The 57671-nt window shown below is 46.4% G+C and carries 44 protein-coding genes; 28 read left to right on the top strand and 16 right to left on the bottom strand.

What is annotated here, in order from left to right; genetic code table 11:
* Window positions 1-11: 11 nt before the first annotated feature.
* The 6 genes from ACDJ59_RS03580 (at window position 12) to ACDJ59_RS03605 (ending at window position 4192) form a co-directional block, all read left to right on the top strand.
* On the top strand, window positions 12-479 hold the full coding sequence (locus ACDJ59_RS03580) for a DUF6386 family protein (protein WP_340030995.1): 468 nt from the start codon (window positions 12-14) through the stop codon (window positions 477-479).
* Between the two features lie 28 nt (window positions 480-507).
* Entirely contained in the window at window positions 508-1188 is a 681-nt protein-coding gene (locus ACDJ59_RS03585; RefSeq protein WP_413407688.1) for a hypothetical protein, read from the top strand.
* A gap of 29 nt (window positions 1189-1217) precedes the next feature.
* Window positions 1218-1865, top strand: coding sequence for an SMI1/KNR4 family protein (locus tag ACDJ59_RS03590; RefSeq protein WP_413407689.1), 648 nt, complete (start codon window positions 1218-1220; stop codon window positions 1863-1865).
* A 71-nt stretch (window positions 1866-1936) separates the two neighbouring features.
* Window positions 1937-2338 (top strand): hypothetical protein, encoded by a 402-nt coding sequence (locus ACDJ59_RS03595; RefSeq protein ID WP_413407690.1) that lies wholly within the window; start codon window positions 1937-1939, stop codon window positions 2336-2338.
* A 248-nt stretch (window positions 2339-2586) separates the two neighbouring features.
* Window positions 2587-3060, top strand: a complete 474-nt coding sequence (locus ACDJ59_RS03600) for a sigma-70 family RNA polymerase sigma factor (RefSeq protein ID WP_413409712.1) — start codon at window positions 2587-2589, stop codon at window positions 3058-3060.
* Entirely contained in the window at window positions 3050-4192 is a 1143-nt protein-coding gene (locus ACDJ59_RS03605; RefSeq protein WP_413407691.1) for a DUF4179 domain-containing protein, read from the top strand. The genes ACDJ59_RS03600 and ACDJ59_RS03605 overlap by 11 nt, the downstream gene beginning before the upstream one ends.
* A 123-nt stretch (window positions 4193-4315) precedes the next feature.
* On the opposite strand, the gene ACDJ59_RS03610 is transcribed toward ACDJ59_RS03605, so the two are convergent.
* On the bottom strand, window positions 4316-6301 hold the full coding sequence (locus tag ACDJ59_RS03610; protein WP_413407693.1) for a beta-galactosidase: 1986 nt from the start codon (window positions 6299-6301) through the stop codon (window positions 4316-4318).
* Between the two features lie 114 nt (window positions 6302-6415).
* On the opposite strand from ACDJ59_RS03610, the gene ACDJ59_RS03615 reads away from it, so the two are divergent.
* From ACDJ59_RS03615 to ACDJ59_RS03630, 4 genes are all read left to right on the top strand, one after another.
* On the top strand, window positions 6416-7258 hold the full coding sequence (locus ACDJ59_RS03615) for a helix-turn-helix domain-containing protein (protein WP_413407694.1): 843 nt from the start codon (window positions 6416-6418) through the stop codon (window positions 7256-7258).
* A gap of 290 nt (window positions 7259-7548) precedes the next feature.
* Entirely contained in the window at window positions 7549-8592 is a 1044-nt protein-coding gene (locus ACDJ59_RS03620; RefSeq protein WP_413407695.1) for a pectate lyase, read from the top strand.
* A gap of 302 nt (window positions 8593-8894) precedes the next feature.
* On the top strand, window positions 8895-10373 hold the full coding sequence (locus ACDJ59_RS03625) for a methyl-accepting chemotaxis protein (RefSeq protein WP_413407696.1): 1479 nt from the start codon (window positions 8895-8897) through the stop codon (window positions 10371-10373).
* A 198-nt stretch (window positions 10374-10571) separates the two neighbouring features.
* Window positions 10572-11780, top strand: coding sequence for a GNAT family N-acetyltransferase (locus tag ACDJ59_RS03630; protein WP_413407697.1), 1209 nt, complete (start codon window positions 10572-10574; stop codon window positions 11778-11780).
* Window positions 11781-11904: 124 nt separating this feature from the next.
* On the opposite strand, the gene ACDJ59_RS03635 is transcribed toward ACDJ59_RS03630, so the two are convergent.
* Together ACDJ59_RS03635 and ACDJ59_RS03640 are read right to left on the bottom strand one after the other, a co-directional pair.
* Complete coding sequence (locus ACDJ59_RS03635; protein ID WP_413407698.1) at window positions 11905-12270, bottom strand: VOC family protein; 366 nt, start codon at window positions 12268-12270, stop codon at window positions 11905-11907.
* Window positions 12271-12433: 163 nt separating this feature from the next.
* Complete coding sequence (locus ACDJ59_RS03640) at window positions 12434-14086, bottom strand: alkaline phosphatase (protein ID WP_413407699.1); 1653 nt, start codon at window positions 14084-14086, stop codon at window positions 12434-12436.
* 722 nt (window positions 14087-14808) lie between these two features.
* On the opposite strand from ACDJ59_RS03640, the gene ACDJ59_RS03645 reads away from it, so the two are divergent.
* Window positions 14809-17052 carry a carboxylesterase/lipase family protein gene (locus ACDJ59_RS03645; RefSeq protein WP_413407700.1) on the top strand — a complete coding sequence of 748 codons (2244 nt, stop codon included), beginning with the start codon at window positions 14809-14811 and terminating at the stop codon, window positions 17050-17052.
* Window positions 17053-17199: 147 nt separating this feature from the next.
* The gene (locus ACDJ59_RS03650) at window positions 17200-17406 is read left to right on the top strand and encodes a hypothetical protein (protein WP_340906305.1); all 207 of its coding nucleotides are present in this window, start codon (window positions 17200-17202) and stop codon (window positions 17404-17406) included.
* Between the two features lie 136 nt (window positions 17407-17542).
* On the opposite strand, the gene ACDJ59_RS03655 is transcribed toward ACDJ59_RS03650, so the two are convergent.
* Window positions 17543-19129 carry a choice-of-anchor I domain-containing protein gene (locus ACDJ59_RS03655; RefSeq protein ID WP_413407701.1) on the bottom strand — a complete coding sequence of 529 codons (1587 nt, stop codon included), beginning with the start codon at window positions 19127-19129 and terminating at the stop codon, window positions 17543-17545.
* A 321-nt stretch (window positions 19130-19450) separates the two neighbouring features.
* Here ACDJ59_RS03655 and ACDJ59_RS03660 point away from each other — a divergent pair, with 321 nt between their 5' ends.
* The 3 genes from ACDJ59_RS03660 (at window position 19451) to ACDJ59_RS03670 (ending at window position 22561) form a co-directional block, all read left to right on the top strand.
* On the top strand, window positions 19451-20410 hold the full coding sequence (locus tag ACDJ59_RS03660) for a helix-turn-helix transcriptional regulator (RefSeq protein WP_413407703.1): 960 nt from the start codon (window positions 19451-19453) through the stop codon (window positions 20408-20410).
* Between the two features lie 313 nt (window positions 20411-20723).
* Window positions 20724-21926, top strand: coding sequence for an MFS transporter (locus ACDJ59_RS03665; protein WP_413407704.1), 1203 nt, complete (start codon window positions 20724-20726; stop codon window positions 21924-21926).
* A gap of 191 nt (window positions 21927-22117) precedes the next feature.
* Window positions 22118-22561, top strand: a complete 444-nt coding sequence (locus ACDJ59_RS03670; protein WP_413407705.1) for an Hsp20/alpha crystallin family protein — start codon at window positions 22118-22120, stop codon at window positions 22559-22561.
* Window positions 22562-22696: 135 nt separating this feature from the next.
* On the opposite strand, the gene ACDJ59_RS03675 is transcribed toward ACDJ59_RS03670, so the two are convergent.
* Window positions 22697-23254 (bottom strand): DUF1697 domain-containing protein, encoded by a 558-nt coding sequence (locus ACDJ59_RS03675; protein ID WP_413407706.1) that lies wholly within the window; start codon window positions 23252-23254, stop codon window positions 22697-22699.
* A gap of 34 nt (window positions 23255-23288) precedes the next feature.
* On the bottom strand, window positions 23289-23939 hold the full coding sequence (locus tag ACDJ59_RS03680) for a hypothetical protein (protein WP_413407707.1): 651 nt from the start codon (window positions 23937-23939) through the stop codon (window positions 23289-23291).
* A gap of 335 nt (window positions 23940-24274) precedes the next feature.
* Here ACDJ59_RS03680 and ACDJ59_RS03685 point away from each other — a divergent pair, with 335 nt between their 5' ends.
* Window positions 24275-25909, top strand: coding sequence for a nucleoside hydrolase-like domain-containing protein (locus ACDJ59_RS03685; RefSeq protein ID WP_413407708.1), 1635 nt, complete (start codon window positions 24275-24277; stop codon window positions 25907-25909).
* Window positions 25910-25994: 85 nt separating this feature from the next.
* Here ACDJ59_RS03685 and ACDJ59_RS03690 read toward each other — a convergent pair whose 3' ends face one another.
* A complete protein-coding gene (locus ACDJ59_RS03690) occupies window positions 25995-26558 on the bottom strand; it encodes a TetR/AcrR family transcriptional regulator (protein ID WP_413407709.1) in 564 nt (187 codons plus the stop codon).
* Window positions 26551-27765 (bottom strand): MFS transporter, encoded by a 1215-nt coding sequence (locus tag ACDJ59_RS03695; RefSeq protein ID WP_413407710.1) that lies wholly within the window; start codon window positions 27763-27765, stop codon window positions 26551-26553. Before ACDJ59_RS03695 ends, ACDJ59_RS03690 begins: the two co-directional genes overlap by 8 nt.
* Window positions 27766-27883: 118 nt before the next feature.
* On the opposite strand from ACDJ59_RS03695, the gene ACDJ59_RS03700 reads away from it, so the two are divergent.
* Window positions 27884-28387, top strand: a complete 504-nt coding sequence (locus tag ACDJ59_RS03700; protein ID WP_413407711.1) for a GGDEF domain-containing protein — start codon at window positions 27884-27886, stop codon at window positions 28385-28387.
* A 130-nt stretch (window positions 28388-28517) separates the two neighbouring features.
* Here ACDJ59_RS03700 and ACDJ59_RS03705 read toward each other — a convergent pair whose 3' ends face one another.
* Window positions 28518-30005, bottom strand: a complete 1488-nt coding sequence (locus ACDJ59_RS03705; RefSeq protein ID WP_413407712.1) for a DUF5123 domain-containing protein — start codon at window positions 30003-30005, stop codon at window positions 28518-28520.
* Window positions 30006-30107: 102 nt separating this feature from the next.
* On the opposite strand from ACDJ59_RS03705, the gene ACDJ59_RS03710 reads away from it, so the two are divergent.
* Window positions 30108-30764, top strand: a complete 657-nt coding sequence (locus ACDJ59_RS03710; protein WP_413407713.1) for a DUF2625 family protein — start codon at window positions 30108-30110, stop codon at window positions 30762-30764.
* A 156-nt stretch (window positions 30765-30920) separates the two neighbouring features.
* Here the strand turns inward: ACDJ59_RS03710 and ACDJ59_RS03715 are convergent, their stop codons facing one another.
* The gene (locus tag ACDJ59_RS03715) at window positions 30921-32243 is read right to left on the bottom strand and encodes an MFS transporter (RefSeq protein WP_413409714.1); all 1323 of its coding nucleotides are present in this window, start codon (window positions 32241-32243) and stop codon (window positions 30921-30923) included.
* A 273-nt stretch (window positions 32244-32516) separates the two neighbouring features.
* The gene (locus ACDJ59_RS03720; RefSeq protein ID WP_413407714.1) at window positions 32517-35168 is read right to left on the bottom strand and encodes a cation-translocating P-type ATPase; all 2652 of its coding nucleotides are present in this window, start codon (window positions 35166-35168) and stop codon (window positions 32517-32519) included.
* A gap of 309 nt (window positions 35169-35477) precedes the next feature.
* On the opposite strand from ACDJ59_RS03720, the gene hcp reads away from it, so the two are divergent.
* The 9 genes from hcp (at window position 35478) to ACDJ59_RS03765 (ending at window position 47585) form a co-directional block, all read left to right on the top strand.
* Window positions 35478-36770 (top strand): hydroxylamine reductase, encoded by a 1293-nt coding sequence (gene hcp, locus ACDJ59_RS03725; protein WP_062835656.1) that lies wholly within the window; start codon window positions 35478-35480, stop codon window positions 36768-36770.
* 297 nt (window positions 36771-37067) lie between these two features.
* Window positions 37068-38471, top strand: a complete 1404-nt coding sequence (locus tag ACDJ59_RS03730) for a PTS transporter subunit EIIC (RefSeq protein WP_413407715.1) — start codon at window positions 37068-37070, stop codon at window positions 38469-38471.
* A 223-nt stretch (window positions 38472-38694) separates the two neighbouring features.
* Entirely contained in the window at window positions 38695-40320 is a 1626-nt protein-coding gene (locus ACDJ59_RS03735; protein ID WP_413407716.1) for a helix-turn-helix domain-containing protein, read from the top strand.
* Between the two features lie 102 nt (window positions 40321-40422).
* Entirely contained in the window at window positions 40423-41439 is a 1017-nt protein-coding gene (locus tag ACDJ59_RS03740) for an ABC transporter substrate-binding protein (protein WP_413407717.1), read from the top strand.
* Complete coding sequence (locus ACDJ59_RS03745) at window positions 41440-42465, top strand: NAD(P)/FAD-dependent oxidoreductase (protein WP_413407718.1); 1026 nt, start codon at window positions 41440-41442, stop codon at window positions 42463-42465.
* Window positions 42466-42717: 252 nt separating this feature from the next.
* A complete protein-coding gene (locus ACDJ59_RS03750; RefSeq protein ID WP_413407719.1) occupies window positions 42718-43506 on the top strand; it encodes a collagen-like protein in 789 nt (262 codons plus the stop codon).
* 313 nt (window positions 43507-43819) lie between these two features.
* Complete coding sequence (locus ACDJ59_RS03755) at window positions 43820-44362, top strand: CueP family metal-binding protein (RefSeq protein WP_413407720.1); 543 nt, start codon at window positions 43820-43822, stop codon at window positions 44360-44362.
* A 176-nt stretch (window positions 44363-44538) separates the two neighbouring features.
* Window positions 44539-45540 (top strand): ABC transporter substrate-binding protein, encoded by a 1002-nt coding sequence (locus ACDJ59_RS03760; protein WP_413407721.1) that lies wholly within the window; start codon window positions 44539-44541, stop codon window positions 45538-45540.
* The gene (locus ACDJ59_RS03765; protein ID WP_413407722.1) at window positions 45537-47585 is read left to right on the top strand and encodes an iron ABC transporter permease; all 2049 of its coding nucleotides are present in this window, start codon (window positions 45537-45539) and stop codon (window positions 47583-47585) included. Before ACDJ59_RS03760 ends, ACDJ59_RS03765 begins: the two co-directional genes overlap by 4 nt.
* Window positions 47586-47872: 287 nt before the next feature.
* Here ACDJ59_RS03765 and ACDJ59_RS03770 read toward each other — a convergent pair whose 3' ends face one another.
* Together ACDJ59_RS03770 and ACDJ59_RS03775 are read right to left on the bottom strand one after the other, a co-directional pair.
* A complete protein-coding gene (locus tag ACDJ59_RS03770) occupies window positions 47873-49045 on the bottom strand; it encodes an aminotransferase class I/II-fold pyridoxal phosphate-dependent enzyme (RefSeq protein WP_413407723.1) in 1173 nt (390 codons plus the stop codon).
* 94 nt (window positions 49046-49139) lie between these two features.
* Window positions 49140-51218, bottom strand: a complete 2079-nt coding sequence (locus ACDJ59_RS03775; RefSeq protein WP_413407724.1) for a methyl-accepting chemotaxis protein — start codon at window positions 51216-51218, stop codon at window positions 49140-49142.
* A 256-nt stretch (window positions 51219-51474) separates the two neighbouring features.
* Between ACDJ59_RS03775 and ACDJ59_RS03780 the strand changes: the two genes are divergently transcribed.
* The gene (locus ACDJ59_RS03780; protein WP_413407725.1) at window positions 51475-52503 is read left to right on the top strand and encodes a hypothetical protein; all 1029 of its coding nucleotides are present in this window, start codon (window positions 51475-51477) and stop codon (window positions 52501-52503) included.
* 76 nt (window positions 52504-52579) lie between these two features.
* Here the strand turns inward: ACDJ59_RS03780 and ACDJ59_RS03785 are convergent, their stop codons facing one another.
* The 3 genes from ACDJ59_RS03785 to ACDJ59_RS03795 form a co-directional block, all read right to left on the bottom strand.
* Complete coding sequence (locus ACDJ59_RS03785) at window positions 52580-53299, bottom strand: SDR family oxidoreductase (RefSeq protein WP_133385708.1); 720 nt, start codon at window positions 53297-53299, stop codon at window positions 52580-52582.
* Between the two features lie 245 nt (window positions 53300-53544).
* Window positions 53545-55608: a family 43 glycosylhydrolase gene (locus ACDJ59_RS03790; protein ID WP_413407726.1), complete on the bottom strand. Its 2064-nt coding sequence runs from the start codon at window positions 55606-55608 to the stop codon at window positions 53545-53547.
* 33 nt (window positions 55609-55641) lie between these two features.
* Window positions 55642-57576 (bottom strand): carbohydrate-binding protein, encoded by a 1935-nt coding sequence (locus ACDJ59_RS03795; protein WP_413407727.1) that lies wholly within the window; start codon window positions 57574-57576, stop codon window positions 55642-55644.
* Window positions 57577-57671: the final 95 nt, after the last annotated feature.

Consider the following 57671-nt stretch of genomic DNA (forward strand, 5'->3'; position numbering starts at 1 on the left):
GACGGGTGAATATGAGAGGAACATTTCAAATGGTTACAGATACGGCAACATTGTGCCTGTATGATCTGGCAGCGTTAAAACATCGGCTTGAGGATACTTCGGACTGGTGGTCCATTCCAGTGGATGAGCTGGCTGAGGTGAATGCAGGTCATTGTCTGTTCTTGAATCTGGGTGCGGATGGAGTGTATGAGGTGGAATGGAGCCTGGAGGATGTAGAGGAGGATTCAGATCCAGATCACGCAGCGGAACGGGAAAAGGTGTATCATCTGCAAGTTCCGTCTGGGCACGTCTATCTGGGAGCGGCGGATGATGTCACTGGCGGTGAATTGGAGCCGGATGAGGCGTGTGAAGGGGTTCTGTTTCAGTTAAAACCCGGAAATTATGCGTGTATCGTCTCCAGAGAAGCCAGTCGGATCACCATTGTCATGACACCAAGTATTCAGGGAAATAACACGCTGGATGAATTAATCCGGATATAGTGTACATATACGAACAGGAGGGATTGATATGCAGGATTGGAACGAGATAACGATGATGAATGCAGATGCCCTGCGTAAACGAATGAGAATACTCGCTGCTTTGGATATCATCTTTTCGGAGGAAGAATGGCTACGCGTTCATCATTATGAAGATAAACTTCAGCCAGGTCTGGCATGGGGAAACATCAATAACGGCGCAGGTGATCATCTGCATGTCTTGTTTACGAACTCAGGCACGTTGATCAAAGGATTCGATCATGAGTCACCCTTGAGCCCACATGCTCGTGAGGACGGAGAAATCTATCCGGGCATGTACGATGAAGTACCAGAGGCCTTGATGGCTGTACTGCGAGATCATGAGGAAACGTTGGATCTGGAAGATGTGACCTTTTGCCTATGGCAGGAAGGGAACGACTTGCCATGGAAGGTCGGTAATTGGATTCAGATGGCGATGGCCGAGGAAGACAAAGCGGACGCCAGAGGTGGCGCAGAATTTTTACTGGGATATTTGGAGAAGAACCCGGAAGATTACGCTGACTGGGCCAAAGGGTACTATGACTTGCCGGATCTGCCGTTGGAAGCCGTAACTGAAGTATATGAAGAAAAACCGGTGACCGCCAGCCTGATTAAGCAGTTGTGTCCTGAGCGAGATGTGGCAGCCACACTGGGTGAGTTGCAGCAACGCGGGTACGCCGTGGAACAAACGTAATAGAGTAGCGAAGGGAGGAAAGGTAGATTATGTACACTGTACAACTGGAGCGGATGCGTGAAAAGTTGATCACTCTTCGAAGCCTGGACCCGGATCTGGACCTGTTTGGCGCAGAAAACCATGAATATGAAATGGAGCCTGTGTGGACGCAGGAGGATATCACGCATTTTGAACAGAAATGGCGAATTGAGTTGCCGGAGGAGTATAAGGTATGGCTTCTTCATATGGGAACGGGTGGTGCAGGACCTTATTATGGTCTGGAAAACCCGGATGATGGCGTATACGCTGTGCTTGGTTATGATGATGAGCTGAACGCGGTCTCCGACCCTTTCCAATTCACGGAAGCATGGAACTGGAACTATGACTGGTTCGAAGACAGCAAGGAAGAAGAGGAATGGGAAGCGCTGGAACACGAATATTTTGACCCAAAATGGTCGGCAGGCATGCTGCGCATCAGTGATTTTGGTTGTGGCATCTCCATGAATCTAATTGTTAAGGGAGCCTCCTACGGAGAGATCTGGGTTGATGACCGGGCTAACCGCAATGGAATCTATCCTGATCAGTATTGGGGCAATACGAATCGATTGCATTTTCTGGACTGGTATGAGTTGTGGTTGGATCGTTCAATCCATCAAATACATGAACAAAAGCAACAATCTGGAGCGAACGAAGTCTGAAGGAGGTTGTACATATGGGCTGGGAATATGGCTCTGAGCGGTAAGAGATTTGCCTGAAACCGGAGGAGCATATGGTTAAAAAATCAAAGAAAACGATTCCTGCGCTCATGTATCAGTATCAAGGTCCACAGCGGAATGTGGGTTTTGTTTTATCCCCTTTATACATAGAAGAATCGGTTAAAGTAGAGATGGAAGACATGCTGTTCATATATAATGAAGACTTTGACTACATTCGTCCTTCATTGGATCGCACATTTCCCTTAATTGACCCGCGAACTGGAGAAGAGATGAAGGCACTTGATCCCTGCTGGGACAATCCGATTATGAAGGATGTGTGGGTGGGGATTTTATCAGAGCTGGATCAACAGGTGGTTGCAGAGCCTGAATTACGAAATTTTTTGAATCAGTTCTCCACTTGGGTGAGAAACCATCTGCAATTGGCCGACGGAATCGAAGTCACCGGCAACCTGTAAGTTAGTTGATCTTGAATTGTTCATGCTTGTGCGTAATTCAGTATACCGGCGGCCGAAGTGCTATGTAATCAAGCTCCCTCATGATGATGGCGGAGCTTTTTTTGATGAATAAAAACCGTTTGCTTCACTCACCCGTCTTATACCACAGAAAGAGAGAGAAGGAGGGATGCGGGGTGGAAACAAAAGCAGAGATGAACCAGAGGATCTATGTACAGACCGAAGACGAGACGGAATTTGTGCAATCCATTATGGAACATCAAGATACGCTCATTTCTATTGCCTACAGCTACCTGCGTAACCGGCAAGATGCGCTGGAAGCTGTGCAGGAGATGACATGCCGAGCTTGGATTAAACGTCGTACGCTGAACAATGAGAAGGCGTTCAAGTCTTGGATCATTCGGATTTTGATCTATGTCTGCATCGATGAACAGAGGCGCCGCAAGCGGGCGACCCCTCTGGCGAAGGAAGATATGGAGGACAGCATTCCGGCGTCTTGGATGATCAGTGTCGATGATAACCGAATTGCTATGGAATCTCTTTTGCAAAAGGTGAAACCGAAATATCGCCATGTATTATTGCTGAAATATTATAACGACATGACGCTGACAGATATTGCCTCGATCCTCGGCAAACCGGAAGGTACGATCAAGACCTGGCAGCACAAGGGGCTCCAGCAGTTGCGCAAGTTGATGAATAACAGGAGGGATTGGCATGACCACTAACCCGGAGGAAAAAGCACTTCTTGCAGATGCATATCAGGTGAAAAGAGAGAAACAGCAATGGAATCGGGCAGATACGACTGTTGCCATTCAACGCGGTCTCGCTAAGGCCAGAACAAGACGATCAGGTAGGACCATTCGTGTCAAATGGATCACGGCAGTGCTGGTCACGACCCTGGCTGCGGGTTGGTTTCTTATGGGTCCGCTTGGAAACTATGGGCAACAAAGGGCAACATATACTGAGCCTGTAAACCATTGGGGAGTACTCGAACCCTTTCGCGGCCTGCTAACTTCGGATATGGACCGTGCCACGATTACTTCAACGCTCAATAATGGTTATGTGCAACTCATAGATCGGACGGTTACATCGGGAATATATCAGTTTACCGTGAATGCAGTTATGGCAGATGAGAACAGGATAACCGTATTGTATACCGCCAGAACGGATGCTTCCCAAGAGATTTATTCGATCGTGAATACCAAGATGACGGATGCAAGAACAGGTTATGTCCTTGATAACGGAAATATAGGAGGTATGCATTCCTCGAATGATAAAAATACCATTCATGGTCGAAGTACAATTGATCGAAATCAAAACGAACCGTTGCCTGAGCAAGTCAATTTTCAATTCCAGCTTTCTTCCGTTGTTCCTGGCGTCGTAAAATATTCAGAAAACGGGGAAAAGGAACGGAAATATCAATTTTCCCAAAAAATGAATGTTTCTTTCGCCCTGGATCCCAAGTTTTCTATCCCCAAAACGGAAGTCATTAACGTTAATCGGACTTTTACTCTTGGAGGGTATGAGGTCTTTTTGTCGGAGGTGGAGGTGTCTCCGTTGGTAACTCGGGTCAAATTTGTCCATGCACCTGATCAAGAAATTGATTACAAAACGAAGTTGTCGCTCAACGAGATTGTTCGGCCTATCGAGATCATTTCGACCTCCCGTAATGGGAAGCAGACCAAGTTATCCATGGTAGGTGGAAGCGGATCGGAAGATGGAATGATGTATTCTTTCAGTAGCAATCTGTTGGACCATCCAGAGTCCATGGTATTAAAACTTAGTGGTAAACCAGATAAGGTCTATGATGATTTGCAGGAAGCCAAGAATGATGAACTGGAAATCAAAATCAAATAAGATGAACTAACTGGCAATACTCTTATTCAGATTAGGTGAATGTTAGTGAAAGCAGAGAAGGGATGTCCCTCAAGGTCGTAAGCCTTGTGAGACATCCCTTTTTAAATATGAAAACGGCTGATCTTATACAGTTAAAATATCTACTCCCAGAGCTGGAAGGGTCAACTTCTGATCCAACCTCTCGCTGGTCAACAAGCTGCGATAAGGAACGTCCAGCGTAATCTCTCGTTGCTCATTCGTCAAATTGATCAGAAACAGGAAGTTTTGCTCCCCCTTCGTTCGAATCGACAGCTCGACACCTTCCGGCAACTGGATTTTGGCCGCCAAATCCCTTTCCTTCAATATGCCTTCAAACAACTGATAGAAATACGATGGCTCCGGCCAAGTGCCGACATAATACACTTCACCTTCACCAAACTTATTGATAGTAACCGCCGGTACACCCTCGTAAAAGTCGTTGTCATACCAGGCGATCGGCTCTGCACCTCGCAGTTCCAGTAGATCACACCATTGCTTCGCAGCGAAAGTCTTGCCCTCCGCGTTCCGTATCCGATGCTCACTGTTGCCGATGGCATCATATTCACTTACCACAACACCCGCCGCTTCACCCAGTAGCCCCGGCAGAGGCAGCATCTCACATACATTCCTCATGTTCTTCACGCCAGTCCGATTGGTAAGGACAACCGTACCACCCTTGGCTGCGAATCGCTCCAGCCGCTGTGCTACTTCTTCACTTAACAGGAAGAGGGAAGGGACAATGACCAGCTTGTACCCATCGAGCTCCTCAGTCCAGTTGATAACGTCTGTACCGACGCCCATTTTCAGAAATGCATTATGCATAGAGGACAAGTTGTCTAAGTAGTGCATTCCCCCTTCCGCCTGCGGCTGAAGGGAAAGCGCTGTGTGCTGATCATGCGAATGCAGAATAGCAACCTGGGTAACAATGGTTGAGTCGGCCAAGAGTTCTCCTAACTGGTTCACCTCGCGAGTAAGCTCCGCGAACTCCCTGAACCTGCGTCCAGGAACATTGCTGTGGTCGATCAGCCCATGCCAGAACTGTTCCGCTCCGACGGTAGCACTCCGCCAGCGGAAATGGACAACCATATCCGCACCGCGAGCGATTGTCTGCCAGGAGCGAGCTCGGATCAGTCCAGGATAGGGCGTGCGCTGAATCGGCATCCAGGCGCCCTGTGCCCCGCTGAGTTGTTCCATTACCCAGAAATTCCGGCGTTTGATGCCGCGAACCAAGTCCAGCGTAAGCGCTCCGTTCCTCGGAAACCGATCGCCATAATCGCGATACAGCTCATTCGGATAATAATCAACAGAGACGAAGTCCAATTCGTTGTGCATATCATAATAGTCCAGGCTATTCGGATATTGCCACATGTTATGCGTCACAAATTGGCCTGGACAGTTACGGCGTAAAATCTCAAGCTGCCATCCCAGCAGATAGCCTACGCTGTCAGAACAAAATCGTTTGTACTCCAGAAGATAGGAAGGATTCATCGGTTTGCTGGCACCGAGTGGCGTTGTTACCTCAGCCCAGCTGCTGTACTCACCACTCCAGACGACCGTACCCCACTCCCGGTTCAACTCCTCCAGATTGGAATAACGCTTTTGCAGCCAAGCGACAAACGAACGATTACATGTATCACAATGGCATTCCTGGTAGTGCATCTCGTTATCGATTTGCCAGCCAATAACGGCGGGATGCTTACCGTAGCGCTGTGATATCGCTTCCACAAATTTGGAGCCCAGCATTCTCAAGGAAGGGCTGTTGTTGCAACGATGTCCACGCACACCTGGCCGAATGATGTGGCGTTGTTCATCCATGGGTAGCACATCCGGATAACGGGTTGTCATCCAGTTTGGCGGGGTATTGGTGGGAGTGCATAACACAATTTCCATACCACGCGAAGCGAATACTTCTATAGCCGCATCCAGCCATTCAAACTGATAATTCCCCTCAGTCGGTTCCATTCGGCTCCAGGCGAACTCCGCCATTCGCACAACTGCAACCCCTGTCTGTTGCATAAGTATGGCATCTTTCTCCCATAACTCCGGGGTCCATTGCTCTGGATAATAATCAATTCCGATCTTAACTGTCATCCTGTGATCTCCTTCATTTATCAATATATTGCGATTATATGTTATATTAATTCGAGTGAATATCTTAAATAATTAATATGATATAACAATATTAAGATTAGGAGAGTTAGCCGTATGCCTCATCCCAATCGTAATTTTCCGGTGTTATCTTCCCGAGACAAGCTGCTCCCTTTTTATTTACTTGGCATCGGCCTGCATCATGAACAGGAGCATATCCGCCGAGACCAAGGCATTGAGGATTATCAGTGGATACAATGCCGCAGCGGTGTGGGTAAGCTCAAGCTCAGTGAAACGGAACATATTGTCAAGCCAGGTATGGGCATGCTGTTATTCCCTGGACAGAAGCACGAATACTATGCGCTATCCGGCAGTTGGGAAGTCGACTGGATCATTTTCGATGGCAACGGGACAGCAAGCTTGTTTGAAACCGTTGGCATTGTCGACACATGCGTATACACGCTTGCACAGCCTGAATACCTTCTATCCCGAATGCGGGAGCTGCTGCAAGCTGCCTTAACACCACAAGAGCAGACATTAAGCAATTACGCCTGCTCCGCTGTTCTCTATACCTTATTGACAGAGATTATTCAACGCGTATCTGTTGAGGGCAGCGATACCGTCGGACAGCAGTATGAGCGAATAAAGCCGGTTCTGGACTATATTGAACAACATTATGCTGAAGAGATTACTTTGCCAACGCTGGCTGGATTGATCTGTGTCACACCAGAATATTTCTGTCATTTGTTTAAGAAAACGACAGGTATTCGTCCCATCAGCTATGTTAATCAGGTAAGAGTCAACAAGAGCAAGGAACTGCTGCTCGATAATGTGCAACGCGGGATGGAGGATATCGCTCGTCAAGTCGGTTTCGAATCGACCAGCTATTATGGAGCCATCTTCAAGAAGCTGGAACGAATCACACCTGGCGCCTTCCGCCGCAGCTATCAGAAGTCGTGACATATTATTATCCGCAAGCGAATGGTTTTTCGTCAGAGGCTTTAGGAACTGATCCAAGGGTGGATCAGTTCCAAGTTGGATCACATAGTACTCGTTAATAGAGCCGCTAATTAGCGGCTCTATTTTGTGTGAACGAATGGCCTGGTTTTATGTTTTTTCACTATATCTGATCTGCTGTTGCATAAAAATGATAATTGTTGTCTTTTTGCAATTTTTGTATTGTCACAGCCAAAGTTACACGATATAATCGAGTTGTCTTTGAGGATAATATTATAAAGGATGGTGAAATTTTGAAGAAATTTTCGATGCTTTTACTCGCTGTAACTCTATTGTTGTTAACTGTCTCCACAGCCCCGTCTACATATGGTGCGGCCAGTTATCCAAACACAGGTACGAACGGGTTGACTGGTTTTGCAGGTAGTGCCAAGAATGAAAATGGTGTATCCAAGTCAGCTACGACAGGTGGCAAGAACGGTCAGGTGGTTTACGTTAGTAATCTCAATGACTTGAGAACACATATGGCGGGCTCTACAGCCAAGATTGTCGTTGTTGAACAGAATATTTCTTCCTCCACGCTGCAAAAGGTTGAATTCGGAGCGAACAAGACACTTGTAGGTTCCTTTGGCAAACATACATTAACGAATATTCATTTCAGATCCACAAGCAGTTCAAGCAATGTGATTTTTCAGAATCTGACTTTTGAACACGCTTCCAATATTAATGCCAATGATGATATCCAGATGTATATCACTTCAGGCTCCAATTACTGGATTGATCATGTGACGTTTGCTGGTCACAGCTACAGCTCTGGCGGTAGTGATCTGGACAAACTTCTGTATATTGGCGATCGCGCCGATTATATTACGATTAGCAATTCCAAATTTGCGAACCATAAGTATGGCGTCATCCTCGGTCATCCGAATGATGGTAACAGCAGTTACAATGGAGTACCTCATGTGACGATGTCCAACAATTATTTTGAAAATTTATATGTACGTGGTCCTGGACTTTTAAGATATGGTTACTTCCATCTCAAAAACAACTATGCAAATAACTTTAATCAGGCCATCACAATTGGTGAAAAAGCACGAATTTATTCTGAAAACAATTACTTTGGTGCTGGCGCTGAAAAGGGCGGCATCCTGGATGACAAAGGAAAAGGTGAGTTTACGGATACGGGCAGTACACCAGCGCTTAATAGTCCGACTTCTCCTAAAACGAACTGGAGACCAAGCTCCAATTACAGTTATCAGGTAGAAGGTGCCAGCTACGCGCGTGAGTTCGTCACCAAGTATGCAGGCTCCTCCAATACAACACTTGTATTCGGAAAGTAAGAGCTGCGGCACATCCTTTCACGACCCAAAAGGCCTGTCTTGTGCGCCATAACGCATGAGACAGGCCTTTTTTATTTGTAAAATGATATGCTTACATATCATTTTACATTTCATATTCATTTTAAATGTTGAATACCGATATACATAAAGTAGCGCTGGTTTCATACTTATGAAGTTAATATGTACTATGCTAAGGCGCTGCGTATTTGCGATTTGCACATAAGCAGGACCAAAGACTACTAGATGTAGTACAGAAAGGCCCTACAACTCACATTTAACCTACTTAAAAGGACGGGGTATGCATGGATCGTATGGACGAAATTATTTGGAAAAGGAACAAATTAATCGGTATCATTTTGTGGATTATTATTGCCATTGGTATGGGGCTGGCCTTTACGATGCCGAAGTTACTTGTGTCCAATGGAGTAGCTCTAGTCTTTGTAGTTTGGATTACATATGCTAATGCGAAAAAGAAACATATTCATCTCATTCCATGGCTAATTACTGTATTACTTACAATATGTGGAGTCTATGTCGGTTGGGGAACGGTCAATTTTGCCTTAAGTTTGGTTATAACCGCAGTTCTACTGTTATTTCCTAACAAGAAATTTTTTGTGGTTGGATTTTCGGTATTACTAGTCAACAGTGTTCTTCAGTTATTTGTTATGAATACCGTTGACTCTGTTGAGCTAATAGGTAATATCGTTAATGTGGGACTATTCGCTCTCACGGGGGCCATTCTGATGCTGGTCTCACAGCTGAATCAAAGGCTCTTCCATGAAAGTGAAGTACGCCAGAATGAGGTGGAGCATTCTAAGCAAAGAGTGGAAACCATGCTGGAGCGTGTGAAGGAATCGGTCGAAGGTTTATCACGTTATACGGATCAATTGAAGCAAAAAGTGAATGCGACTGGCTCCATCACCAATGAGGTGACGCTTGGGTTCAGTGAGGTTGCCAAAGGTGTTGAGTTCCAGGCGACCAGTGTAGCCGAGATCTCGGAATCCTTGTCTGTGTCGGATCAGCATATCAAGGACGTTGCGTCGTATTCCCAGCAGATGAAAGAGTTGTCCGCAAGTATGGCAACGAGCACGCAAACAGGAAGCACACAGATGGACCAGCTGAACATCCAGATGCAAGATCTATATGAGACAATCGATACAACTGCAAATGACATGCGAAAGTTCAACGAGGAAAGTGAATCCATGACACTTATGCTGAACAGCATAGCGGATATTGCGAGTCAGACCAACCTGCTCGCGCTTAATGCAGCCATTGAAGCCGCTCGTGCAGGTGAGCATGGACGCGGGTTTGCTGTTGTATCAGAGGAAGTTCGCAAGTTGGCAGAGAACTCGGGTCAGTCCGCAAGTGATATCGGAACCATCCTGTCTCGATTAAAAGGACAGACGCAGGCACTGACAGATCGATTCGAACGTATTCGTCAATCGTTACAACAAGGAAGAGATAGCGTCCATACGGCAGAGGAAGTATTCCGTACGATCAACAGCAACTCTCAGCATGTGTTGAATCAAGCGACAGATATCGAGACTAGTTCGGCGACCATGAAGGCATCTTCCACCAGAGTTGTGAATGAGGTTTCCGAGATTTCGAGTGTGACGGAGCAATCCAGTGCAGCGACAGAAGAGATTCTGGCGAGCATGGAAGAACAACGTAACCTGACACAGAAGATGGTAGAGAGTTTTGGAGAACTGGAGCAACTGATTGTGAACCTGAATGAGTTAGTCTCGGATCATCAGGCTTCTTCCGTTGCGAATAAACTTTAATATTAATTGTTGAGGGCCTGACGGTGCGTATTTAGCGTACTGGACGGGCTTTTTTTTCATCTGCCAAACAGCTTGATGTCCACATTTTTTTCCTATACAGTGATGTGTAGAGTATGAAGAGCGTAGAACTGAAACTGTAAATGGTAGTTAAAAGAAGATGTAACCTCATGGGGGAGTAGAAGGTTGAAGGATAAAGGAATGAAAGATAGATTGGACTGTGATGACAGTACATATGAGGTTAAGAATGATAATAGGGCTGCACGCGTACGTTTTTATGATCAGCAATCGTTCAAAGACATGGACTGGCCCGATACGGAGGATGGCAGATATGCCAGAGTCTATCTGGAACCTATGATGCTGGACGGAACCCAAAGCTTTATGTCCAATGTGGAAACGACATTGTTGCTCGCCCGGATTGATAATCTCGTTATTCCGCTGACGGTGAATGATACAGAGTACGACAATGCTTACGTTTGTTCGCCATATACGCATTATGTGAGTTACGCCAAGCAGGAATTGACCATGTTGCAGAAGCCCGTGTTGGAAAAAGGTCTTTCTGTGCTGCTCAGTCTAATAGGTTGGGGAATGAAGCAATCGCAGATCAACAAAGTTTTGCATGTGAACAACTGGTTGTTGTCCACCAATCTGTATCCCGCCATGTCCGGTGAACAAGCAGAATGTTTGCTTGCAGCGGTACAAGAGCGATACCCTGAACATGTCATTGTATTTCGCTCCTTGTGTCAGGGACTTCATCCCGATCTGACGGCGAGGCTAACGGAAGTGGGGTGTCGACTAATTCCGAGCCGACAAATCTACCTGTACCAAGCGCATGATCCGAATTTTGGCAACTCGAAGTCACGCTGGCTGTTGAAGCGGGATTTCGAGTTATTGGCCAAGCACGACTACAAATTCGTTTCCGAGTCAGATATGACGGATGCAGATATTCCGCGAATCGTTGAGCTGTACAAGCTGTTATACCTTGAAAAATACTCCTATCACAATCCGCAATTCACTGAGCGGTTCATTGCTGCTGCGATGGCATCAGGGACACTCAGGCTCTATGGATTGCGGAAGGAAGGGCGCCTGGACGCGGTCATGGGTTATTTCTGCCGCAATGGAGTTATGACAACGCCGCTGTTCGGTTACGATACAACGGTGCCCCAATCCGTCGGACTATACCGCATGTTATCAGCTTGTCTGATCGGACAGGCTCGCGAGAACGGCCATCTGTTACATGAGAGCGCCGGGGCTGCGCAGTTCAAGCGCAATCGCGGTGCTGTGGCGGATTTTGAATATTCGGCTGTGTATGAGCGCCACCTTCCATGGGGCAGACGCTGGTGCTGGCTGCTGCTTGATCGGTTGTTGAATCGCGTAGGTTTGCCGCTGATGCGCCGCATGAAGCTGTAAACAGACATAATGCTTACCGATACCACACCATTTTGAGTTAGTGTGTGCATGTATGCAGTTTTAGCTTCACACATGCACACAAGCTGGTCATAGTGATACGCACACTCATTTCACACTCGCCTAATTAGACATGCTCTGCGAGTTGTACCTCGAATCCGTCGGGATCTGTAATGTAAATAAACCGCAGATGCGGATTGGGCTGGATGGGGCCGCGCACAATCGGAATATTCAGTTCTGCCAGTCGTTCCATGGCTTCATCCAGCGAGTTCACCTCATAACCGATCGACACGCCGGCCTCAGGTTTAAGAATCGATTCACTGCCCTCAATCAGTTCCAGTTTGGCTTCATTCTCAATGCCCAGCATGGCAATCTGCCGTCCACGGCTTTCGAATCTGCGCTGAATGGGAAGTCCAAGCATATCGTGGTAGAACCCGAGTGAAGCTTCCAAATTACTGACCCTCAGCGTAATCCAGTTTAATTTGATCAACAAGGTGAATCTCTCCTTTTTCTTGCATCATATGTATTTTTGTTACGTTCATTATACGATAGGCGCTAGCAGGAACCTACTCCTTAATAATAAACAGTAAAATAGCTGCCGAAATATTCGGCAGCCAAATGGTGTAATCTCCTGTAGTCCCAGTAGTTCTTACGAATTATTGAATCAGATCAACGGCCGTTTGTGGTACAAATGCCTCTACACCGTTATAAACAATGACACCCTCCAAAGTTGTCTTTTTGCCGTTCACCAGTGCAATATTTTTGTAGATTTGCAGTTCCAGTTTGGTGTTACCTTTTGTAACGAGAATCTTCGGATTTTTGGCGTCCGTCAGGTCCAGTTTGTACGTCGCGCCTTTGGCCGTAAATGCTTGTTTGGCAGGTACAAACAATTGTTTGCTCACGCTGTCGAGATCCAGATCCAGTACACGTGCCATATACTTTGCTACATCCGTGTTGTCGATTACACCGAATGGACGGTCATTGTTCGGAGCATACGTGTACAGCACAACATCTCCACCTGTATGACCACCGGTTGTCCAGCCGATCCCTGCACGTTTGCTAATCATTGGACCGATTGCATAGTTAAGACTGCCCGGCTCGGCCGCTTTAATGGTGGCAATCTCCTCGGAAGTAAGATCGATAATGCCATAATATTGTTTCATCACTGCTTTGATGTTTGTACGCTTGGCATTCAGCTTCGCTTCAACGCCCTCGCCTGTCAGTTTGGCCTTTTTCAAAGGTCCGATAAATGTGGACAACGGCTCTTTGTCATAAGTGCCGGAAGTTGCGTTGTTACCAATGGTGAGTCCACCATTACCATGGTCCGTAACAGCCACAACGGCAGTCTCTTCATCCGCTTTAGCAAAATCCATGGCTACTTTTACGGCATCGTCAAAAGCCAGTACGTCACTGATAATACCAATCGGATCATTGGCGTGAGCTGCCCAGTCCACTTTACTGCCTTCGACCATGAGGAAGAAGCCATCTTTGTCTTTGGACAGTACTTCAATGGCTTTGGATGTCATCTCGGCAAGGCTTGGCTGCTTCGCAGGATCACGGTCCATATTATAAGCCATGCCTGCGGGTGCAAACATACCCCACAGTTTGTTCGAATCGGATGCTTTCATTGCAGCTGGTGTAGTGACGTAATCGTAACCCAGTGCCTTAATGGACGAAATCAGATTCTCGCCGTCTTTACGTCCGGCTGGCTCAAGATATTTGCTACCTCCACCCAACACAACATCCATGCCATTGTAGACTTGTTGTTTGCTGAGTGCATCGTAGTTTTTACGGTCCGGATAGTGAGAGGAAAAGTCCGCTGGTGTGGCGTGCATAATCTCGGATGTAGCGATAATACCAGTTGCTTTACCCGCCAGTTTGGATGCTTCCAGCACAGAAGCGATCGGTTTTCTTTCGTCTCCGGGCGCAATAGCCTTTTGCCCAGGCATGGTAGCCTTGTCCGGCAGTACACCAACAAATCCGGTGTGAGATTTATAACCTGTTGCAAAAGCAGTTCCGGCAGGAGCTGAGTCGGCAATCGGCGCATCGGCGGAGTGTGTCCGAACCATGCCACTTGCCATGGAGTCCAGTGTCAAGGATGACCCCTTATACCAACGAGCCAGAGCGGTAGCATCGTTAGCCATACCGTCAGGAATCAGAATAATCACATTTTTAATCGGTGATGCAGATGTTGTTGAGGTGGTGTCTTCCACAGCCCACGCTGCACTGCTACCTCCGAGTGTAGCCGTAACAATTGTTGTCACCGCGAGCATCATTTTCGCTGCACGGACATTAAACCGGTTTAACATGAATGCATCCTCCTAGAATATATGTATAGTTTGGTATCTCAACTAAGTGTATACAACAATTGCTAAACTAACGTATGGAATGGGTTAACTATATGTAAAATTTACGATTAGTGAAGGGTGCTAGATTTCCGGTGAACTGGATAACGTGAGGAGTCAACGAATTAAGAGACAGTATTTATAGATCATCGTGTTGTAAGTTGAGTTTAAACCCGCATGAGAACGCAGTTTTTTAATGTTACCCTGTCAGAGATCATATATTGACGATTAAAAAGATATTGCGAACGCTTACATTATGTGCTAACATCACCATAACAACAGGATTGTAACCGTGTTTAGGGCAATACCTGTGTCAGTTCATTCGTTGGTTGTTTGTTCTTCAAACGATTGATTGCGTTTACATTTTTATATGGAATGAACCTCATTCCTCAGGGTTGTTACTGATTGCAGGCAAAACCTGAATTGAGGGCAGTAGACCACGCTAAAGCGATGTCTGTTTGCCTTCGGTTCAGGTTTTTTTATATAAAAAAATGCCTGATGGCATGACCGCAAGCGCCGTAGCAGATATTTCGAGCAGAAAGGAGCGCAGCAGATTTAATTTTTCATAAATAGAGATATAGACTCATCCAGACATTGGAATACTGATTCTTAGATCCGCATCTCAAATGGACATTCCAATGAACTTATCCCATCACACACTATTCGACAGCGAGGAGATTTATGACATGAAAACCATTAAACGTTCGATTGCTGTAGCAACCATTCTGGGGTTATGTGTATCCGCTCTACCAGCTTATGCAGCAGGCAATACAGCATCCTCTTCTTCAGCAGCGATGGACAAGCTGATCCAATCCGAGCTTATTCGCGGCAGTGGTCAAGGTGTTAATGCGACTTATCTGAACAAAAAGGCTACACGCATTCAGGCGGCAGTACTTTACTTGCGTTTGTCCGGATTGGAGAAAGAAGCACTCGCTTATCAGGGAGCGGAAACGTATGACGATGCGGCTCAGGCAGGCAAAGTATTACAACCGGTCGTTGGTTACTTGAAGCAGCATCCGTATGTGTCTGAGATCGTAACAGGAACGGAGAAGTTTGAACCTAATGCACCACTTACAGCGGAAGGGTATGCCGAAATGCTGCTGAAGGTGCTTGGATATGAAGCAGGTACAGATTATGAGCAGGGAGCGGCTTCCACCTATGCGGCTGGGAAAGGAATCAAGGCACTTCAAGGGAAGGGCGCGAGTCAACTTACCAACCGCCTGATGGCAGAGGCAACCGCACAGGCTTTGCAGATACAGCTCAAGAATGGCAGTGGAACCTTGGAACAGAGTTGGTTGAAACATAAAGAAGCTGGGGCTTTCCGACCTCAAACGGTGCAACAGACCAAATATGGCGCGATTGATGGCAAAACCTATGAGCAATATGGCACGCTCGGCTGGCTCGGTGTTCCATACGCGGCACCTCCGGTAGGGGAACTGCGCTGGAAAGCCCCGCAAGAACCGGATTCATGGACAGGAACGAGATCGGCTAAGGAATTTGCAGCGAACAGCTTGCAGATCTCCGGTAAAAATACTGTAGGCAGTGAGGATTCATTGTATCTCAATATCTGGCGTCCCGACACAACCAGTTCAAAGCTTCCGGTTATGGTGTTCCTGCACGGCGGCGGGAATATGACCGGATCAGGTAAAGATTTTCAAGGTGAACAGCTTGCACGGAGCACCAACAGCATTATCATTTCAGTGAATTACCGTTTGGGAGCCCTTGGATTCTTCGAGAATGCAGCACTGAAAACAGGAAATGCCCTGGATGACTCAGGTAACTATGGATTGCTTGACGCATTCCGTGCATTGGAGTGGGTACAGGATAATATCGAAGGTTTTGGCGGAGATACAGGCAATGTTACATTAGCTGGACAATCTGCTGGTGCACGTGATGTGCTGGCAACTCTGATCTCTCCACTTAGCAAAGGACTGTATCAAAAAGCAGTTGCTTTTAGCGGAGGATTGACGACAGCATCACCGGAAGAAGGCGAGCAAAAATCCGAGGATGTACTTGTGAAGCTACTCGTGCAAGAGGGAAAAGCGGCTAACGCAGAAGAAGCAAAAGCATGGATTGGCAAACAATCTCAGGCACAGCTGGAGAGTTACCTGCGTGCACTGCCTGCGGACAAGTTGGTCACAGCGTTTGGTGCAACGGCAATCCGTATGGACCCATTCCCGCATCTGTTCCGTGATGGTACAGTGATTCCAAAAGAAGGATTTGACGCCATCAATAATGGTAATTACACAAAAGTTCCGGTATTGCTCGGCAGCTTGGAAACGGAGTTCTCCGGTTTTGCCTTCGGTGATCCAAACTTCTCTCCGTCGATTACGGATGAGACTCTGTTTACTGATAAAACCAAGGCGGAACAATATGCTGCAGCGTTGAAATATGGTAGCGAAGCTTATGCAGGCTTTAATGCAGAGCGTGTAGCGGAGCAATTGACGAGTGAAGCAGGTCAACCACCAGTATATGCGTATCGTTTTGCATGGGGCACACAACCTGGAGTCATCTCTGAGCGTTTGCTCACGTTACTGGGCGCACCACATGGTGCGGATATGGACTTCTATACAGGACACGCAGACGGAATTGCTGCTTATTTCCCTGATGGGTACTTTAGCGATACAAACAAACCAGGACGTGATCAGTTGTCCGCCGCGATGGCAGCTTATCTGAAGCAGTTCCTGTACACAGGCAATCCAGGTACGGGTGGATCACCTGATCTAGCGGCATGGACACCTTGGACGAAAGATGCTCAAGCCCCAATCATGCGTCTGGATGCAAGCAATACAACGGCAGAGATTGGCATGTCCACACAATATAATCAAGGCAAAGACGCCGTTATGGCAAAGATGAAAAAAGAATTGCCTGAAGAAACGTATAAACTGTTGACGGAAAAAGTGTTCGCAGGCCGTTTCTTCTGGGAATAAGGATCACCGGATAGGAAGGTATATATAGATATAATGTAAGCCAAGGGAGCATGCTCTCTTGGCTTTTTGTACTGTTCGTTATACTTAAATATGGTATTGTTGTAAATATAAATTAATAAGATATGGGAAAGGGGAAAACGTAAAGTTATGATTAGCTCTATAGGTATTGCAGGTATTATAACGCTATTAATTTTCTTTATTATGATTGGTCTTGTATTATATCTGGTTTTCTATCTTGTGATGAAGAAGTCTGGTGTCAAAGAGGAAGTATCCGCATTAAGGATGGAAGTACGAGTGTTACAAGAGGAAGTAGAGCGGAACAGGCGGGAATTGGAAAATATGAAGCGTCGATAACCTTTACACCACTAGTTTTGGATACGCGGAATGGTGTGGGTACAACAGTAGGAGAGGACAGGGGCTCTACGCCCCCACCTACTCAATACAACGTGAAACCGCTCATTTCAGTCTTTGCATACTAAGGACACTTGATCTATTTCTTGGCAAAAAAACTAAGTGTTCCTGTGCTTTCATCTGCACTCACAAACAGGTTACGTCCATTTACCCGATGGATTCCTTCCGGTGACTCTCCAGCTGTAGGAATCAGACCCAGGTAGTCCGGATTGACCGGATCAGCAAGATCAAAGAACAAAATGGCATCTGCCCGTTCGGAAGCTACAACGGCATACGTTTTGCCTTCTACAGTAGCAACGGTAAGATTCTCGACTTCACTTCCCTTGTTGGGACTGCGATCATCCGGATACAAGCCGACCATAGTTGTTTCCTCGTCAATGAGGTTCTGACTATCGTACATCCGCTGGCCTTGCAGATCCCAGACAGCGATATTACGTCCTCCTGCTTTTACACCATCCTCAAATTCATTCTTGCCCAAATCCCCTTCGTTAGCTGTCAGCAGGTATTTACCATCTGCCGAGAAAGCAATTCCATCCGGTTCATAACGAGCAGTCAACGTCTCTTTAAACTGAACGATACCATCATCTTTCAGATCTGCTTGATGTGAAGTGGTACCCAGAGCGAAGATTGAGCTGATTTTTTTTGTCTCCAGATCTACAATAGCAACGACATTGTTTTCCTGTAGCGTGATGGCTGCTGTTTTACTATCTGGACTAATGGCAACATACTCCGGTTGTGGATCATGCGGATAGATGGCACCTTCTACATTGTCCAGAGATACTGGCAAGTTGGTGATCTCACCCTCCAATACGTTCCCGCCAGCAAAAGATACTACCATAATGCTACCCGGACGTTTGGTGTTGGCATAGTCAATTTCATCGGCAGCTTTATTCAGCTCCTCATCCTCTATCGCGATCACCGCATGCAGACCGTCAGGTGACAGTGCAATGGAGTCAGGACCAATGCCCAGTTCATACGTTTTGACGGTTTTGTAGGTTGTCAGATCCACAATGGCAAGCAATCCTTTGTTTGCTTCACTGTCTGTATCCCCTGTACGAATAACAGCAAGACCGTATTTGCCATCTTTGGACACGGTTACGCTTGTGACTTCAGCTTTGGCGGAGAGGTCCTGGAAGCTGACTTTCTTTAATACGTTGATGTTTTTCAAGTCAGCAATGTCCAGTACGGAAATGCTGCCATTGTCTGCTTCGGTTACAAGCAGGCGCTGTCCATCTGGCGTAGAGGCTGATATTTCTGCTTTTCCACCAGGCATCTGAAACGATGCGGTCTGTTCAAAACCGGTTTTATTTTGTTTCAGGATCAGTTGATCCGTAATTAATTTTAGCGTTTGGGAAGATACATACGTTGTACCTTTGGTGATGTAGCTTTTACTGTCCAAAGGAGTTTTCACACCGTTGATGGTGGCTGATGACGTTCCTACAGGAAGTTGTACTTTAGTATCTGCGATCTGGATATCAACACTGCGACTGCTTCCGTTCCATGTGACCGTACCCTGCATATTTTGGATGGCTGTACGCAGTACGACATGATCGTTGGCAGGTTTAGTTGCGTCAGCGGCATGAATCATGGATGTGTAGCTGGTTGCTCCTGCGGTAAGAATGGCAGTCATCGACAGAACGGCAAGCCATTGATTTCTCTTTTTCAATGTTCCAGATCCCCTTTATCGTTTCGTGTGTAATGAGTTATACAATTGTTTTAGTATAGGGAGCTAATGTTAAGGTGAGGTAAGAGAAGTCTGCGATTTGTGTAAAAGGTTAGATAAAAGATATTTTTCCAAATTGGATATGTAAGTTAGCGTATAAAATGATGTTGCCACATGAAGAAAAAAGCAGACGTGAACCTTCATATATGTAGGACTGGTCGAACTGGAGAAAATACGCTAGAATTATAATTGAGAATCATTATCAATTAATTCAGGCTTTCTTTACTGACAAGTCTGATCAAGATATAGGCGAGGTGAATACCCATGCGCACGGATGATGCATTAGGCGTAGTATATCAGCATTACCTGACCCAGGAGCCTTACAGTCAGCAAGATGAACACACGTATCTGCTCTCTCCCAAGGCGGGAAGTGGCAATATTAAAAGAGTAACGACATACAGTGGCATTGAGATTTTATATTCCCAGGTTGAATATCATCAGCCTTATCCTACGTATTTTGCGTCCGAAACACCCATTGTGGAATTGCAATTTGCCTTGTCAGGAGAGCGAAATGTGGATATATCCGGTCAGGATTATTCATTATCGATAGGGCAAGGGGCCCTTATTTTTATGCATGATTTCGAAGCGTGGTTTCATCCTCCGGCAAGGGAACTGTATACGTCCTTTTCGCTGGGGATTCCAGTTTCTCTGTTCAATTATGCTGCGGCGCAACTGGGCGGTTTCAAGTCGATTGCGTTTAATCAGGTGTTGGGACGAAAAGTGTTCAAGCCGATTGTATTCCAATTGGATAACCGGATACGAACGATGATTGACAGTCTGATTGTGGAATTAAACAACAGTTATCGATCATCCTTAATGATGGAAGCGACAGCCTTGGAGATCTTGAATCGATTTATGATCCAATTGTTTGATCTGGCACCAATCCCCGCGGGATTCTCCAGAGAGGACATCCGGAAGTTACATAAGGCACGGGAGATTATGGAGGCCTGTATGGTAGATCCTCCATCTTTGTTAGCATTGTCCAGACAAGTAGGACTTAACGATTTTAAATTAAAAAAAGGGTTCAAGACACTTTTCGGAAGCACGGTCTTCGAATATTTGCGTCAGGTTCGTCTCGACAACGCCATGAAGCTGCTGCGCAATCAGGATAACAACGTCACCGAGGCCGCGATTGCGGTCGGTTACAGCAATGTCAGTGCCTTTTCGCAGCAATTTTATCGCAAATTCGGCGTGAAGCCTTCCGAGATGAAGAAGATTTATTAAGTAAGATGAACTGAAACATTACACGAGAACGAAGAGTACAGAACCAGTCTGGAGAAGCGGAGCGTTCGCCTTTATCAACGGATTTCTCCCATCATAGAAGGGATCACAGAAATCCGGTGATAACAGCGATCGGAAGATGGTACTGCAATCGTAGTGGACTGGTGTAATGTTTTATGGGTTGATCTTATTTAGAATAAAATTAATAATCCGGCTTGCCGTGAATTGTTCCGTATAGAGGCAGTGGCGATTCTCTCAGCCTTGTATACTCCAGGTACAGTGGGTACTGTACTGAAATATAGAGGAGTGTACAAACATGAATAGAATCAGAGGAAGTATTTTTTTTAGCGTATTTGCAGCCATGTTGAGTCTGATGCTAATTGCACCCATTATGCCACCACTTATTCGCGAGTTGGGCATGAAAGAAAGCCATTCCGGTCTTATTATCTCGCTTGGGTCCATTATGATGGCTTGCATGGCTCCGGTATGGGGCAGATGGAGTGATATAAGAGGAAGAAAACCCATCATATTGATTGGATTTATAGGTATGTCTGTGAGCTGTGCATTATTTGCACTGGCATTGTACGGTGGATTGAATGCTTGGATCGGAGGGGGCGTGTTGTTAACCCTTCTGATTGTGACGCGCAGTCTGATTGGCATGTTCATTCCGGCTGTACTTTCTTCTGCCCAGGCCTATATGGGTGATGTAACAGAAGGGGAAGAGCGGGGAAGCGGAATGGCGATTATCAGCGCTGCGAATGGACTTGGCCTGGTATTTGGACCTGCGATTGCAGGAGCATTTACCCTTATCGGTCTGCTCTGGCCGCTTTATTTTGGCATTTTTATAGCGATAGCTACGTTTATTATTGCCTTGCTGTTAATCCCGTCAGCCAAACCGGTCATTCAGGCAAAACCGCCTAAAGTCAACCCGTTCCAACGCGGTTTACGAATGTACCTTGCTGCCGGCTTGGTCACGATGATGGGTATCATGACACTACAGGTTGTCGGAGGATTTTATTTTCAGGATCAACTGGGTCTATCCTCAGCGGCGACGGCTCGAATGGTTTCGTTTGGACTCATGTTCTCTGGAGCAGCGATGTTGATCATGCAGGTCGTTCAGATGAAGTGGTTGAAATGGCAGCCACGTCCGATGATTTTGCTCGGGTCCCTTTTCCTGATCGCAAGCATGATCCTGTTTTTAGTCTTCAATGTGTTATCCATGTATTATTTCTCGTTTTTCCTGTTTGGCATGGGTTCAGGTCTAATGATGCCTGGGTTCATGGCGGGTGCTTCGCTGGCAGTTAGCAAAGAACAGCAGGGAGGTGCAGCGGGATTGGTAGCAGCGATTCAGGGGATATCCGCCGTCATTACGCCTTTACTTACAACGACACTTTATCAGGTGGACAAACATGTTCCATTTATGCTCGTAGCTGTTCTGGTTGTCTTGCTGGCAATCATGATGCTGGGAATGCGGAAGAATCAATCCAATACTGTAGCGGACTCCATTCATACGTTATAGTCAGACAAAGTCAGAAGATCAAATAAGGTCAAAATAAAAGAAAAAAGGATCTATTTTAAAATAGTGAACCATGATGAAAGAAAATCGGTTTTTTTCGTCTTTTACAGACTTTGAGCCTTATTTGCACGGGTATTATAATAATCAATGTAAGCAACACCAATAAAACAACCACACAAAAGGAGCTGATTTTCATGTTTGATCTGATTCCGTTTCGTAAACGAAATGAAGACCCGTTCGGACACATGTTGAAATCCTTCAATGACATGGTTGAGAACTCATTCCTCTCCCCTTTTGGAACTGGCTCCCAGCCATTCCGGACCGACATTCGTGAGGAAGAAGACAAATATTCGGTAGAAGCCCAGCTTCCGGGCATTGCCAAAGAGGACATAGACATTCAGTTTCAAGGTAATGAATTGATTATTCGTGCCAAACGCAATGATATAGTGGAGCAGAAGGATGACTCCAATCGAATCATACGGCAGGAACGCCGTTCCGGCGAGTTTATCCGGCGATTCTATGTTGATCATATTGATGATGAGCACATTAAGGCCAAATTGGAAGAAGGTGTGCTGAAGCTCGAGATTCCGAAACGTCCTGGTGATGATCAATCTCGCAGACGCATTCAGATTGACTAATATACAGTGGAAAAAATAGTTTCCTAACACGGCAAAAAGCATGCAGGAGACATCCATAAGGATGTTTTCTGCATGCTTTATTTTTCAAATGAATTGGACGATACATAACTGACTATCCATTGGGCTGGTTCCGAGTTATTTCTCTGCTGCTGCTTGCATCAGGGCATAGATCTTACGTGTGGTATTCACATTTCTAACCGTCATATAGGCATATACTTTGGATCCCACAAGCTTGTTCATGCCACTTTTGGATGCATCTTCTCTGCTGACTGAGTATAAAATCGCTCCGGGAACATAGATTAGTGTGCCGATTTCCGGTTTGATGGGCAGTTGGTTCAGCACGGAGGGATCATTGATCTCATCCCATAGGAACATCACATCACTTTTGGCTGTGTCATCATTAACCCATTCTTCTGGCAGCGCCTGAATAACGGATTGAATTTCATCCATATTCCGCACCATTACCCTGATCTGTAAGCCAAAATCGGCGGCGATGGCCTGTTCTAACACATGGGATATCTCCACATTCGCATTGGCATGTTCCTGATGATCGGCAAAAATAATATTGCCAGAGTTGATATAGGTAACGACATCCAGCATGCCTGCTTGTTCAAATGTTTCTTTCAGCTGTTTCATATTGATTTTATTGTTCCCGCCTACATTAATACCCCGCAACAAGGCTACATAGATCATATGGGCGCCCCTCCAATTCCTTTAATTCACCGTTTTAACAAAAGGACAGATACTCGAAAAGATGAGCGGTATACTCTTCTCCCAACAGATCTTGCAATAAAGGTTCCACTTGCTCCAGATACTCGGGCTTGGTTTCATAGGTTTCTTCATCTTTTACTTCTCCGGCATAGGTACGCGCCGCTTCAATCAGGATGGCTAGTGCACTGAAAAAATCAGTCAGCGAATCAGCAACACGATTGGGTTCTCCACCTGTAAAAGCGGCATATACAGGAGAGTTTGGTGCTTCCACATCTACAATTAACGGATCATCGTTAAAGTTTGCGATGACGACGTGATTTTTTGGCCAAGTGGAGGACTCTTCATAAGGTTCATTCATGCCAATCCAGCGGAACCCCAGTTGCTGACGAAGCAGATGTTCAGGTGCGACAAAGAAAATAAGTGCGGCATCACCGATTTCGACGGCGGCATTTTTCATTTTGAGTGTACCTTCCGCATCCGCATCCATCATTTCATAATGACTGTACAGATACTGAAGTTCTGGAGAAAGAGGTATTCGAGTATCCACTTCCGGCTGGTGATGTTGTTCGCGGGGACGCAGATCATGATTTTTGAAAAGTCCATAAGCTTCATTATATAAATCCTGCTGTTCCACTAAACGGCTCAAGGCCGCATCCAGTTGTTGCATGATGTCTGATTCCTCCGAATAACATTGATATAATAACAGGCCGATTCGTTTGATTCTTGGCTATAAGCATTATACTATATCAAAGATAAATTCAAAAAAACATTTGAATACGTTTACATTCATGAGTGGACATGATATACTTTCACTCAAATAAGGATTGTTACTGCTTCGGGCAGGCAAAACCTGAACATCACTATGTGTGGACTTTGTTCCATTCATAATGTTGTTCGGGTTTTTTTGTATTCTACGGTCCATATTAAGGATAGAAAAAACAGAGGACGTACTTATTTCCAACCCACACTAACATCACGCTGTACAGAAGAAAGGGGAGCATTATGAACAAGAGAAAATGGTTAAACGGTTTTGCCGCAGGTTGTCTCAGTATCATCCTGGTGATTAGTGGATGCGCATCCAAAGCGCCACAAACCGCGAGTGACACACCAAATCAGGCGACAGAACAGACAGAGAATGAAACCCAGGAACCTGCAAACAACCAAGCTGCCAAAGGCAGAACAGTGATTACAACCGACGGTGAAGTGGATGATATGAACTCCGTGATTCGTTTCCTCTTGTATTCGAATGAGATGGACCTTGCCGGAATTGTACTAACCAGTTCGGTATATCATTATGCTGGAGATGAGGAAGCAGGGATCCAACCATTCCGCTGGACAGGTACACAGTGGGTCTACGACATGATCGATGCCTATGGCGAGATCTACCCGAACTTGTCCAAACATGCGGAAGGTTATCCGGAGCCGGAACAGCTTCGAGCGATGACCAAGATCGGTAATATTTCCGATAAAGGGGAGATGGAGAAGGAAACGGAAGGTTCCGAGTTCCTCGAAACTCTTTTCCTCGACGATGACTCCCGTGATCTGATTGTTCAGACATGGGGTGGCACCAATACCACAGCCAGAGCGCTAAAATCGATTGAAGAACAGTACAAGGACACGGCTGAGTGGGATGCGATTCGCAAAAAAGTCAGTGACAAACTGGTCCTGTATATCATTCTGGATCAGGATGACAGTTACAACGAATACATTGCGAAGAATTGGCCGAGTATCCGTATTCTCAACGACCAATCAAACTTCTGGCATTTTGCCTATGCATGGAAGATGCATGCCGAAGAAGTGAACAGTAAGCTTCATGGCGACTGGATGGTCAAGAATATCCTGAACGGACATGGCAAGCTGATGGATATGTATGCATCGATGGGTGACGGCAAAATGATCGAAGGCGAACTGGCCGAAGAACAACGGGGAAGTGCTGAATATCTCAAGAACAATCCGCAATATGACAAGTACGATTTTATATCTGAAGGTGACTCTCCTTCCTTCTTTTATCTGATCGATAATGGGCTGCGCAGTATGGAAGACCCTTCCTACGGCGGTTGGGGTGGACGCTTTGGCGTTGTGAACGACAAGTTATTTAGAAACAATGTGCTTGATTACGATCCGTACACCAAACGCTATGAAGCCGAATACTCTCTGATGAGATGGTTTGACGATGTGCAGGATGATTTTGCAGCACGTGCAGACTGGGCCGTTGCAGACACTTACGAAGGTGCCAACCATAATCCGTCTTTAACGATTAAGGAAGGGGTGGATCTTAGTGTTAGTCCTGGGGAGGAAGTTACTCTTCACGCGGAGGGTGAAGACCCGGATGGAGATCAACTGACCTATACGTGGTGGAGATATTTCGAAGCGGACACTTATGAGGATTCCAAAGTAACACCGAACAAAGTTCAGCCTGAAATGGCGGGTGACCTGCAGCTTGGATTGCATCGTGAACTTGCCAAGGATGAGCAGGTGGATACGATAAAATTACAGGGCAGTGACACCGAAGCGGTGACATTTACCGTTCCTGACGATGCCAAATCGGGTGATACCCTTCATATCGTTGCCGAAGTACAGGATGATGGAGAGCATCAGTTGAAGCATTATCAACGTGTGATCCTAACTGTGAAATAAAGAAATAGAGGGGCTATCCCAAAAGTCATCAACATGGCTGGTGGGACGCCCCTCTTATTTATGTAGTCTGATCGTAATTGATCCGTTAACGCTGGATGCCTGACCAGAAGACATTCCAGGTGATTGCCAAAGCTTGTTCATAGGATTGCCGAGTCTCATACACGAGCTGTACATCCAATCCATCCATCACGGTGACAAAAGCTACGGTGGCTTCTTCCGGACTCAGGCGTATATCGGAATGTCTGGTAAATACGGCTGCCAGCTCTTCCTTCAGTGTCCCGAGGTACGTTCGATACTGGGCCAGCACAAAATCATGCACCTCCAGCGGTGTTATAAAGGACAGGATATACATAAAAGAAACGTTTGGATTCGTCAGGAAACGATTTTTGTGTTCATGCAAAAAGGCATATAGCTGCTGATCCAGAGTTTGGGTAACAGAGTCGCTGAAAAATTGGCGTACAAACTGTTGTTCCTCCTGCACAACTTCCTCATATAACTCCAACAATAACGCTTTTTTGGATGAATAGTGATAAGCCAGGGATTGCTTGCGAATGCCTGCCTCTTCGGCAATCTGCGCCATCTTGGTCCCCTCGTAACCCAGACGATTAAAATGTTGAATGGCAATTTCCTTGATTCGTTTTTTACTCAATGTCTACCTCCAGTTGGCGAGCTGTATACCTCTGCTGTTTTTGGGAGTATACCAAATATAACAAGATATATACCACAAAAATGCCTATAGAGATAGCATACACCACCGTATAGGAAAATGCAGAAGCCACCACGCCGAGAATCAACGAACCACCGCCAATTCCGAGGTCAAAGAAGTTAAAGAAGGAAGCCATCGCACTTTCGTGCTCATGTTCTTCTACAAGATTCACACACCAGGTCTGAATCGCCGGGAATATGGCACCAAAACCAAAGCCGTATAACGCGCCGGCGATCAGGAATTGCACATCACTCTGGGCGATAATCAGAACCAGTAGCCCCGCGATTGCGAACACGGCAGAAGGTAACAACACGGAACCTGGTCCCCATCGATCAAACATTTTTCCCGAGAACAGTCGAACGGCGAAGCTTGCGATGGCGACGATGAAGAAAAACCAGGCTATATTCTCGAACCCTCTTTCGGCGGCGAATAAAGCTACAAAGGACATGATTGAACCCGCTGCAATGCCAACGAGCATAATGAGAAGGGAAGGGAAGAGTACCTTCTTTTCAATCAGTTTCACCGAAGGGACATGAGTTTGCATAGACTCGCTACTACCTCCTGTTTTCGGCTTTCTGGATACAAACACAGTCATCAGGAGAGCTAACAGCAAAATGCACATACCTCCCATAAACAGGCTCTGGTAGTCGTACCTAAACAGTAGGCTTGTTCCAATCAATGGACCGATGGATATAGCGACCGTCTCCCCTACGCCGAAATACCCCATACCTTCTCCCCGGCGATCCCTTGGTATGTTTTCAGTGGCAATCGTTGCAAAATATGTCGTTGCCAAACCAAATCCGAATCCGTGGATCACTCGAAATACAAGAATCATCCAAATACCTGACGATAGGTAGTATGCGCCTGTCATTAATGAACAGATAGTGATGCCGATAATCAATAGATATTTTTTATCTATTCGAGCTGCCAAAACAGAAGTGAAGGGTCGAATCAAGATGGCAGAAAACATAAATACGCCGGTAACAAGCCCAATTTGGGAGGCTTCGCCACCAAGACTTGAGACAAACAAAGGCAAGGTGGGAAGCAACATTTCAAATGCCATAAACAATAATGCGTTGGCTAACATGATAAATAGGAATGATCTTCCCCAGAGTTGCTGAGGTATAGAGCTATGTGTTGAAGTACTCATGGTTTTCCTCCGTAATGTTGATCTCTGTCGCGCGACATGTTGAACTGATTTTACCTGACGATAGTCAGATTGTAAAGCGCATATTCAGAGCAGGGGTTCAAATTGTGTCGTTGTAGTCATGCGTAAGCGAATCGAACATGAGAAGGATATTTTGCATACCAAAACGAAACTACAGGAGCTGTATCAAGCGACGCAAGAAGCGAACAAGGAGCTTGAACGACTGCATGAGGAATATAAAATTAAAGAGCAGGCGTTAATCAAAGTGAATGATCAGTTGGAGACACTGGCCTCCACCGACTTGTTGACAGGATTGAAGAACCGCAGGTTTTTCCAGGAAAAAATGCTTGAAAGTTTAATGATGTTCCAGGAGAAACAACGTTATTTCTCCCTTCTGGTGGTGGACATTGATCATTTTAAAAGCATTAATGATACGTACGGACATCCGATCGGAGATCTGGTGCTCGGTAATCTGGCAGGGCTGCTGCAATCGTTGTCGCGAAGTACGGATGTGGTTGCACGTTACGGTGGAGAGGAATTTGTTGTCATTCTTAACGCCCTGTATGCCTCCAAAACCGGAGGACGAAACCGGGTGACACATGCAGCTCAGATGGTAAAAAGTTAAGGATTGGATTGCATCAAAAGAAAGCAAAAAGGAGCCTGTGCATGATGAGGGAGATGATCCCACATGCACAGGCTCCTTTTATTTGCGTGACACAGATTGACTAAGTTGAGATGGCAGACTCAGGGTTAATTTATCGCGGAGCAAGGTAACCATACGCCTTAGCCGGAGAGTTCGCCTGAGGACGAAAATCTTCGCTCGGTTCATCCATAAATGCCGGGTTCACATATATGGAGTGTGCATCATTGCCAGATCCCTTGATATAGGCGGCGATGCCGGAGTAGGCTTTATTTTTCCAAACCCACAGGGCATCTTCCTGCTCACCTGGTGAGTAATAGACATTATGGTCAAACACATTGCCGGTATTGCTAGTATATTCGTTGTATATCAGTACTTCCGAGCTGCCTGATACGAGAATGTTACGAATGAATGTATTGTTCTTTGTCCGTGACTGCATGAATAACTGTCCATTGCCTGCATTCAGGGTATCATTTCCCACAAGTGTATTGTACATAATCTTGCTATCCTCGGTAGCTCCTCGTTCCTCGTCATAACCTCCCATGGCAATACCCGTCAATCTGTTGGAATAAATCAGGTTATCACGCACGGTAATGTTGCTGGTTGAACGTCCGGCATGCTCTGAGGCAATCTCAATTCCGATATCGCTCCGATATACCCGGTTCTGGTCGATGATATGATCTTTCCCGCCATCTACATAGATGCCGCCGGCCGAGTTGGTATCATTGGGCAGGTCTGTACCGTAGGAGGGATTGTTATTGGACGTAATATCGTATACTTCGTTACCTCGTACAATGCCGTTCCGGGCCTGATCGTACGTGTCGTCCTCGGACGTACCCTCGTACCCGATCAGATCAATACCAATATTATCGGAATCATGGATGATATTGTCCTGTATGGCAAACGTATCAACATTACCGTTGACTGCGAGTGATTCGCTTGAACCAAGTGTGAGATCATACAATTCATTATCCTTGATGATGATATCGCGTAAAGCTTGAGGGTGCTCTGTGCCATATATGGCAATACCGTGGGCATCCCTGCCCCGCAAATCGGGACCTTCAGGAGTTGCATAACTAGCAATCGCGTGTATGGTGTTGCCTAACAGCTGAATATGCTCACCTGCTCCGTGGACATAGATCCCGGTTGGAACTTGGCCCCCAAGTGTGGTTGTAAAATTACGAATTTCGAGATTCTGAATCGTGATATAACTGGCATTTTCAATTTCAATCAACCCTTCAATGCCCCGGACAGATAAACCTGTACCATCAATGATAACCTGCTCCTGAGGATAACTTGAAAATAGGGTTGGATTAGCGGAAGAATTACCGCTCTGGGTGATTTTGACTTTCTGATGATAGACACCTTCACGCAAATAGATCGTGCTTCCTGGCGAAGCGTGGTCGGCTGCGTGCTGCAACGTTTTCCAAGGAGATTGAATGGTTCCTTTATTCGAGTCGTTTCCTTGGGGTGATATGTAATGGATGACCTGGGGATCAGACTTTTGAACAGAAGCGGGTTCCTTCATGGCAGATGTATGATTCTGACAACCGGATACGAGCACCATCAGAATCGGAATCATAAGTATAACTACGCGAATCAAATCGTTTCCCCCTTGAATTTAGCTTTGAAGATAGATTATAGCAGATTTGAACGGGTTAATAACCCATGATATGCTCTTATAAAATCAGCGAGGAGACTGCTCATGAATACATTAACGATAGCTGAATTAGTAGATCGTGAGAATCACGCATGGGAAGAACTCAAGGAACTCCTGAATAGCGGGCAAAATACATATGTGTATGTTCCAGCAAAACAAGAGGCTGGAGAGGATACCCTCTATCGTCTGCAAATAAGCACCAAATCCTATTTGGGGGCTGTTGCTTATGAGACAGAAGGTATTGTACTGGACCATGGCTGGATCACGCTGCTTGGTGCGGGTGGTGACAGTACATCTGGGAGTCTCACCAGTTGGAATGGTGTGAGTGAGCAACCTTGGGTAGATGTACTGGAAGGTATGATGGTCGTTGCATATGATGCGGCAGGTGGTTTCTTCGGACTGGATACAGGCAAGTATGGCCGCACGGGACACATTTATTATTTTGCACCGGATACACTCGAATGGGAATCGACAGAACTGGCATATTCAGGTTTCATCAACTGGCTGGCGAATGGCGATCTAGAGCAGTTCTATCAGACATTTCGCTGGAAAGGCTGGCAAGAGGATATGTCTCAGCTCCAGACAGGACAAGTATTTGCGTATTATCCACCACTTTGGACGCAGGAAGGTGACGGCAAGAGCAGCAGTAAAACCCCAATTAGCATAATGGAGGCCTGGAAGTTCGCACTGGACGGTAAATAGTTGGCATGCTGCTGTAGGATGAAATCAGGAAAGTAACCGGTAAGTTCAAGTTCATTGAGTGATCCACTTTTTAAAAAAACGGCATTTCTGTTCCAAACTAAAAAAGGCTCGCGCTTGGCGCGGGCCTTTTTGGTTCTGAACTTTAAACATCAATTATTAATTGTCCAATGTAACAGGTTTAATGCTTGGGCGTGAAGCTTTGCTATGCCAGATGGTCAGCCCGAGTGAAACAACACAGATGATCAACAGACAAGCATACACTACATGATAAGCTTCCTCGACCGAGACTCCCGGAATGCTGTGTAGCAGCAGCCCACACACGGCTACAGACACCGAACCACCGAAGAATTGGATCAATTGTAACATCCCCATACCTGAACCAATCTGGGCTTTGGGAAGCACACGTGACGCTTCATTATTCAAGGAAGCCATAGATGCTGAGAGTGCCGGTGAGAAAAAGAGATAACCACTGGTAATGATCAAGGCGGACTGATCAAGTCCGAGCATGAATAGGGCAAGTACAGCGGCAAGCAGAATGTGTCCGATGATCATAAATCGCATATTGCCATAACGGTCGATCCACCGTCCAACGAAACGGGTGCAGAATGCTGCAACGATTGCCCCAGGAGCAATCAGCAAACCAATGGCGAGCGAAGAGCGCCCATATAGATCAGCAAGCACAAGTGGCATCAAAAACAGATTGCCCAGATTCACCACCAGCACGCAGAATCCAATAAGGATTAACCGGGTATATCCTGGCGTTCGGAACACTTGTGGATTCACAAATGGAAGACTCGCTTTCCGAATATACAGGAGGTGTACAACAAGTGAAATAACGCCAATGGCAAACCACAACCAGGACTGCTGGGTGATCGCGACCAGAAGTGTAGTGGCGTTAATGACGGTTAATATGGCACCAATAACATCGAACGGCTGATCTGTTTTGACGGATTCACGGGGGAGAAAATAGAGCAATACAGGCAGAGCGAGCAGGACAAGCACGGTTATGGCAAAAAGTCCGTTCCAGCCCCAGTACTCGCTAATGAGTCCGCCGACAATGGGGCCAAGTCCAAAAGCCATGGCGCTACCTGATGAGATCAGCGCGATGGCAGCTCCGCGTCGTTCCACCGGGATGTAACGACTTGCAATGACGAGACCCAGACCGGCCATAACTCCTGCACCCGCAGATTGCAGAATACGTGTCAGTAACAGGATCGCAAAGTTATGCGCGAACAACCCCAGCAATGAAGATAACCCTAGGATCAGAAGCCCGACTGTTAACAGTTTGCGTACCGGGATACGGTCTGATAATCGACTGTAGATCACCGTCGACAGGGCGTAACCAATTGAATAACTTGAGATGACCCAAGACCCCAGGTCCGAGGTAATCTGCAGATCATGAATAATGACTGGCAAAGAAACATTGAACATGGTGGTATTCATCACAACGATGAATAAGCAGCACGTCCAGAGTGGCATGACAATTTTATCTTTCACGGTACCATTCCTGTCTTGGGTATGAATATGAATTCGGATTGAGCTTTGATGAAAATGTGATGAAAAGCAATATATCATTTTACACCCAAATTTATCATATGGCAATAATGTCATACCATTTCTCGCTTGAATTACATGTTGAATTTATGTGCTGTGAGACGATAATTCATAGATTAATAAACAAATAGGCGCCCTGACAAAGGGCACCTATTTCTACATGAAGATTTTTAGTATAAGAGGTACGTCCTATGACTTTTACGCCACAGTAACTTGTTTACCGCGATTGCGAATCCACTTGATGACATCCATCAGAATGACGGCAGCAAGGGCAAGTCCGCCTGCAATCAGGAACTCATTCCAGCCGAACGTATCCGGGATGGCGAAGACGCCGCGAACACCAGGAATCAGTGTGATTGCATAGAGACAGAGACACACGAGGATGGAACCAAGCACGAACTTATTGGTCATAAAGCCCACCTGGAAGATGGTCTGTGTGTTGGAACGTGCTGCAAATGTTTGCAGACTGCGTGCGAGAATCAAGGTTGTGAAGGCCATAGCCACACTGATTTCCTCCGAGATGCCAAGTCCGATATATTGGGACACAATAACAGCCGCACCAATCAGGACACCACGTGTAATCACAGCTTGCAGGGTTCCGCCTGCGAAGATGCCTTCGTTAATATCGCGCGGTTTACGCCGCATGACATCTGGCTCGGGTTTCTCTGTACCCAAAGCAATGGCAGGCAGGGAGTCGTTCACCAGATTGATGAACAGCAGCTGAAGGGCCGTAAATGGATTAACCCAGCCGACGATCAAGGCAAACAAAATGGCGATAATCGCGCCGAGGTTACCGGCGAACAGGTATGCGATGGCTTTTTTGATGTTATCAAATACCATCCGTCCAACACTGACCGCATTCACGATCGAGACAAAATTATCATCCGTCAGAATCATGGCAGCCGCATCCTTGGCGACATCTGTTCCGCTACCCATCGCTACGCCGATGTCGGCCTGTTTCAGCGCGGGTGCGTCATTAACTCCATCTCCGGTCATGGCTGCCACTTTGCCTTTACGCTGCCAAGCACGAACAATCCGGATTTTGTTTTCAGGAGATACCCTTGCGTAAACCGAGATATGTTCGAGTTGTTGATCCAGCTCCTCATCAGACATTTTGTCCAGTTCGGCTCCGGTAATGGCGAGGTCATCCGGTTCGGCAAGGCCGATATCCACACCGATCGCCTGAGCCGTTGTTTTGTGATCTCCAGTGATCATGATGGTGCGAATGCCCGCTTTTTTGGACTCTTCAATAGAACCGTATACCGCTTCACGCGGTGGGTCAATCATCGCTGTCAGACCAACAAGTGTCAGATCATGCTCGTCATCAATGGTGACCTGGTTTTTATCATCGAATTTTTTGTACGCGTAGGCTAGCACACGGAAGGCACGTTTCGAGAAGGCCTCATTTTTTTCTTCGAACTGTGTTCGAATCTCGGGTGTGAGGGGCTGAACCTCACCGTTGATAAATACATGACTACAGCGGCTGAACAGCACATCCGGTCCACCCTTGGTCAGCAAAGCCGTCTGTCCTTCAAACGTATGCACCGTACTCATGAGCTTTCGATCCGAGTCAAAAGGAAGCTCAGCTTCACGCGGGAACTGGTCACGGATTTCATTGTAATCCTTGTTCACCCGGTTGCTGAAGGCAATTAGGGCCACTTCGGTTGGGTCACCCAGTTCCTTGCCTTCCTGGTTAATATTTGAATCATTGCAGAGCACTGCAATATGTAACAAACGTCGTTCCTCTTCCGACCACTGATCGGGATCATCGGGGAATTCGTCTTTGGTGCCATGAGGAATATAATAATCGACGACAGTCATCTTATTCTGGGTTAGTGTTCCTGTTTTATCTGTACAGATGATACTGGCAGAACCGAGCGCCTCCACGGCAGGCAGTCTGCGAATGATCGCATGTTGTTTGGCCATCTTATTTGTTCCAAGTGACAATACGATAGTCACAATCGAGGAAAGTGCCTCAGGAATGGCAGCAACCGCAACAGCTACAGCAAACATCAGTGCATTTACGATGGATGGCCCGATATTCTCCGTACCTTCGGTCAACCATACACGACCGGCTTCAATGCCAAAGATGAGAATCGACAAGCCCAGGATGAAAAAGCCCAGTTTTTTGCTGAATGATTCCAACTTGCGCTGTAATGGGGTGTTTTTGGCTTCGGCATTTTCAATCAGTTCGGCAATTTTGCCGATTTCTGTTTTGAGAGCCGTACCTGTAATGACAAGCATGCCCCGTCCATATACGACGAGTGAGCCACTGAAGGCCATATTGCGACGATCTCCGATTGGAGCTTCATCCGGGATGGTATCGGCGTGTTTCTCCGCAGCTTCGGATTCTCCGGTCAGCATGCCTTCGTTGATTTTCAAACTTCCTGATTCCAGGATACGTCCATCTGCCGGGACATAATCACCTGCATCCAGCATAACAATATCACCGGGAACAAGTTCCCTTGCTGGAATGGTCTTTTTCTGCCCGTCACGAATGACCTTGGCTTCGGGTGCAGACATTTGTTTCAGCGCGTCAAGCGAACTCTCTGCTTTTTTGGTCTGAACTACGCTGATTACCGCGTTGAGCAAAATAACCAGGAATATGATCAACGATTCAATCAGGTGTCCAAGGACAACCTGTACCGCGGCTGCAATCAGCAGCACAATGACCATCGGATCTTTAAAATTTTCGAGGAACAGTTTCCAGACTGGTGTTGCATCTTTACCTTTTAACTCGTTATATCCTTCCGTTTCAATTCTCTTGGCAGCTTCGGAGGTCGTAAGTCCCTTGGAGGAACTCTGTACATCCTGAAGGGTTTCCTCCGCACTGTGTCTGTAATGTTGCAATTGACCAGCTCCTTGAATATTAGATTTCTCTGTGTATTACCCTTACGGGCAAAATCTAGAATCGTTTCATTTTCGTATTTTTTTAAGATTATGGATTTATACGTTTTTAGCTGTACACAGTATTTTTCATAATGATCCGAGATATGCCTTTTTTTGAATGTTATTATTTCCAGTTTGGATGATAGTCTGGAGAACTATATATAGATGTTGGATCAGAAACTGTGTGCACCATCACACTAGCTCATATCAGGGTCTGTTACGCTATTACATAACGAACTGCGTTAAATCTAAGTTTGGAGGGGAAACCATATGTTTTGTTATCAGTGCGAACAGACGCCGAGTGGCGGGTGTACCGTGGTAGGGGTATGCGGCAAAAACGAAACAATAGCAAGTTTGCAGGATACGATGATTTTTGCGTTAAAAGGCATCGCTGCTTATGCGACACATGCACGCCAGTTGGGATATTCTGATCCTGAGGTGGATCGGATTACACATGAGGCATTATATATGACATTAACGAACTCGAATTTTAATGTACAGGAACATCTGGAGATGGCGATGAAGGTAGGTAATGCAGCAATCCGCATTATGGATGTGTTGGATCGTGCGCACACGGACCGCTTTGGTGTACCGCAACCGATTACGGTTAGCCAGAACCAGATCGAAGGACAGTGCATCGTGGTGACAGGGCATAATCTGTATGCATTGGAGGAGTTGCTGCGTCAAACCGAAGGAAAAGGAATTAACATCTATACGCACTCGGAAATGTTGCCTGCACACGGTTATCCGGCGCTGAAGAAATATGCCCATCTCAAGGGTAATATCGGTAAAGCATGGTACGATCAGCGCAGACTGTTCGAACAATTCCCGGGTGCTATTCTCGCAACGACGAACTGTGTTATGCCGATCAAAGGCACATATGCAGACCGCTTTTTCTCATACGAAGTGGCGGGTCTGGAGGGCGTTGCCAAAATTACAGAGGATGACTTCTCACCCCTGATTGAACGCGCATTGTCACTGCCTGCGGCTAATGTACAGTCCGAGCAAGTTTTAACGACAGGATACCATCATGAGACCGTGATTGGACTTGCACCCGAAATTATTCAGGCGGTGAAAGACGGTCATATCCGTCGATTCTTCGTTATTGCTGGTTGTGATGCGCCAGGCAAAGGTGGCAACTACTATCGTGAACTCGCGACATCTTTACCGAATGATACCGTAATTCTGACGACTTCCTGTGGTAAGTTCCGCTTCAACGATGTGGATTATGGTACGGTTGGAGACACGGGTATACCGCGTTATATCGATCTGGGTCAATGCAACAATTCCGGTTCTACGGTGAAAATTGCAATGGCTTTGGCGGATGCTTTTGGCTGTACCGTGAACGAGTTACCTGTCAGCATTGTGCTGTCCTGGTTTGAGCAAAAAGCAGTTGCGATCCTGCTTGGCCTGTTCAGTCTTGGCATTCAGGACATTCGAATTGGACCAAAACCGCCTGAGTTCATATCGGAAGGTGTCTTGGATGTACTCGTAGATATGTTTGGTCTGAAGTTAATTACAACGGCAGAAGAAGATATGAACGCGATGTTGGCACTGTCATAGGATGAGGATGTATATTTACGTGCATCGCCATCTGATGACTGCCAATCTCGGTTGTGAGTATGAAGAGTATGACTCATAAGTACAGATGGATAAGAGCCTACATAAGAGTAGGCTTTTTTGCTTTTTCGACTTTCATAGGTCCATATACCTTGTATAAATGAACATGCAATGTCAGGGAAATTAGTTTTTTTATCCTATTGAAGTTTTTTCATGGAAATGTGTATATAGATAGAGGCATATTAGATCATAACACATCACAAAACACGGGTTTACCGTAATATGAGGAGATCGTACATAATGCATAACACACAGATTGAAAATTGGTTGAAACTCGCAGGTGGCAAGGAGAACATCAAGCTCGTAGAACACGATAAGGGTACAACGACGTTGGCGCTGAAGGACAGTACCCGATTGAATATGTCGGTTCTTGCCTCCACAGAGTATGTGGTAGATATTCGGGTAACAAGTGAGCAGTGTCATCTGGTAATTAGAGATGAATCTTCTCTGATCTACAATGCGCTTCAGGGCGTGGGGGAAGAGGAAGGAACAGCATTGCAGGAAGCAGGACACGCGAAGAAGAACAGGTTCTCGATCTTACATTTTGTATCCGATGTATTCAGGCCCTTGATGCCTGCAATCCTCGGAGCCGCTGTTATTAAGATTTTACTGGCTATAATTACGTTAACGTACAGTTCAGCGGATTCTTCTGCACTGCTGGACAGCCAGACCTTTACGATATTCAGTATCATTGGAAATAGTGTTATTTATCTACTGCCTGTATTGGTAGCAATCAGCACAGCGTATCGGTTGAAGAGCAATATCTATGTTGCAGCATCTATTGGCGGATTGATGTTCCATCCGGAGATGACTATGCTGATGTCAGGGGAAAAAGAGGTTCATTTCCTGGGTGTGCCACTTGTGTCCCAGCCTGCTTTTTACTCTACGCCCATCTGGGTCATTCTAACGATCTGTGCAGCGGCCTATCTGGAAAAAGCCGTTCAGCGAATAAGTCCAAAATTTTCCAAATGGATGGTTGCTCCATTCCTGACGTTACTGATTCTTGTTCCGCTAGTATTGATGATACTTGGTCCTATCGGTACCTGGATTGATGAATATCTGCCGGAGGCATTGGATTCACTAGTAGCTAATGCTCCAGTGTTGTCGGTGATGTTACTGGGAGCTATCTTCTCGTTAATGTTAATTATGGGATTACACTACTGGCTGATTGCCATCATCATTAATGAAATGGTTATGAATGGTGGTTCTATGGTGATTGCTGCCATGTTAGTGGCGATTGTTGGACAAGCGGGGGCTGCGCTTGCAAACGGAATCCGCTCGAAAGAGCCAGCATCCAGAAGACTGGCTTTCTGGGCTACTGGAACAGCCATCCTTGGAGTGGTAGAGCCTGCATTGTATGCGGTCAACATGAGAAAAAGATCCTCTTTCTACGCGGCATTGCTGGGTGGAGCTGCGGGTGGACTATATTTCGGATTGTTATCTGTCAAGGCATTTGCTATGGTGGGGAATCCGAGCTTGGTCAGCCTCCCGCTCTTCATCGAAGAGGGTAGCCTGAATCTGTTACACACTTGCATTGGTGTGGTTATTGCGTTTGGTGTCTCAGGTGGACTGACGTATTGGATGGCAGGAATGGACAGAAACGGGGACAGGGGTCACCGAAACCCAGCATTGAGTAATACGTAAAACATACTAATTGAAAAAGTAGTATTAAAGTTGTAATAAAGAGCCTGTACCTGATGGTACGGGCCTTTTGTTGTTTTTGTATCTGAATAATACAAATATGAAATGCTCAGTAGCTGTCCACCATTTTATGCAAGCCATAGCTTATTGGTTATGGAGTTGTCATGTATTTTGATATAGTGAAACCTATAAATCTGGATTACTAATCCCTTTGAAAGGATAACCTATGTCTGACAACATGGAATGGATTGCTCAATGGAAGTCAACGAATGCACTAAGCAACGCATGGATAACAAAAGGCGAGCTGCATCACTTTCTCAGTCACACCTTGATATTTATCATTGATGGAAAAGCAATCTGGAATATAAATGGACATCGAGTTCACGTTTCCTATGGAGAATTAATTGCGCTTGAAGAGAACTCCGTAATGGAGGTCATTGAAGGTGGCAACCTAGATCTGGCAGGCTGGCATGTTCAGTTCGATACATATTCGGTGCTGCATGATAGACGGGAAGCTGAGAAGTTCGAATGGCGGTTACCGTCAGGAGAGGCGTATCAGAAAGTGCAACTGTCCGGTGGAGGTTTGGCAAGTATCATTCAGCATTGGAGTGAAGTGCATACACAGGATCAGAGTGCAGAAAGGGTTGGCCATCAGCATTTGTTATATGAATTATTAAGAAATCTGTATCGGAAACAGCCGGATGACGAGTTGAAGCCAGAACACGGTATACTTCGCTCCATTGACTACATGCAGCAGCATTATGATCAGGTCATTACACGTACACAGTTAGCTCAGATCGCCGGTATTAGTCCATGGCATTATTCCCGCAAATTTAGTGAGCGATATGGTAAGCCACCTCTGGATTATCTGGCCCACTACCGGATCTATCGCGCGCAGGAAGAACTGTTATTAACCGCTGCAACCTCACAGGATATTGCCAAAAAATCTGGATTTGAAGATGCTCATTATTTTAGCCGACGCTTCAAACAGTTGACTGGCGTATCACCTAAGATATATAGGCAGACGATGACGCAGCGCAAGATGGTGTCACTTTCTCCAATCTGTGCAGAAATTATGATTCATCTGGGTGTCATCCCCCATGCCGTAGTGGTCACCCCGATCCTGCTGTCCCCACATCACCATGAACAATTTATAGCGCATGGAGTGCAGATGCTGGAGGTTACACAGTATGAGGTGGAGATAGAACTTGTTCGACAAGTTCAACCGGAGATGTTGATAGGAAACGTATTGACGGAAGAGGTCAAAAGGGAGTTGCGCACAATTGCACCGATTCTAACCGGACTTCATCAAGATGTAGAACCAATGCTCAATCAATTGGCAGCCTGGTTTTATAAAGAAGATGAGGCTTATAGACTGCATCAGCAGATGAAACACGAAGTCAGCGTAGCTAAGCGACAGTTGCAACCCTTCATCCAATCCGCGTCCACTGTCATGCTGCTGAGGGTAGAAGCGTTTGGTTATCGATATCTGGGTGGGCATTCACACGGGGTATCACACTTGTTATATGAACAGCTTGGATTAACACTGCCGCAAGCACTGGATTCAGGTACAGCATGGTTTAACCCTTGTTCGCTTGAACTGCTCACACAAGCCAATCCCGATTACCTCTTTGTGGAGAAGCGGATCATGCAGCACTTCAGTGCTGAAGAGAATATGAGGAAACTATGGGAGAGTCCGCAATGGAACGAGCTGAAGGCTGTGAAAAATAATCGGGTATTTTACGTAGATACTCACCTGTGGGTAGACGGTCACGGAATAACGGGACACACTCTGATTCTTAATCAGATCATTCGCCATTTTACGGAATCTTTTCATGAGAGAGCACAATAATCCAACTGAGTACGCACGATATGCTATGGAAGCAACACTTCTTATTTGATACTATTTGATAATAATTATCATTATCAATATACATAAGGGGCGAAGTATATCATGTCACGAAGATTTAAAGGGTTGGGCATCATGCTGTTGGTGATCAGTATGATGTTGGCGGCATGTTCCGGTGGAACCAAGGAAGAGAATGCTACAGCTGGAACAGCAGGGGCTTCAACTGAAGGAGCAGCGAGTACTGCAGAAGAAACAGCGACTGAAAGTGGGACTAAGGTGGTGAAGGATCAGTTTGGAGAAGTAACGATTCCAACTCATCCTCAAAATCTGGTTGTGTTTGATTCGATTTATGCCGAGTATCTGATTGAGATGGGTGTTACACCCCAAATCGTCTTGTTAACTCCAGAAGTTGAAGCGGAATACCGTCCTGATTATTTGAAAGAACACCGGGTCCAGATCATTGAAGTCGAGCAATATCAATATAATTATGAGCAGTTGCTTGCGTTGTCACCGGATATGATTCTTACCGCTGGCGAAGGTATGGAACAGGGCGTATATGATGAATTGTCCAAAATCGCTCCTACGGTGGCACTGGATGCCAACAGTGAAATGAAGCGTGCTATGCCAAAGCTGGCTGCCATATTCGATAAGACCGAAGAATCTGCCAAAGTACTGGCTGAATTCGATGAGAAAGCCTCACAAGCGAAAGAGAAAATCGCGGCAGCCTTGGGAGAAAAGACCGTATTGGTTCTCCGGGTTGAGCACAATCGTTACCGTTTCATGGGTCCCAAAGGAGGAAGCAGCAGTGTTTTCTTCTATGATATCCTGGGTTTGAATAGTCCTGAAGTTATTAAAGATTCTACAGATTGGTTTAGCCAGTTCTCACTGGAATTCTTGCCTGAGATGAATCCAGATTATATTTTCCTGGAAGACAGAACCCTCGTAGGTTATGACACGAAGAAATCTATGGAAGATCTGAAAGCAAGCCAAGTGTGGTCGAATCTGGAGGCTGTGAAGAATGATCATGTCTTCCCGTTGAAGACAAGCCAATTTGTATCGGGTGTGGGTCCGATTGGCTCTGTAAAATTGATGGACTATGTTGTTGAAAAGTTGGTGCCTTAAATGACAACGGAGACACACTTGGATATCTACGATATTACCATCGTTGGTGGTGGACCTGCTGGCATGTACGCCTCCTTTTATAGTGGCATGAGAGCCATGCGTACCAAAATCATTGAAGCCAAACAGGAACTGGGTGGATTCATGCGTACGTACCCGGAGAAGCTGATCTGGGATGTGGGCGGGATTGATCCGATTCGCTGTGAGAAGCTGATTGAATCGCTGGAGAGACAGGCGAGAACGTTCGATCCAACGATTGTGTTTGGGCAGGAAATTGCTGAGCTTGAACGACGTGAGGATGGTGTATTTGTACTCATGTCCAAAACAGGGGAGCGCCATTACACACGTACCATCCTGTTATGTGCGGGCAGAGGCATGACCCAGGTGCAAAAGCTGGATGTCGAGGGTGCCAATCGGTATGAGCTGACGAACCTGCACTATACCGTAACTGATCTATCCCGATTTGCCGGGAAGCGTGTTCTGATCTCGGGTGGTGGCGATTCCGCAGTCGACTGGGCGAATGAAATGGGCAAGATCGCAAGTGAAGTTACGGTAGCACACAGGCGTCATGAGTTTACCGGACACGAGTCGCCAGTTGCACAGATGAAAGCTCAAGCCAACGTCATGACGCCATTTAACATCTCACGCTTATACGGTACAGGTGACAAAATAGATCGTGTCGAGCTGGCCCATGTAGAAACTGGTGAAATTACACATGTTGAAGTGGATGAAGTTGTCGTAAGCCATGGGTATGATCGTGATTTCGGTAACCTCGTGCAATGGGGACTGGCGCGGGAAGACTACGGCGTGTCCGTTGATCAGCGCATGCGTACCAACATTCCAGGCATATTCGGAGCGGGTGATTTCATCACTTATGGAAGCAAAGTCAGGCTGATTGCAGGTGCTTTTAACGATGCGGTGCTCGCAGTCAACAGTGCCAAGACGTATCTGGAACCTGCTGCTTCCGACATGGCGGGTGTATCTTCTCACAATGCCCGGTTTTATGAGAAAAACAAAGCACTATTGTAAAATAAGAAGAACCTGTGCGAAAGGGAAAAACATAGCAAAAGCCAGTCAAACCTCGAGAGTATCTCGTGTTCGACTGGTTTTTTTATCTGCATTTTATATTGAAAATTGGTCTATGCATTCATGTTATTGACTGGATTCATAGACCAATTTACTCATTATAGGCACTATAATTTTCTAATTTATAGTTAATAGTCTATGCCCCTCGTGATGGATACACATAGTATGTGGAGAAATATCACGGAGGTGAGTTCAATGTTAAATCGTCATGGAAAACGCATTTGTAGACGTAAATTTAAACAAAGCATGCATTGTCGTGTTAAGGTTAAGGTGGTAAAGGTTAGACCTAAGGTTGTTGTTAATGCACCGCAAGGCGCTCAAGGAATTTCTGGACCAGTAGGACCAATAGGTCCAAAAGGGGCAACTGGCGCTCAAGGGATACCTGGGCCACAAGGACCGATAGGTCTCAAAGGAGCGACCGGTGCTCAAGGGATACCGGGACCACAAGGACTGCAAGGGATTCCGGGTATACAAGGGCCAGTCGGGCCAGCAGGCGCGCTCGGAGCAGTGGGTCCAGTAGGTCCAGTAGGCCCAGTAGGCCCAGCAGGAGCAACAGGTCCGGCCGGTCCAGTTGGGGCTGGAATTTCCGATTTCCTAAGTGTTTTCCGAGCAGATCCTGGCACAGGTACTGACACAGTTCCAGGAAACGCTCCAATAACTTTAACCGGTGTTTTGGCTAATGTTGGAGGTGCATTTACTTTTGTACCGCCATCCTCGACGATAACAATCAATGAAATAGGAAGTTACTTGATCTCTTTTAGCATTCATAATCAGGGCAATGCGGATTTCAACCTCACGGTAAATGGAACGCCCATAACACCTGTGCCATTCACAGGTAATGGAGGTGGACCTATATCTGCTGAAGTTATTGTTACGGTTACAACGGTTCCGACCACGATCCAGCTGGTAAATGCGAATGCAACTCCTGCACAGTTGCATAACAATCTGAATACCACTGTGACCATTCTAAAACTGACTCCTTAATTCCGATTCTCAATATAGTGTATGTCAGCATAAAAATAAAAGTTTATGTCTTTTATCCAGTCAATAAGTCTATTTATTCAGCAAAATAGTCTGAACTAGTAGGCACTGGAGAGTGGCGGGACGATGAAGCTCATAGACTTCACCGCTGCTCTCTGCGTTTCCAGAGCCCAGCCTACCATTCGAACCAATCAACTATGATGCGAAGAGATTCGTACCTATAATGTGATAATCTGGTGAATTTCTTGTTGTATAAGTCCATGATGGTTGGTTCTCCATTATACTTGATGAAAACGGACGAGGAGATGGACTCCAGATGAAAAAACAAATGTGGATCATTGCAAGTGTTGCAGTTGTGATTGTAATCGGAACCTATCTGTTTGCAAGCAATACGGGCGAGGAAGAGGCGGGTACAGCCAATGCGCCCAACATCCGAAAATTGGTGGAAGATATCAGCACAGGTAAAGAGACACCTGAATCTGCCTCCATTAATGCCAAACAGTTAATCGTCACCGATCAGGATAAAAAGACCACTACATACGATTTGCCTGAAAATGAATTTTTCCTTTCCATTGCACCTTATGTGGACCAGACCCATCCCTGTGCAATTCATAGCTTGACCGGTTGTCAGGGGGAAATGAGCAATAAGGAATTCAGCGTTACCATTCACGATTCTCAAGGCAACACTCTTATGAAAGATGAAGTGATGAAGTCTGGTGCAAACGGATTTATGGATTTTTGGGTGCCTAGAGACAGAACCTATCTGATTCGTATTGTTCGAGATGGAAAGGTTGCAGAAACGCAATTGTCTACATATGAAAATGATAATACATGCATCACTACGATGCAGTTGAGTTAACAGCAATCAATAGAAGGGAAGGATGGCCATTGAGCTATCCCTTTCCTTTTTTATTTGATAAAAGAATGGGAATAAGGTACTTTCCATTGACAAAAATCCATTCCTACGGCATAATCCAATAGTGATAATGATAATTGTTATCATATAAATACATATTAACAGGGGAGAAAAGAGATATGAAAAAAGGGTTGAATGGACTGTTGATTATGCTGGCCTTTGTGCTGGTTTTGGCGGGTTGTGGTAAAACCACGACTACAACAGATACAAGTCAAGGTAGTGACTCGGGTAGTGCTCCGGCTGAAGAGACAGCAGGTCCTGTTACCGTGAAGCATAAACGTGGAGAGCTTAAGCTGGACAAGCCAGCAGAACGTGTCGTTACGCTTGAATGGACATATACGGAAGATGTCGTTGCCCTAGGTGTTCAACCAGTAGGTAATGCAGATAACGCTAACTATAAAGTGTGGGTAACATCCGAAGCAGCACTGGATGACAGTGTAACGGATATCGGAACACGCAGTGAACCAAATCTGGAAGCTATTGCTGCATTGAAGCCAGATCTCATCATTGCTAATGCAGATAATAACACAGCGGTCTACGATCAGCTGAATGCAATTGCACCAACGATTGAATATGATCCGTATGATGGTGACGGCTATGATTATGACAAGATGACAGAGATCTTTAATAACATTGCAACGGCTCTGGGTAAAGAAGACAAAGCAAAAGAAGTTCTGAGTAATCTCGATCAGCACTATGTAGAAGCCAAAGAAAAACTGGCTGCTGCGGGGAAAGAAAACTTCAACTTTGCACTGACACAAGCGTTCACATATCAAAATGCAGTCAGCCTGCGTATGTTTACCGATAACTCGGTTGTGATTGGTACATTGGACAAAATCGGACTGGTTAACGATTGGCAGCCGGACAAAGTTGAGAACTATGGCTTCTCAACAGTAGGCATTGAATCCTTAACCGATGTGAAGGACAGTAACTTCATTTATATTACACAGCCAGACGATGACGTCTTTGGCACAGCCATGAAAGATAACTCGGTTTGGAACGGACTGGACTTTGTGAAGGAAAAACGCACATATCAACTCGATAGCACAACATGGACATTTGGTGGACCGATCTCCTCCAAAGTATTGGTTGATGGGGTAGTCGAGGCGATTACCAAATGAGTTCGGTTCAAGGATCTAAGCCAGCTATGAATTGGCGCACAATAAGCATATATGGGGGCGGTCTAACCGCTCTCATCGTGCTTTTTTTTGTAAGTCTGTGTTATGGAGAAGCTTCCATTCCTTTGCATGTCGTTTGGGACGCTCTTACAGGAAGACAGGATTCATTAGAGCACAATATGGTTTGGGACTTGCGTATGCCGCGTACAGTGATCGGTATTCTTGCGGGTGGCGCACTGGCTGTTGCGGGCGCTTTGCTGCAAACGATTACTCGTAATCCATTGGCTGCTTCAGATACGCTGGGCATTAATGCAGGCGCATACTTTGTGGTGGTGCTGGGAGCTATCGCTTTTCCAGGTCTATTAAGTCAGTCGCCTTTTCTTTTCGCAGCCCTAGGTGGTTTGCTGGCAGCATTTGCGGCTTATTTCATGGGCGGCGGACGAACATCAAGCCCGGTTCGACTTGCGTTATCCGGTATGATTGTATCGATGGTCCTTGGTTCATTTACGAGTGCATTACATATTTTTTTCTCCATGGAGACACAAGGGTTGTTCCTTTGGGGCTCCGGAACACTTGTCCAGAATGACTGGAGTGGTGTGTTTTATGCTTTGCCTTGGGTGGTTGGTATTACCCTTCTCGCGTTAGTCCTGTCCAGACAGTGGGATATGCTGGAGTTGGATGAATCAACGGCTTCTTCCTTGGGGCAAAAGGTTGGATTGGCTCGTGCAGGAGGGTTAATTCTCGCTGTATTGCTGGCCGCCGTGATTGTAAGTGTAATTGGGCCGATTGGCTTCGTGGGACTGGTCGCACCACATCTGGTTCGATTGAGTGGTGTACGTTCTAACCGATTACTTTTACCCGGTGTGTTCATATGGGGCGCAGCGCTCCTGGTTGGAGCAGATGTCCTCGCCAAGATGGTGCATAACTCGAGCATGGAACTGCCAACGGGTGCTGTTATGGCAATCATTGGTGCACCGTGGCTCATCTGGCTTGTTCTTACACGCATGAAGGCGGCAAACGGATCAGGCATGTCAACTTCAATGAGCACAGGAGGAGCTGCTCGTCGCTTTGCATTTGGCCCGATGGCTGTATTATTTTCAGTCATAACGGTCGTGCTTATCTTGCTCAGTACGATGTTTGGCGGTATGCGAATTCCGCTGGCCGATTGGTTACCAAGTCTGTTCCAATCCGATGGACTGTTCTCCGCGCTGATTCAGCTTCGGATTCCGCGTACACTTGTTGCCGCAGGTGCAGGAGCTGCCCTGGCAATTAGCGGTGTGCTCATTCAGATGGCGGTACGTAACCCGCTGGCAGATGCTTCAATTGTTGGTGTGTCCTCAGGTGCAGGGCTTGGAGCGATGATGGTCATCATCTTATGGCCGGGTCTTCCGATATACTTGCTGCCAATTGCGGCAATCATCGGTGCAGCCATTGCTGCAGTGGTGGTGTTCTCCCTCGCCTGGAAGAAAGGACTGAACCCTTCGGCGGTTGTGTTGCTGGGGATTGCAATGTCTGCCATTGCTGGAGCAGGTATTCAGATTCTGATTGTCCGTGGTGCGGTATACGGTAGCAGCGGATATATCTGGCTGACAGGAAGCACCTATGCTCGTACCTGGGAACAGGTGAGGGTTATCGGATTATTTTTAGTTATTCTGGTACCGGTGGCTTGGTGGCTGGCACGCAGATTCGAACTGCTGGTATTTGACGACAATAGTGCATCCGGGCTTGGTCTCGGAGTACGTCGTACACGATTATTAGCCATGACAGTGGGTGTATTACTTGCAGCAGGTGCGGTTGCTTGTGTAGGAACCGTTGGTTTTATCGGCCTGATTGCACCACATATGGTTCGGTTACTGACGGGGAATAAGTTAAGACGTTCGATGTTCCTATCCGCATTAGCGGGTGCAGTCATGCTGGTGCTCGCCGATACAATCGGCAGAACCGTCATGGCACCGACAGAGATTCCATCAGGCATACTCATTGCGATCATCGGAACACCGTACTTCTTGTATCTGATGTATCGTTCTAACTGGCGCAAGTCTGTATAAATAGTTCAAACCAGAAGCCTGCTCCCCGAGCAGGCTTTTTGCTGTCACGGTATGCCCTCCAGCCATGATCTTATGTTCCTATTTAAACCCGGTTGCATATGTATTGGATCATTGGACCTGACGTGGTACCCACAGATAACCTCACCCAATGAATGTCTACTCCCGCACCAAATGACAAAATCCCCTCGGGTCTCAAGAAGTAGAGACCACGTTATCAAACGTGAAACTCTTACTCTCTGTGGACCTTGAGGGGATATTTGCTTGAGCACATTCGAATCGTACTCCTGTTAGCTGGATTTCAGAATCCCGCTGTCATCGACGGATTGTACCGCTTGTTGCAATATTTCATTATCCTGAACAAGCGCGAATCGAACGTAACCTTCGCCTGAAGGACCAAAGGCACTGCCTGGCGTTGCGATGACTCCTGCATGTGTAACCAGATCCATGGCAAATTGCTCCGAGCTGTCGTAGTGCGCCGGAATCCGGCTCCAGACGAACATCGTTGCCTCAGGTTTGGCAATCGGCCAGCCCAGACTGCTGAAGCCCTCACAGAGGATGTCTCTGCGCTGTTCATAGATTGCTCTGACCCGTTCAACCTCGGATTGATCACCGGTAATGGCGGCAATTGCTGCTTTTTGGATCGGTAGGAACATCCCGTAATCCATATTGGATTTCAGCTTTTTCAGCATGGAGACCATGGTTGCATTGCCCACACAGAAGCCGATTCGAGCTCCGGCCAGGCCATAGGTTTTGGATAAGGAATTGAACTCCACGCCGACGCCCATGGCGCCAGGAAACGCGAGGAAGCTTCCACAAGATTTTTCGTCAAACACGAGCTCGCTGTACGCGTTATCGTGGAGCACGATAATATCATACTTCTTGGCAAAGGCAATCAGGTCAAGATAGAACTGATCCGGTGCCATCGCGGTTGTCGGATTGTTAGGATAGGAGACCAGCATGAATTTTGCTCGATGAGCAATATCTTCCGGTATATCCTGAAGCTGAATAACATACCCGTTTTCTTCTTTTTGCGGCATATAATACAGTTCTGCACCTGCCAGTAACGGTCCATCTGCGAAGACGGGATAGCAGGGGTCAGGGACGAGCACCAGATCACCTTCATCGACAATGGAGAGGGATATATGTGCCAGCCCTTCCTGTGAACCGAGTAAGGAACAGATCTGTGTTGCCGGGTCTAACTCGACCTGATAGCGCTGCTTGTACCAATCGCTTGTAGCTTGCAGCAACTCACTCTGATCATTCACAGCATATATATAATTAGCCGGATCTGCAGCGGCCTCGCATAGTGCAGTTATAATATGCTGCGCAGGTGGGATATTCGGCGTACCCACACTCAGATCAATAACGGGCTGCCCGTTCTCCAGTCTGCGGCGTTTGATCTCCAGCAACCGGGTGAAAATTCCTTCGTTGAAATGATCCATTCGTTTGGCAAAGTTCATGATGATGATTCAGCCTCCAATCCTCTTCGTACGCATATTCATTAATAATAAATGGACAGCGACTAAAAGAGAAGAGCAGGGGAAAGCTCGCGGATCATGATGACTTTACTTTAAACTGGCTTAGTTCGTCTTGCAGTTTGCCAGATAGCTGGTTCAACTGTTTCGACAGATCCGCTACCTGTTCGATACTATCCAGCTGATCCTGCGTGCTGGCGCTTACTTCTTCCGTCGATGCCGAGTTCTCCTCTGTGGTGGATGAGATAATCTCCAGTGCCTGGAATATCTCATCTTTGTGTTTGTGTACATTGGCGGTATTAGTGGTAATCTGCATCATACGTTGCTGCAGATCTTTCAGGTCTTTGTTAATACTGAAGAATACATGTTTGGTATCTTCTACAGATTTGGCATTCTCCTCCGCAATCTTCATACCGCGCATGGTATGTTCAACGGACAGGGTTGTTTTCTCTTCAATAACATTCACCTTTTTGTTGATTTCCTCTGTTGCCTGAGCCGTCTGTTCTGCAAGTTTGCGGACCTCTTCGGCAACGACGGCAAATCCTCTTCCATGTTCGCCAGCACGTGCAGCCTCGATGGAGGCATTCAGGGCGAGCAGGTTCGTTTGAGAGGCAATCTGTTTGACTGTATCCACAAAACTGGATATTTCATTCCGACTCAGGTCAATCTCCTGGATAATAGAGGACATTGCTTGGGTGGACTGATGGTTTTCCTCGGACCATTTCGATAATTGTTCCACGACCGCAAGTCCTTGGCTGCTTTGATCAGCAGATGTCTGCACGACCGTTCCCATAGCCTGCGCATCGGTAGCAATTTCATCAATTTGGCTGGATAATGAGCCTGTTTTGCGTAAAATATTTTCCGTTTCGATGGACTGATAATTCGTTGCATTGGCAATCTCGTTGATGGCTGTTGATGTGTCATTCATTGTCACAGCCGTTCGTGAGGAGATGGCCTGCAGATCATTCGACGACTGGTTCAGGATTTGCGCCGAGCTGCCGACCATTTGCAACATGGCCTGAATTTTCTGTACCATGGAATTCAAGCCTGTGGCGATCTGTCCAATTTCATTATTAGATTTGATATCCACTTTGACAGTCAGGTCACCTTGTTCAATCTGTTTAATCTTGGCCAGCAGCTGTGGTATGGAGCGTAACAGACGGCGAAGGGTAATGTAACAGATAATCACAAGCAGAAGGGTGGCTGCAGCAAAACCGCCAAGCGTAATCCACGTGAATGTTTTTAATTCCGCGAGAACTTCTTCTTCGGATATGGTCAGACCAACGGACCATCCCGTATCTTTGCTGGTAGCGTAGCCGATATATCGACGTTCCCCATTGTCGTTCATAAGCTGTACGCCGTTTTCACCCGCAAGCATTTTCTTGCCGATGTCTCCCATGTCCCCCGTACTGTTCAGGATGTTCTCCTTCAATACCTTCTCTTGATCCGGATGGTACAGAATTTCCCCGCTCTTGGATAGCAACATGGAATAGCCCGTGCTTCCAAGGGAATAACTCTCCATAATCGCCGGAATATCCTTGAATGCAATATCCGCTGCGGCAAAGCCGATCGTGGTGTTGTTTTCGTCTTTGATTGGATAAAAGATACCCATGAGTACATCGCCTGCTGCAATATCAATGTACGGATCGGAGAAATAAAGTCCGTCTTCGTCGGTAACCGGCTTGTAGTATGGACGCGACTGGATATCAAAGTCCGGTGCAGATACGACACCATCATTTTGAATCCAAAAGCCTTTTCCATCCAGACCCGCGACCCAGGCATCTGCAAACGAAGGCTCTGCCTTAACGATAGCGGCGAGTGTCGCCTGCGTTTGCGCAGCGTAGGTAGAACTTGCCGCATCCGCAGCAGATGCTGTTGTTTCTATGTATTGCTGAAATAATGTATTAGTGGACATTTGCTTGACCAGTGCACCTTTTTCCTTGAATAATGCATCAAATTCACTAACAATGGCTTCTGTCTTGGTCTGGAGCATGGATTCCTGCTGTTTCACCAGAATGTTTCGTGTGCTTGCAAACATAAATGTTCCCAGCACGGCAAAGACAACTACGATAATGACCAGCAGCACAATGGACAACGTATTTGCCATACTGGATGTCCGTGCTCCCGTTTTCCCCCACTTGTTCAACATGTTCGACATATTCCATCTCCCAGATGATTAATAAAAAGCTCAAAACGCCTAAGTTATATGTCGGTATGATCTATAGTTTTATGTAGATTTCTGTCGAATAATCCTGAAAGCAACGGAAAGGAAAGGCATGAGTATGAGAAGGATGAAAGGGGAGGGATGAAAAAAGAGGAAAGGAATGAAAAACGGGGATCGGTAGTGGTTCATCCAGACGAACTTGTTTATAATGGAATGAATTGGAACTATGGATGGAAAAGGGGGATTATCTGTGAGTGAGTTATGGCATGCTTCAATACAGGGGGTTCCATGGAATGCCGAAAAGATGCACCAGGCGGTGCATCTGTTGCGCCGCAGAGCAACGGTTCATTTTCGCGTTGGCGCGGATACATACGAGGACCTTGCCGAGCTCGATGCCAAAGTATTCTTTGCCCGGCCGGATCTGATCCTACACATATCACATATGGACCCTAAAGGGGTATATTCATCCGGATTTTTGGGGCGACTGGCACAGTTGAAACATGTGTCTGCCTTGCAGCTTGATCTTTCGCAGGCACAGGATTTGACGATTCTGGGTGCGATGGAGCAGATGCAGTTTCTAAGATTGAATTCCCCTGCAAAGGCAACCCGGCTCGATTTTATTGAACACTACAGAAAATTGACCTTTCTTGAACTGCGTGGCAAATTCAACGGATTTGACTCCATTGCGGCATGTCTCCAACTGCATACGCTCATTCTGAACTGCACGGTCGAAAGTGTTGATGTGTTAGCAGAATTGCCTATGCTTCAGTATCTGTCACTGGATCAATGTGAGTTAAAAGGGGGACTGGATGTATTGACACAGTCGACCATCTCGATGTTGAAGCTAAGCTCTGTTCGCAAGCTGACGAGTATTCAGGGACTCGAACAGATGCGCGGGCTGGAATATCTGCATCTGTCCTTGCCCAAGCTGGAGCAGTTATGCGACTTTTCCCATATGACCTCTCTCAGACAGCTCGAATTGGACTATATGAAATCGTTGCGGGATACCGAATGTCTATGGACAGCCCGTGCTTTGGAGTCCATTGAACTGAAAGAGATAAATACGGCACTCAAGGCGGATTCGTTTGCTAGGCTAACCGGGCTGGAGCATTTGCGCCAAATTGATTTTCGTTTTATTGATGTTAATAAAGGACGGATTGCAGCTATGCGTGATCACCTGGACAAGGCCGGAAAATCCCATTTGTTATATGAAAATATCCCTGAGCATGAACGCATGAATTCCATAGGTATTGCACACTTGTCGCAAGTGTTAATGTAAACGGGCTTTTGTCCAGCATATATACAGAACGAACTCAGGTGAACGGACCGATTGAGGCGGGCAGATGTCTTGTTATCTAGGTGTTTGTATCCGTTAATGCGGGTATGTTGATCTCTTTCACGCAGGCCGCTTTGGACAAGCTGATAATACATCGAACGATGGCGACCATATCCTGTAGGGGAATACGGGTCCCGTCATACTCGGCGAGTGCACGTTCCATTCCGTCTTCATACGGAATTTCTGCCGCCAGTTCTCCCGGGTTGATGCATGTCACCGCGATGCGGTCATTCCTCGTATGTTCTCTTAGAGCTTCCGTAATACCTCGTATGGCAAATTTGGAGGCGACAAAAGAAACCTGGCTGCTGCCTGCATTGCTCAAACCGGCTGTTGAACCAATCAGGATAATCTTGCCTGCTTCAGACTGGCGGAGCTGAGGCAGTAAAGCCTGTATACATACAATTGTAGAAGTCACATTCACATGGATCAGCTGACTGATATCTGCGGGTTCATCCTTATCAAACGTGTAGTGCTCTTCAAATCCTTCCTTTTCCCAGATCCCCACGTTATAAATAAGCACATCCAACGTCTCGCCTTGAAGTTGGCTGGCAACTTGCTCTGCGGCCTGAAGCTCGGAAAGATCAGCCTGAATCCATATTCGCTCGACGCCATCCTCCACGGACAGACTTTCCGGCTTGCTGCGAGAGACCACCCAGACCTTATCACCGGATTGTGGCACACCTCTGACAAATGCATCGCCTAATCCTTTGCTTGCACCAAAGACAATTATATTCTTCAAATAAACCCCTCCTTATCGATTAGAAATTAATAATATCTACATTAATCTATATCTTACTATAGAGGTGATATATGGAACATGAAGTTTACATGAGGTATACTTCATCCTTATCAAGTTCCGGGATTTTTGAAGTTAAAAGGCGAAGCTCTTCATAAGAAATATACTGAAAAAGACCTGGCTCCACACATAGTGAAGTCCAGGTCCTGATCAATAAGTGAAAAATTAATAACCGAATAAAACTACATCTATTCTACGCGGAAATAATCGAAATCTGCATATCCTCCGGTAGACTTCGTTGCATAATTGAATAGTGCAAACCGGTATCCCATAAAGTGTGGCAGGGTGTAAGACATTTGAAGTGTATTGCCAATGGTTGTCCAATTGCTGCCATTCAGGCTATAAGCAAAGTATGCTTTGTCGGTTTGGTTCGTAAAATCACAGATGACGCGGAGATAGATTCTGTTCTGGTTGAATGGCACAGTTGCTACTTCAGTCATGGTGCCGGAACTGGCATTAGCCATAACGATGGATTTGGTGCTGCCCGTCATTTTTACGCCGACAAAACCATATTTGGACTGAAAAGCAGCGAGTCCAGCATAATCACCATCCTTCATGCCTGCTGTATCCAAAGCGGTCATCCCTGTGCTTTTTGGACCAAAGGTTCGTTGTGTCAGCGTGTTGCGGGCTTCTAACAGGTTTTTGCTGATTTTGCCTGCGGTTAACCGCATGAAACCGGGCCGCTGGAGCAGGGACCAGTTGGCAGCATCAGGGTTATGATTCCACTGCCAGAAAGTAGCGAGACTGGATGTACCGGAGGATGAATTGCTCGTCAGGGAGACGTCATCTACATAAAACGCCATCAAATCATTGGTCGGGTCCGGATTCGAGTTATACGGTGTTTCCACAAAAATAAAGCTTTGGGACAGGTCTGCATTCGACGGAACGGTATACGTTCCTTGAATGGTACCCCACTGTCCGCGTGTTAACGTCGCACTGCCCATAATGGTAATTCCGGTATAACTTGCACCGTTCTGGATGCTAAGATTGAACGTTTTGGATGCAGGACCAGTAGTGTATTTGATCTTTGCCGAAAAAGAGTATGTTCCTCCTGGTACCAGCTTGCCTGTAACCATCTGTTTGGCTCCGCCTGCTGTCTGCTGTCTGCCGCTGACGAGCAGGCTTTTTGTACCGCTGAACGCTTCGGCATTCGTTAAGTTGATGGTTGCCGTATTGTTGCTGGTCCACGGCTGAATGTTACTTTCCTCAAAGCCGCCGTTCACTAACAGTTGCGTTACTGAAGGTGTGCCTGATGTGGTTGTGTTGAACTCATCGGACCCGTAGATTTTGGCAGCAGGCTGACCTTCAACGGGCATATTCATGTTAAGGGGGACCTTGCCGTTCACCCCAAACACAGGCCAGTTATCCGACCACGTCACAGGAACGAGATAGGGGATGCGTCCAATGGCCCCGCTATCACGAAACAGCAAGCCGTACCAAGCGCCGGATGCGGTATCCACGATGCCTCCTTGGGCGATTCCCGAGTCTCTGAGTACAACTTTACCTGTGTATGGACCTGTTAATGTGTTTGCACGATAGGCAAGCTGAATGCGACCATCACCCGAAGGCCAGGCAATCAGGAATACATAGTACATGCCATTGATCTTCTGAATGTGTGCTCCTTCTGCCTTTACAATCATGTTGGAGCCGGCAACACTGCTTGCGTTTGGAATCAGGACCTGATTAAGCCCGCCGGATTTAACGGCCTTGGCATCAGGTGTCAGCTCAACGATACTGATGTTATCACTGCCATGAACAAGAAAGGTTCGATTCCCGTCAAACAAAAGGGAGGGGTCATGGTAATAACTGTTCAATGTGTAAGGTGTCCATGGCCCTGTTTCAATATTGCTGGTTTGGTAAATATACGTCTTGCCCGTGGAAAGCGAGCCAAAGGCCACATAATATATACCGTTGTTGTACCGCAAGCTGCTCGCCCAGGAACCACGCCCATACTCGTTTTGTCCATTGTTCAGATTCTGTATGTCCCCGTTCCCAAGCGTATCGTATACATAGTTTACGATGCTCCAGTTGACCAGATCATAAGACTTCATGACCGGGACTCCCGGATTCATATGCATCGTTGTGCTTGTCATATAAAATGCATTGCCCACCCGAATGACGTCACTGTCAGGAACATCCGCGTAAATAACCGGATTGCTGAACGTTGCGGCTGAAGCTGCCGGACTTGTCAAAGGGAATGATGTTATAAGCAAAGGAAGAGCGAGTAGAAGAGCACTGATTTTTTTCCACATATTCTATCCTCCCAATTGATCATGTCCTATGAATTAAAGCGAGTACTCCAGATAATCAATGTAAGCATCCCAAGTGCCATTATCCGTTGTTACGACCAGCTTGATTTCCTGATTGCCTATAGCGTGAGTGATGCCGGTGAGGGTTTGAACGGTCGGCTCCGTTCCCGTGAAGTAGAAAGAACCAGCGGTTACACCCCCGATGACCAGATCAACACGGGCTGTATTATTGTTGTTGGAAGCGCCGCGGACAGAGAATTGATGGGTTGGGAATGCAAAATATTGATTGTATGCTGCATAATCATTGTTCCCGTAAAGAGCAACTCCATTAAAAGGGGAACTGACTACGCCAGCGTATTGACCGCCAAGCGTCATATTCTCGGCTTCGTAACGGGTAACGTTTGGATTGGGATTAGGATTTGGGTTAGGGTTGCCGCCCGAACCGGATGTGAACTGCCAGTAGTCCAGTTTGAACAGGTTTCCATTGCCCGAGCCTGTAAACACCAGATACAAACGATGTACACCCGTTGCGTTGGTTACATTCGTCTCCATCTCGCGCCAAGTTTGCGAACCGCCGGTTGAGCTTACATTAAGTGTTCCAGCCAGAGGACCTGTCGGACTGTCCAGTCGTACCTCGATGTTGCCATTTCCGGTAGAAGCGACATTAGCCTTGAACTTGGAGGCTCCAGCTGAGCCAAAATCAACATTGCCGACCGCGATCCAATCCCCGTTATGAATATTAGTGACATTCTGATTGGCTACAGGTCCACCGCTTGCTTGACTCGGTTCAGTGTTAATTCCTGCTTGCCAGCCAATGGTTTCGGCTTCCACCCGGACATACGGGTTGAGGTTAGTGATCTGAGGTACACCTGTCATATTTCCCTGAACCTCCTGGATTGTTCCATCCGCATTATGTGTCAGTTTGTTGATATGTGTGGAACGGTACCCTTTACCATCACCGAGGAATGCCTTGCTTACCGTTTGCGCATGGTACGCCACATACCATTCGTTGTTGAATTGGAACACGGCATGGTGGTTATTGCCGCCTACACCGAAGAACGTGCCGGGATTTTTCAGAAAGTGTCCTTTATACGTGAAAGGCCCCATCGGGCTGTCGCTGACCATGTATCCGATCTCACCTTTTGGATATGCAGTGGGGTGTGTTCCCGCGAAGTTGATGCAGTAGGAGTAATAATATTTGCCGTTATACTTGTGGATGCCAGAATCTTCGAACATATAAGGAGAATCAATAGTCACAGCACTGCCCACCACACTGGTCATGTCGGCACCGAGACGAATGACCCGAGCTGTTTTGGGATTGGCAATGGAAGCAGCATTGGTATCGTTCGGGATGCCGCCTCCAGCATACAAGTAAGCAGAGCCATCATCATCGACAAGTACAGCCGGATCAAAGAGCCAGGTTACACCGGACATACCCGGTGTTCCATGTGTCAGGAGGGCACGTCCAATTGGGTCGGACCACGGTCCAATGGGGGAATCAGCCGTGAGTACGCCAATACCTCCACCCGAGTTGGCAAAGTACAGGAAAAACTTTTCTTTGCCAGCAATGGTTTTCTTCGCCATGGCAGGAGCCCAGGACTGAGTAGCCCATTTGGCAATTCCTTGTCCATTATTGGCATTATTCGCACCCGCTACCGGGATGGAACCATGGTCTGTCCAGTTCACCATGTCAGCTGAGGAGATGACGTTAATTTTCCCAATCGTGCTGTACTGGTTCTCTCGGACAGAGCCGTCACTGTTGTACAGATATGCATCACCTGTCATGTAGACATAGACCCGATTGTTATGGACGAGCACATAAGGATCGGCTCCCAGTTTATGATCGATGAGGGGATTAGAGTTTCCAGGAAGTTTGGCAACGGCTGCATTGGCTGCATGGCTCGATTCAACGGGCAGGGTGACAAAGATTAGCAGACACGACAACAACAAAACTAGCGGTTTACGAATCATACGTTTCGCCTCCATAGGATTGGATTAGTTGGTGAGCTGAAATTCAGAATAACTGAGATGATGAAATGTCGAAAAAACGAAAAGATTTTCCTCAT

Source organism: Paenibacillus amylolyticus (genome assembly GCF_047302515.1).
In the GTDB taxonomy this organism is placed as follows: Bacteria; Bacillota; Bacilli; order Paenibacillales; family Paenibacillaceae; genus Paenibacillus; species Paenibacillus amylolyticus_G.

What these genes read in the sequence shown, in the direction of transcription:
- ACDJ59_RS03580 (WP_340030995.1), top strand. Translation starts at nt 12, where the DNA reads ATGAGAGGAACATTTCAAATGGTTACAGATACGGCAACATTGTGCCTG.
- ACDJ59_RS03585 (WP_413407688.1), top strand. Translation starts at nt 508, where the DNA reads ATGCAGGATTGGAACGAGATAACGATGATGAATGCAGATGCCCTGCGT.
- ACDJ59_RS03590 (WP_413407689.1), top strand. Translation starts at nt 1,218, where the DNA reads ATGTACACTGTACAACTGGAGCGGATGCGTGAAAAGTTGATCACTCTT.
- ACDJ59_RS03595 (WP_413407690.1), top strand. Translation starts at nt 1,937, where the DNA reads ATGGTTAAAAAATCAAAGAAAACGATTCCTGCGCTCATGTATCAGTAT.
- ACDJ59_RS03600 (WP_413409712.1), top strand. Translation starts at nt 2,587, where the DNA reads ATGGAACATCAAGATACGCTCATTTCTATTGCCTACAGCTACCTGCGT.
- ACDJ59_RS03605 (WP_413407691.1), top strand. Translation starts at nt 3,050, where the DNA reads ATGACCACTAACCCGGAGGAAAAAGCACTTCTTGCAGATGCATATCAG.
- ACDJ59_RS03610 (WP_413407693.1), bottom strand. Translation starts at nt 6,301, where the DNA reads ATGACAGTTAAGATCGGAATTGATTATTATCCAGAGCAATGGACCCCG.
- ACDJ59_RS03615 (WP_413407694.1), top strand. Translation starts at nt 6,416, where the DNA reads ATGCCTCATCCCAATCGTAATTTTCCGGTGTTATCTTCCCGAGACAAG.
- ACDJ59_RS03625 (WP_413407696.1), top strand. Translation starts at nt 8,895, where the DNA reads ATGGATCGTATGGACGAAATTATTTGGAAAAGGAACAAATTAATCGGT.
- ACDJ59_RS03630 (WP_413407697.1), top strand. Translation starts at nt 10,572, where the DNA reads ATGAAAGATAGATTGGACTGTGATGACAGTACATATGAGGTTAAGAAT.
- ACDJ59_RS03640 (WP_413407699.1), bottom strand. Translation starts at nt 14,086, where the DNA reads ATGTTAAACCGGTTTAATGTCCGTGCAGCGAAAATGATGCTCGCGGTG.
- ACDJ59_RS03645 (WP_413407700.1), top strand. Translation starts at nt 14,809, where the DNA reads ATGAAAACCATTAAACGTTCGATTGCTGTAGCAACCATTCTGGGGTTA.
- ACDJ59_RS03650 (WP_340906305.1), top strand. Translation starts at nt 17,200, where the DNA reads ATGATTAGCTCTATAGGTATTGCAGGTATTATAACGCTATTAATTTTC.
- ACDJ59_RS03660 (WP_413407703.1), top strand. Translation starts at nt 19,451, where the DNA reads ATGCGCACGGATGATGCATTAGGCGTAGTATATCAGCATTACCTGACC.
- ACDJ59_RS03665 (WP_413407704.1), top strand. Translation starts at nt 20,724, where the DNA reads ATGAATAGAATCAGAGGAAGTATTTTTTTTAGCGTATTTGCAGCCATG.
- ACDJ59_RS03670 (WP_413407705.1), top strand. Translation starts at nt 22,118, where the DNA reads ATGTTTGATCTGATTCCGTTTCGTAAACGAAATGAAGACCCGTTCGGA.
- ACDJ59_RS03675 (WP_413407706.1), bottom strand. Translation starts at nt 23,254, where the DNA reads ATGATCTATGTAGCCTTGTTGCGGGGTATTAATGTAGGCGGGAACAAT.
- ACDJ59_RS03680 (WP_413407707.1), bottom strand. Translation starts at nt 23,939, where the DNA reads ATGCAACAACTGGATGCGGCCTTGAGCCGTTTAGTGGAACAGCAGGAT.
- ACDJ59_RS03685 (WP_413407708.1), top strand. Translation starts at nt 24,275, where the DNA reads ATGAACAAGAGAAAATGGTTAAACGGTTTTGCCGCAGGTTGTCTCAGT.
- ACDJ59_RS03695 (WP_413407710.1), bottom strand. Translation starts at nt 27,765, where the DNA reads ATGAGTACTTCAACACATAGCTCTATACCTCAGCAACTCTGGGGAAGA.
- ACDJ59_RS03700 (WP_413407711.1), top strand. Translation starts at nt 27,884, where the DNA reads ATGCGTAAGCGAATCGAACATGAGAAGGATATTTTGCATACCAAAACG.
- ACDJ59_RS03710 (WP_413407713.1), top strand. Translation starts at nt 30,108, where the DNA reads ATGAATACATTAACGATAGCTGAATTAGTAGATCGTGAGAATCACGCA.
- ACDJ59_RS03715 (WP_413409714.1), bottom strand. Translation starts at nt 32,243, where the DNA reads ATGCCACTCTGGACGTGCTGCTTATTCATCGTTGTGATGAATACCACC.
- hcp (WP_062835656.1), top strand. Translation starts at nt 35,478, where the DNA reads ATGTTTTGTTATCAGTGCGAACAGACGCCGAGTGGCGGGTGTACCGTG.
- ACDJ59_RS03730 (WP_413407715.1), top strand. Translation starts at nt 37,068, where the DNA reads ATGCATAACACACAGATTGAAAATTGGTTGAAACTCGCAGGTGGCAAG.
- ACDJ59_RS03735 (WP_413407716.1), top strand. Translation starts at nt 38,695, where the DNA reads ATGTCTGACAACATGGAATGGATTGCTCAATGGAAGTCAACGAATGCA.
- ACDJ59_RS03740 (WP_413407717.1), top strand. Translation starts at nt 40,423, where the DNA reads ATGTCACGAAGATTTAAAGGGTTGGGCATCATGCTGTTGGTGATCAGT.
- ACDJ59_RS03745 (WP_413407718.1), top strand. Translation starts at nt 41,440, where the DNA reads ATGACAACGGAGACACACTTGGATATCTACGATATTACCATCGTTGGT.
- ACDJ59_RS03750 (WP_413407719.1), top strand. Translation starts at nt 42,718, where the DNA reads ATGTTAAATCGTCATGGAAAACGCATTTGTAGACGTAAATTTAAACAA.
- ACDJ59_RS03755 (WP_413407720.1), top strand. Translation starts at nt 43,820, where the DNA reads ATGAAAAAACAAATGTGGATCATTGCAAGTGTTGCAGTTGTGATTGTA.
- ACDJ59_RS03760 (WP_413407721.1), top strand. Translation starts at nt 44,539, where the DNA reads ATGAAAAAAGGGTTGAATGGACTGTTGATTATGCTGGCCTTTGTGCTG.
- ACDJ59_RS03765 (WP_413407722.1), top strand. Translation starts at nt 45,537, where the DNA reads ATGAGTTCGGTTCAAGGATCTAAGCCAGCTATGAATTGGCGCACAATA.
- ACDJ59_RS03770 (WP_413407723.1), bottom strand. Translation starts at nt 49,045, where the DNA reads ATGAACTTTGCCAAACGAATGGATCATTTCAACGAAGGAATTTTCACC.
- ACDJ59_RS03775 (WP_413407724.1), bottom strand. Translation starts at nt 51,218, where the DNA reads ATGTCGAACATGTTGAACAAGTGGGGGAAAACGGGAGCACGGACATCC.
- ACDJ59_RS03790 (WP_413407726.1), bottom strand. Translation starts at nt 55,608, where the DNA reads ATGTGGAAAAAAATCAGTGCTCTTCTACTCGCTCTTCCTTTGCTTATA.
- ACDJ59_RS03795 (WP_413407727.1), bottom strand. Translation starts at nt 57,576, where the DNA reads ATGATTCGTAAACCGCTAGTTTTGTTGTTGTCGTGTCTGCTAATCTTT.